The sequence below is a fragment of the Brevundimonas diminuta 3F5N genome (assembly GCF_900163625.1).
Classification (GTDB): Bacteria; Pseudomonadota; Alphaproteobacteria; order Caulobacterales; family Caulobacteraceae; genus Brevundimonas; species Brevundimonas diminuta_A.
In genome coordinates this window covers 54446-109996 of sequence record NZ_FUIE01000057.1, presented here as the reverse complement: position 1 = coordinate 109996, position 55551 = coordinate 54446, and the positions used below count along the sequence as shown (strand labels likewise).

The 55551-nt window shown below is 67.8% G+C and carries 59 protein-coding genes and 2 tRNA genes (2 of these 61 only partly in view); 40 read left to right on the top strand and 21 right to left on the bottom strand.

The genetic code is table 11. The features are described 5' to 3' along the window. The 7 genes from FM111_RS11335 to FM111_RS11305 all read left to right on the top strand — a co-directional run. Positions 1–1897, top strand: the 3' portion of a protein-coding gene (locus FM111_RS11335; RefSeq protein ID WP_087141039.1) for a DEAD/DEAH box helicase. It extends 179 nt beyond the left edge of the window; the window shows 1897 of its 2076 coding nt (coding positions 180–2076); the start codon falls outside the window, past its left edge; its stop codon occupies positions 1895–1897. Then, positions 1897–3102: a GIY-YIG nuclease family protein gene (locus FM111_RS11330; RefSeq protein ID WP_087141038.1), complete on the top strand. Its 1206-nt coding sequence runs from the start codon at positions 1897–1899 to the stop codon at positions 3100–3102. Before FM111_RS11335 ends, FM111_RS11330 begins: the two co-directional genes overlap by 1 nt. A gap of 110 nt (positions 3103–3212) precedes the next feature. Continuing rightward, entirely contained in the window at positions 3213–3512 is a 300-nt protein-coding gene (locus tag FM111_RS11325; RefSeq protein WP_087141037.1) for an addiction module antidote protein, read from the top strand. Between the two features lie 23 nt (positions 3513–3535). Further along, complete coding sequence (locus tag FM111_RS11320; protein WP_143276103.1) at positions 3536–3793, top strand: helix-turn-helix domain-containing transcriptional regulator; 258 nt, start codon at positions 3536–3538, stop codon at positions 3791–3793. Between the two features lie 469 nt (positions 3794–4262). Next, positions 4263–4556: a hypothetical protein gene (locus tag FM111_RS11315; protein WP_143276102.1), complete on the top strand. Its 294-nt coding sequence runs from the start codon at positions 4263–4265 to the stop codon at positions 4554–4556. 593 nt (positions 4557–5149) lie between these two features. Beyond that, positions 5150–5728, top strand: a complete 579-nt coding sequence (locus FM111_RS16225; protein WP_143276101.1) for a hypothetical protein — start codon at positions 5150–5152, stop codon at positions 5726–5728. A gap of 247 nt (positions 5729–5975) precedes the next feature. Next, positions 5976–6986: a tyrosine-type recombinase/integrase gene (locus FM111_RS11305; RefSeq protein WP_087141034.1), complete on the top strand. Its 1011-nt coding sequence runs from the start codon at positions 5976–5978 to the stop codon at positions 6984–6986. A gap of 94 nt (positions 6987–7080) precedes the next feature. Here the strand turns inward: FM111_RS11305 and FM111_RS11300 are convergent. Continuing rightward, positions 7081–7170, bottom strand: a tRNA-Ser gene (locus FM111_RS11300). 144 nt (positions 7171–7314) lie between these two features. On the opposite strand from FM111_RS11300, the gene msrA reads away from it, so the two are divergent. Continuing rightward, positions 7315–7965 (top strand): peptide-methionine (S)-S-oxide reductase MsrA, encoded by a 651-nt coding sequence (gene msrA / locus FM111_RS11295; RefSeq protein ID WP_087141033.1) that lies wholly within the window; start codon positions 7315–7317, stop codon positions 7963–7965. Between the two features lies 1 nt (position 7966). Further along, positions 7967–8308: an MmcQ/YjbR family DNA-binding protein gene (locus tag FM111_RS11290; protein ID WP_087141032.1), complete on the top strand. Its 342-nt coding sequence runs from the start codon at positions 7967–7969 to the stop codon at positions 8306–8308. Positions 8309–8327: 19 nt separating this feature from the next. Here FM111_RS11290 and FM111_RS11285 read toward each other — a convergent pair whose 3' ends face one another. The 9 genes from FM111_RS11285 to flgF all read right to left on the bottom strand — a co-directional run bounded on the left by FM111_RS11285 (position 8328) and on the right by flgF (position 15291). Further along, entirely contained in the window at positions 8328–8696 is a 369-nt protein-coding gene (locus FM111_RS11285; protein ID WP_087141031.1) for a hypothetical protein, read from the bottom strand. 17 nt (positions 8697–8713) lie between these two features. Then, positions 8714–10504: a DUF885 domain-containing protein gene (locus tag FM111_RS11280; RefSeq protein WP_087141030.1), complete on the bottom strand. Its 1791-nt coding sequence runs from the start codon at positions 10502–10504 to the stop codon at positions 8714–8716. Positions 10505–10567: 63 nt separating this feature from the next. After that, entirely contained in the window at positions 10568–11068 is a 501-nt protein-coding gene (locus FM111_RS11275) for a hypothetical protein (RefSeq protein WP_087141029.1), read from the bottom strand. An 8-nt stretch (positions 11069–11076) separates the two neighbouring features. Beyond that, complete coding sequence (locus FM111_RS11270) at positions 11077–11580, bottom strand: hypothetical protein (RefSeq protein ID WP_087141028.1); 504 nt, start codon at positions 11578–11580, stop codon at positions 11077–11079. A gap of 36 nt (positions 11581–11616) precedes the next feature. Continuing rightward, positions 11617–12093 (bottom strand): hypothetical protein, encoded by a 477-nt coding sequence (locus FM111_RS11265; RefSeq protein WP_087141027.1) that lies wholly within the window; start codon positions 12091–12093, stop codon positions 11617–11619. A 124-nt stretch (positions 12094–12217) separates the two neighbouring features. Next, on the bottom strand, positions 12218–12943 hold the full coding sequence (gene flgH, locus FM111_RS11260; protein ID WP_256968228.1) for a flagellar basal body L-ring protein FlgH: 726 nt from the start codon (positions 12941–12943) through the stop codon (positions 12218–12220). Between the two features lie 11 nt (positions 12944–12954). Next, complete coding sequence (flgA, locus tag FM111_RS11255; RefSeq protein ID WP_087141025.1) at positions 12955–13734, bottom strand: flagellar basal body P-ring formation chaperone FlgA; 780 nt, start codon at positions 13732–13734, stop codon at positions 12955–12957. Between the two features lie 16 nt (positions 13735–13750). Further along, positions 13751–14539, bottom strand: coding sequence for a flagellar basal-body rod protein FlgG (gene flgG, locus FM111_RS11250; protein WP_046651706.1), 789 nt, complete (start codon positions 14537–14539; stop codon positions 13751–13753). 14 nt (positions 14540–14553) lie between these two features. Continuing rightward, a complete protein-coding gene (flgF, locus tag FM111_RS11245) occupies positions 14554–15291 on the bottom strand; it encodes a flagellar basal-body rod protein FlgF (RefSeq protein ID WP_087141024.1) in 738 nt (245 codons plus the stop codon). A 179-nt stretch (positions 15292–15470) separates the two neighbouring features. Between flgF and FM111_RS11240 the strand changes: the two genes are divergently transcribed. The 13 genes from FM111_RS11240 (at position 15471) to FM111_RS11185 (ending at position 27935) form a co-directional block, all read left to right on the top strand. Beyond that, positions 15471–16130, top strand: a complete 660-nt coding sequence (locus FM111_RS11240) for a flagellar basal body-associated FliL family protein (protein ID WP_087141023.1) — start codon at positions 15471–15473, stop codon at positions 16128–16130. Between the two features lie 2 nt (positions 16131–16132). After that, a complete protein-coding gene (fliM, locus tag FM111_RS11235) occupies positions 16133–17215 on the top strand; it encodes a flagellar motor switch protein FliM (protein ID WP_087141022.1) in 1083 nt (360 codons plus the stop codon). Between the two features lies 1 nt (position 17216). After that, a complete protein-coding gene (locus FM111_RS11230) occupies positions 17217–17831 on the top strand; it encodes a DUF6468 domain-containing protein (RefSeq protein WP_087141021.1) in 615 nt (204 codons plus the stop codon). A 122-nt stretch (positions 17832–17953) separates the two neighbouring features. Then, a complete protein-coding gene (locus FM111_RS11225; protein ID WP_087141020.1) occupies positions 17954–18862 on the top strand; it encodes a MotE family protein in 909 nt (302 codons plus the stop codon). A gap of 66 nt (positions 18863–18928) precedes the next feature. Then, on the top strand, positions 18929–19168 hold the full coding sequence (locus FM111_RS11220; protein ID WP_087141019.1) for a DUF3297 family protein: 240 nt from the start codon (positions 18929–18931) through the stop codon (positions 19166–19168). A gap of 108 nt (positions 19169–19276) precedes the next feature. Continuing rightward, positions 19277–20683, top strand: a complete 1407-nt coding sequence (locus tag FM111_RS11215; protein WP_087141059.1) for a M20/M25/M40 family metallo-hydrolase — start codon at positions 19277–19279, stop codon at positions 20681–20683. A 10-nt stretch (positions 20684–20693) separates the two neighbouring features. Continuing rightward, positions 20694–20778 (top strand) — tRNA-Leu (locus FM111_RS11210). Between the two features lie 616 nt (positions 20779–21394). Beyond that, on the top strand, positions 21395–23089 hold the full coding sequence (locus FM111_RS11205) for a sodium:solute symporter family protein (protein WP_087141018.1): 1695 nt from the start codon (positions 21395–21397) through the stop codon (positions 23087–23089). Positions 23090–23101: 12 nt separating this feature from the next. Further along, complete coding sequence (locus tag FM111_RS16465) at positions 23102–23233, top strand: putative transporter small subunit (protein ID WP_218779206.1); 132 nt, start codon at positions 23102–23104, stop codon at positions 23231–23233. Positions 23234–23337: 104 nt separating this feature from the next. Continuing rightward, positions 23338–25026 carry an alkaline phosphatase family protein gene (locus FM111_RS11200; protein ID WP_087141017.1) on the top strand — a complete coding sequence of 563 codons (1689 nt, stop codon included), beginning with the start codon at positions 23338–23340 and terminating at the stop codon, positions 25024–25026. Positions 25027–25184: 158 nt separating this feature from the next. Continuing rightward, positions 25185–26651, top strand: coding sequence for a pyruvate kinase (gene pyk, locus FM111_RS11195; protein ID WP_087141016.1), 1467 nt, complete (start codon positions 25185–25187; stop codon positions 26649–26651). Between the two features lie 9 nt (positions 26652–26660). Further along, the gene (locus FM111_RS11190) at positions 26661–27701 is read left to right on the top strand and encodes a DNA adenine methylase (RefSeq protein WP_087141015.1); all 1041 of its coding nucleotides are present in this window, start codon (positions 26661–26663) and stop codon (positions 27699–27701) included. Between the two features lie 36 nt (positions 27702–27737). Further along, positions 27738–27935, top strand: coding sequence for a hypothetical protein (locus FM111_RS11185; protein ID WP_087141014.1), 198 nt, complete (start codon positions 27738–27740; stop codon positions 27933–27935). Between the two features lie 7 nt (positions 27936–27942). On the opposite strand, the gene FM111_RS11180 is transcribed toward FM111_RS11185, so the two are convergent. Further along, on the bottom strand, positions 27943–28593 hold the full coding sequence (locus FM111_RS11180) for a ribonuclease HII (protein WP_373407975.1): 651 nt from the start codon (positions 28591–28593) through the stop codon (positions 27943–27945). Between the two features lie 167 nt (positions 28594–28760). Here FM111_RS11180 and FM111_RS16220 point away from each other — a divergent pair, with 167 nt between their 5' ends. Then, positions 28761–29117, top strand: coding sequence for a hypothetical protein (locus FM111_RS16220; protein ID WP_143276100.1), 357 nt, complete (start codon positions 28761–28763; stop codon positions 29115–29117). Here the strand turns inward: FM111_RS16220 and FM111_RS11165 are convergent. From FM111_RS11165 to FM111_RS11140, 7 genes are all read right to left on the bottom strand, one after another. Beyond that, on the bottom strand, positions 29095–29724 hold the full coding sequence (locus tag FM111_RS11165; protein WP_087141010.1) for a DNA-3-methyladenine glycosylase I: 630 nt from the start codon (positions 29722–29724) through the stop codon (positions 29095–29097). The genes FM111_RS16220 and FM111_RS11165 overlap by 23 nt on opposite strands. A gap of 86 nt (positions 29725–29810) precedes the next feature. Then, entirely contained in the window at positions 29811–30785 is a 975-nt protein-coding gene (locus FM111_RS11160) for a TraB/GumN family protein (RefSeq protein ID WP_087141009.1), read from the bottom strand. Positions 30786–30897: 112 nt separating this feature from the next. Continuing rightward, positions 30898–31065 carry a hypothetical protein gene (locus FM111_RS16385; protein ID WP_179205083.1) on the bottom strand — a complete coding sequence of 56 codons (168 nt, stop codon included), beginning with the start codon at positions 31063–31065 and terminating at the stop codon, positions 30898–30900. A gap of 54 nt (positions 31066–31119) precedes the next feature. After that, complete coding sequence (locus FM111_RS11155; RefSeq protein WP_087141008.1) at positions 31120–31320, bottom strand: helix-turn-helix transcriptional regulator; 201 nt, start codon at positions 31318–31320, stop codon at positions 31120–31122. Further along, positions 31317–31781 (bottom strand): hypothetical protein, encoded by a 465-nt coding sequence (locus FM111_RS11150; RefSeq protein WP_087141007.1) that lies wholly within the window; start codon positions 31779–31781, stop codon positions 31317–31319. The genes FM111_RS11155 and FM111_RS11150 overlap by 4 nt, the downstream gene beginning before the upstream one ends. Before the next feature lie 110 nt (positions 31782–31891). Continuing rightward, the gene (ygfZ, locus tag FM111_RS11145; RefSeq protein WP_087141006.1) at positions 31892–32680 is read right to left on the bottom strand and encodes a CAF17-like 4Fe-4S cluster assembly/insertion protein YgfZ; all 789 of its coding nucleotides are present in this window, start codon (positions 32678–32680) and stop codon (positions 31892–31894) included. A 120-nt stretch (positions 32681–32800) separates the two neighbouring features. Next, positions 32801–33181: a hypothetical protein gene (locus FM111_RS11140; RefSeq protein WP_087141005.1), complete on the bottom strand. Its 381-nt coding sequence runs from the start codon at positions 33179–33181 to the stop codon at positions 32801–32803. Between the two features lie 248 nt (positions 33182–33429). Here FM111_RS11140 and FM111_RS11135 point away from each other — a divergent pair, with 248 nt between their 5' ends. The 4 genes from FM111_RS11135 (at position 33430) to FM111_RS11120 (ending at position 36445) form a co-directional block, all read left to right on the top strand. Next, positions 33430–33789 carry a hypothetical protein gene (locus tag FM111_RS11135; protein WP_087141004.1) on the top strand — a complete coding sequence of 120 codons (360 nt, stop codon included), beginning with the start codon at positions 33430–33432 and terminating at the stop codon, positions 33787–33789. After that, on the top strand, positions 33790–34470 hold the full coding sequence (locus tag FM111_RS11130; protein WP_087141003.1) for a response regulator transcription factor: 681 nt from the start codon (positions 33790–33792) through the stop codon (positions 34468–34470). It abuts the gene before it with no gap. A 7-nt stretch (positions 34471–34477) separates the two neighbouring features. Next, positions 34478–35920 carry a sensor histidine kinase gene (locus FM111_RS11125; protein ID WP_087141002.1) on the top strand — a complete coding sequence of 481 codons (1443 nt, stop codon included), beginning with the start codon at positions 34478–34480 and terminating at the stop codon, positions 35918–35920. A gap of 81 nt (positions 35921–36001) precedes the next feature. Then, complete coding sequence (locus FM111_RS11120) at positions 36002–36445, top strand: hypothetical protein (protein ID WP_087141001.1); 444 nt, start codon at positions 36002–36004, stop codon at positions 36443–36445. Between the two features lie 1132 nt (positions 36446–37577). Here FM111_RS11120 and FM111_RS11110 read toward each other — a convergent pair. Further along, positions 37578–38183 (bottom strand): HAD-IA family hydrolase, encoded by a 606-nt coding sequence (locus FM111_RS11110; protein WP_087140999.1) that lies wholly within the window; start codon positions 38181–38183, stop codon positions 37578–37580. Between the two features lie 224 nt (positions 38184–38407). Between FM111_RS11110 and FM111_RS11105 the strand changes: the two genes are divergently transcribed. The 13 genes from FM111_RS11105 (at position 38408) to FM111_RS11045 (ending at position 52822) form a co-directional block, all read left to right on the top strand. Then, positions 38408–39760 (top strand): hypothetical protein, encoded by a 1353-nt coding sequence (locus tag FM111_RS11105; protein ID WP_087140998.1) that lies wholly within the window; start codon positions 38408–38410, stop codon positions 39758–39760. A gap of 18 nt (positions 39761–39778) precedes the next feature. Then, entirely contained in the window at positions 39779–40597 is an 819-nt protein-coding gene (gene ccmI / locus FM111_RS11100; protein ID WP_087140997.1) for a c-type cytochrome biogenesis protein CcmI, read from the top strand. Positions 40598–40664: 67 nt separating this feature from the next. Next, positions 40665–41162, top strand: a complete 498-nt coding sequence (ccmE, locus tag FM111_RS11095; protein ID WP_087140996.1) for a cytochrome c maturation protein CcmE — start codon at positions 40665–40667, stop codon at positions 41160–41162. Between the two features lie 3 nt (positions 41163–41165). Continuing rightward, a complete protein-coding gene (locus tag FM111_RS11090) occupies positions 41166–43175 on the top strand; it encodes a heme lyase CcmF/NrfE family subunit (protein ID WP_087140995.1) in 2010 nt (669 codons plus the stop codon). After that, positions 43172–43651: a cytochrome c-type biogenesis protein gene (locus tag FM111_RS11085; protein ID WP_087140994.1), complete on the top strand. Its 480-nt coding sequence runs from the start codon at positions 43172–43174 to the stop codon at positions 43649–43651. The genes FM111_RS11090 and FM111_RS11085 overlap by 4 nt, the downstream gene beginning before the upstream one ends. Before the next feature lie 172 nt (positions 43652–43823). Next, a complete protein-coding gene (locus tag FM111_RS11080; RefSeq protein ID WP_179205082.1) occupies positions 43824–45377 on the top strand; it encodes a Do family serine endopeptidase in 1554 nt (517 codons plus the stop codon). Between the two features lie 65 nt (positions 45378–45442). Next, positions 45443–46114, top strand: coding sequence for a response regulator transcription factor (locus FM111_RS11075; protein ID WP_087140993.1), 672 nt, complete (start codon positions 45443–45445; stop codon positions 46112–46114). A 9-nt stretch (positions 46115–46123) separates the two neighbouring features. Beyond that, a complete protein-coding gene (locus FM111_RS11070) occupies positions 46124–47560 on the top strand; it encodes a sensor histidine kinase (protein ID WP_087140992.1) in 1437 nt (478 codons plus the stop codon). Next, a complete protein-coding gene (locus FM111_RS11065; RefSeq protein WP_087140991.1) occupies positions 47557–50442 on the top strand; it encodes a bifunctional [glutamine synthetase] adenylyltransferase/[glutamine synthetase]-adenylyl-L-tyrosine phosphorylase in 2886 nt (961 codons plus the stop codon). The genes FM111_RS11070 and FM111_RS11065 overlap by 4 nt, the downstream gene beginning before the upstream one ends. Positions 50443–50509: 67 nt before the next feature. After that, entirely contained in the window at positions 50510–51169 is a 660-nt protein-coding gene (locus FM111_RS11060) for an EF-hand domain-containing protein (protein ID WP_179205081.1), read from the top strand. 62 nt (positions 51170–51231) lie between these two features. After that, positions 51232–51864: an RNA polymerase sigma factor gene (locus FM111_RS11055; protein WP_087140989.1), complete on the top strand. Its 633-nt coding sequence runs from the start codon at positions 51232–51234 to the stop codon at positions 51862–51864. Positions 51865–51869: 5 nt separating this feature from the next. Next, positions 51870–52292 carry a hypothetical protein gene (locus FM111_RS11050; protein WP_256968220.1) on the top strand — a complete coding sequence of 141 codons (423 nt, stop codon included), beginning with the start codon at positions 51870–51872 and terminating at the stop codon, positions 52290–52292. Next, complete coding sequence (locus FM111_RS11045) at positions 52289–52822, top strand: periplasmic heavy metal sensor (protein WP_087140988.1); 534 nt, start codon at positions 52289–52291, stop codon at positions 52820–52822. The genes FM111_RS11050 and FM111_RS11045 overlap by 4 nt, the downstream gene beginning before the upstream one ends. 6 nt (positions 52823–52828) lie before the next feature. On the opposite strand, the gene FM111_RS11040 is transcribed toward FM111_RS11045, so the two are convergent. Continuing rightward, the gene (locus tag FM111_RS11040; protein WP_087140987.1) at positions 52829–55213 is read right to left on the bottom strand and encodes a cache domain-containing sensor histidine kinase; all 2385 of its coding nucleotides are present in this window, start codon (positions 55211–55213) and stop codon (positions 52829–52831) included. 76 nt (positions 55214–55289) lie between these two features. Continuing rightward, positions 55290–55551, bottom strand: partial view of a hypothetical protein gene (locus tag FM111_RS11035; RefSeq protein ID WP_087140986.1) — the 3' end only. It continues 314 nt past the right edge of the window; only the last 262 of its 576 coding nucleotides appear in the window; the start codon falls outside the window, past its right edge; the stop codon is at positions 55290–55292.

Here is a 55551-nt window from a genome sequence, read left to right as displayed (position 1 = left end):
GATGCGGCATCAGGGGTTGGGCAAGACCATCGTCTGCGTGCCCGAAACCTCGATCGGCGGGTCTTTCCGCTCGACCGACCTGTCGTCCTATGGCTTCGAGGCCGATTGGGTGGTCGAGGACAGCTGGAACCTGTGCCTGAGCGGGGTCGAGGAGGCTCCTCAGTCGCAGAAGGTGAAGGCCTTCAAGGACTTCATGAAGTCCGATGCGCGCGTGTTGGTCTGCACCCACGCCACCTTCCGGTTTGGCTTTGACGCCGTCGAGGCGGAGGAGGGGGCTGAAGCCTTCGACGACGTCTTCCTGGCCGTAGACGAATTCCACCACGTCTCTGCCGCCGACAACAATCGGCTGGGCGAGATTCTGCGGCGTATCCTGGCGCGCGAACGCACGCACGTCATGGCCATGACCGGGTCCTACTTCCGCGGGGACGCCGTGCCGGTGCTGCGGGCTGATGACGAGGATCGCTTCGTCACGGTCACCTATTCCTACTACGAGCAGTTGGACGGCTATGAGCACCTGAAGTCGCTCGGGGTGAACTACAACTTCTACAAGGGCCGTTACCCCAACGGCCTGCCAGAGGTGCTGGACACCCAGCTGAAGACCATCATCCACATTCCGCATCGTGGATCGTCTGAGGCCTATGCGCCCAAGCACGAGGAGGTGCACCGCATCTACGACCTGATCGGGACGGTGGAGGGGACGGACCCCGAAACCGGCTTCGACCTGCTGCGTACGCCGGACGGTCGCCTGTTGAAGGTCGCGGACCTGGTCGATGACGGCGCCGACCGAGACCGGGTCAAGGCGGCCCTCTCGCGCGAGATCAAGGGGCCGGACGGCAAGCGCGATGACGTCGCCGACCGCGCCAAGGTGGACATCATCATCGCCCTGGGCATGGCCAAGGAAGGCTTTGACTGGGTCTGGTGCGAGCACGCCCTGACCATCGGCTATCGCGCCTCTCTGGTTGAGATCGTCCAGATCATCGGGCGCGCCACCCGCGATGCGCCCGGCAAGACGCAGGCGCGCTTCACCAACCTTGTGGCCGAGCCGGGGGTTGAGACCGGCGTGGTCGCCGACGCCGTCAACGATATGCTGAAGGCCATCTCCGGCTCGCTCCTGATGGAACAGGTGCTGGCGCCCAACTTCAAATTCTATCGCCGCGAGGACGGCGACGTTCGCGAACCGATCAGCATCGACGACAACGGCACGGTGACGATCGGCATCAAGGGCCTGATGGAGCCGCCCACCGATCGCGCCCGCGACATCTGCGAGCGGGATATGCACGACCTGATGGCCGCCGCCTGTCAGGCCATGGACAAGCGCGCCCTGTCGCCCGAAACGGCGCCCGAGGTGGTCACTCAGATGGTGCTGACCGACATCATCGAGACGCGCTACGAAAACCTGACGGCCGAGGAGACGGAGTCCGTTCGTCAGGACCTGGCCGCCCGTATGAACATCCTGACGCTGGCCAAGCGGGAAGTCGAAACCGGCGTGTCTGAACCGTCTGCTGAGTGGGAAGGGCCGCCGCTTCTCGACGCGGAGGATGATCTGCCCGGCGCGCCCAACACCCTGCTGGCGCTGGTGCGGCGCTTCATCAATGTGCGCGAGTTGGACATCGACCTGATCGACAGCGTCAACACCTTCCGCGAGCAGTTCGAGATCACGTCCAAGTCGCTCGACTCCACGCTGCTGTCGAACATGCAGTCGGCCATGGTCGCCATGCGCACCAGCATGACCGAGGACGAGGCGCGCACCCTGTGGCCGCGCATCAAGCGCTTCCGCGCTCAGGAAGGGCGAGAACCGAACGTCCACTCGTCGGATGATCTGGAGAAGCGCATGGCCGAGGCGCTGGCCTGGATGCGGAACCGGAAGGCCCAGAAGTTGCGGGCCGAGGCGGTCTGATGCGGCCGACGCTGGATGAAATCTTCGCCGAAGAGGACGAGTTCGGCCTGCTGGACGTCAAGCCGGCGGCAACGACCGGCCGTCTGGCTGACCATGCGGATGAAGCCGTCCTGCGCGACGTAGAGGCCTTTCACGCCAAGCATGGGCGGCTGCCGGACCCCGACGCCGCCAGCCACGATGAGATGCGGCTGGGCGTGATCTTCCGAAAGCTGGCCAAGGCGCCGTCCGAAGCGCTGCGCGCGATGGACCGTCTTGGGCTGCTGAATCTAACTGATGCGCCGCCGCCTCAGCGGTCCTGGCGTGACGCTCCCTCCGAGGACGAGGTGCCCGACAGCCTGGACGACATCTTCGCGGATGATGACCTGGGCGTGACAGCTGGGCTTTTCGAACTGCGGCACGTCACGCCGGCGGCGGAGCGGCATCTGCCGGATCATCGCGCCGACTTCGTGCCTTGCGTCGATTTCGAGGTCTTCGAGCCGAAATTCCTGGAAATGCAGCAGGAGTTGGAAGCCGGCGACCGCATCGCGACGGCAATCGAAAAGCGGATGGTGATCGACCCGTACGAGGGGGATTTCTTCATCCGCAACGGCTTGCTGGCATTCGTCGCCGAGAAGTCGGAGATGACCGCTCGCGGAGGATCCCGGGACTATCGCCTGCGCATCATCTTCTCGAACGGAACCGAGAGCGACCCGCTGGCCTCGTCGTTCAGAAAGTCGCTGAACGATGACAAGACCGCCCGCGTCGTACAGCGGCGTGGCCTGGGCGCTCTCGACCCTGAATGGGAAAGCGACAAGCTGGCCCTGTCGGGCTCGATCTATGTGGCGCGTAGCCTGTCTACCGATCCGTCGATCGCTGCGGAGCGCAACATCCTGCACAAGATCGGGGTGACGTCCCAGGACGTGCGCAGGCGCGTCGCCGACGCGCGCAACGATCCCACCTTCCTGCTCGCACCGGTGGAGGTGGTCGCCACCTTCGCGCTGCAGAATTTGCCCCGGGCACGGGTGGAGGAGCTTCTGCACCGTTTCTTCGAGGCGGCGCGACCTGCCGAACTGTTCGTCACTGATCGCTTTGGAAAACGCGTCAACCCTCGCGAATGGTTCTACGTCCTGCCCGAACATGTCAGTCAAGCCGCCAATCTGCTCAAAGAGGGGCGGCTTCATCGATACAGATATGATCGGGATCAGCAGAAAATCTTGGAGAAATGAGGACGCAAAGACTGCTGTGGGCTTCCGCAGAAGCTTAGAAGGGCTGCGGCACGTCACTAGCTCCGGCTAGCGGAGTTGAGACCGCGTTTGATGGGGAATGGAGAGAGCGAATGGCGGATCTAGGCATCCAGGAGTTTGATCCTGCTGAATGCTTGACGAGTGCCGAGCGGATCGCGGCCTATATCCAGGCCGTAGCCGAGGAAACTGATGACAACGTCAGAGCGATCGTCAGGGCGTTCGCTGTCGTGGTGCGGGCGCGGGGGGGACCGTCAACCGTGGCCGCAGAAGCCGACATGTCCGTCGAAGACCTTTGTGCGGCGCTAGCCGATGACGGCGATCCATCCTTCGACACCATCCTGACGGTCGCCCGCGCCCTTGGCGTGACGGTGAGTTTTGAGGTGGCGCGATGAGCGCAGGGACTGGCGACACACCCTTGTCGAACAAGCTGAAGGTTCGTGAGTTCGACCTTGTAAATTATCTCGAAACGCCCGCCGACGTGGCGGCCTATCTTGCGGTCGTGGCTGACGAAGATGGAGACGATCCTGCCCAGTTGTCGGCGGCACTGAGCCAAGTCCTTCGGTCCAGAGGCGGGAATAAGCTCGAGCTGAACGCGTTCGTCGAGATGCTTCACGCGGTTGGTCTGCGAATAAGTATCGGACTGGTGCGAGCCGTCTTGCCCAGCAAAGGTTAGTCCGCCGGCCCGGGGCCGATCCTGACCAGTAGGCGGCGGCTAGTGACCAGAGGGGAAGGTCTGCGCCGCTAGCCGCGTCAGAGGCTCCGCGCGCATTCACCCCAGCCTAGAGGCCGGTGAGGGCCTTCCTGGACTGGCCGTGGCTTCCGCCATTTATAGACGATTTCCCCTTACAAGGGGACCGTGACGAAACCTCCCTTGGGAGGTGCACACATTACGCACAGCTGCGATCGCATAGTGATCTGATTTAAAAGGACAATCTCAGCGGCGAAGCGTGTGCCAAAGTGGGCCCACTTTCCTGACTTGCCTGATTGTTAAGTAACTTCAATACGTTGTAGGGTCCCAAAGAGGCTCCACCGATACACGGATTTGCGACTCAATGGCTACGAATTTGCCCCGCATCAGCGCCTACATTTCGAGGAGGTTGCACGCGCGTCTTCAGGTCAAGTTGGAGGACAGTGGTCTGACGATGACCGAGTACGTGCGAGGGTTGATCGAGGCCGATCTAGAGGGGCACCAGGATTACATGCTGCGCCTGATGGCCCATCGGATGACCTTGATGTCGATCCAGGTTGGCGCGATGGCCAAGGAAAAGTTCGACGATGACGAATACCATCGCTTGCGAAAGATGGCAGTAACTATGGGCCGCGCCGCGTTTGGTCCTCTCCCAGTTCGTCCCTACGATTTCGAAGAAATTCAGGAAGAAGAGGAACGGATTCTCGCCCTCCATGCAGTGCTCGATCCTCTAAACGATGTCTGGTAGCGACCTCGGTTCTGCAGCGTTACTGACGTGCGTCGTCGAGCAAGCGTCGATGGTGCCTCGCTGTCGCTCCTCGGGCAGAGCTCAACGATCACGCAAGGTGCCATAGCCCGGCCGTGTCGCCCGATAGCGCACGGTTGTGCGATCGACGCCCAGCACTCGGCGGGCCCGGCGCTCGCTTAAGTCGTAAGGCGACTGAAGATGTAATCGCCGCCGGATGTGCTGCCGGCAGCGCTACTTCCAAGACGATCCTTCCGCGCGACGTCTTCCGACATTAGCGCTGCCAGCGCTCAAGGGCTAGACTGGCGACATGGAACGGCGCAGGTTGGCGGCGATCCAACCAGGTCGAGGTCGCGGGCATTCGCGGTTGGTGCTCAGGAAGATCGTGAGGCGGTTGCGATTGGTGTCATGCGCCAATGGGCCTTGTGCAAGCGATTGGCGTAATATACCAATCGTGCATGGCTCGACTTTCTCATCTTACTTCCACTGTGGCTGCCGCCTCGGGTGTGCCGGATACGGCGGCGCGTGTGATCGCCCGCTCGCTTCGGGAGGCTGGCCTAGTTTCTAAGGGAGGGCGCGGACTTAGCGCGGCGCGTATGGGGGCCGCCGATGTAGCGAATCTATTGCTCGCTTTTGCATCGCCTGAAGACGTCACCAAATCCGGGCAGACGGTCAAGGTTATCGGAGATTTGAAACTAGAGCCTTGGGTTTCGCTCGGTAAGGGGAACCGCGATTTTTTGATTCTGGAAGATGAAGAAGATCGGACCGGCTTGTCCGAAAAGCAGACGCTTTGGAGCGTCCTTACGACGCTGGTCGAACGTTATTCTTCTGAGGGCCGCCTGCCGCTAGAGGCGGAGGTACAGACGGCCAAGCCGGCGGGACTGATTGTTGACAGCGGCCCTCGCGAAACTGACCCGACGCCATGTGCCATCACTCTGTCGGTGACAAAGGACGAGTTCGGTTGGAAGGCAGAGGTAATAGTCGCCGAAAGAGGCGGCGACGACCTAGTGCTTAGCTTCTCGCCCGACGGAGTATGGCCACCTCGAAGGCGTAGGGAGGATAATCCGGGGCGTAGTCATACTATAACTCTGCCGCCAGCCATCGCTCACGCGGCCATTCGCTGCATGAGAGATGAAACACCCACGGAATTCCAGCTGATACGGAAGGGTGAATGATGATGGGGCGGCGACATCAGGATCTCCCGCTGAGCTTGCCCCCACGCGGTCTGAGCCGCGAGGTTGCGAGCCGTTATATTGGTATTAGCGTCACCAAATTCGACCAACTGGTCCAAGAGGGGCGAATGCCGGCACCGAAGCGTATCGACGGACGCAAGCTGTGGGATCGAGATGCCTTGGACGAGGCATTTTGGGCCTTACCTGACGATGGCCCTGACCGCGCCGATAATCCGTGGGACGCCGCTGCGTGAAGAAGAAGCCTGCCCACGTTTCCTACTACCGTGATGTGCGGGGGAAGGTGCGTTGGCGCTTTCGCCGTGTTGGTTTCCCTGAATCCCAAACAACCGAAACGTTTGGCTCTGAGGGGTGGTGGGCTTGGTATGCGGCTGCGTCGAACGCCCAGCCGATCGTGATCGGCGCGAGCCGGGTCAAGCCAGGATCCATCCACGCGCTAGGCGTGGCCTACTATGGGTCGGGGGATTTTCTTGGGCTCAAGCCGAACACCCAGCGCACCTACAAAGGCATCTTTGATCGCTATCGGGACAAGTATGGCGACAACCCCGTAGCCATGCTCGAAGCGCGGCACATTCGCGGGCAAATGGACAAGATGGCTGCAACCCCGGCGGCGGCGAATAACATGCTGAAGGTGCTGAGAGCGGTGATGCGCTTCGCTGTGGACCGCGGATTTGCTCGTACAGATCCCACCGTGGGCGTGCGAATGCTTCGATACAAGAGCGAAGGCTTTCATGCGTGGACCGAGCATGAGATCGAAGCGTTCGAGGCTAAATGGCCAGTCGGAACGAATGAGCGGCTAGGGTTCGACCTCCTCCTCTACACCGCTCAACGATCGGGCGATGTTCGGCAGATGACCGTTCACCAAATCCGGGACGGTCGGGTCCTCGTTCGTCAGGAAAAGACCGGGCAACTTGTCGACATTCCGCAGCATCCAAACCTCCAGGCATCGTTAGCAGCCCGTAAGATCGAGCACCTAGCGCTGCTCACCACGCAGCAGGGCAAACCTTTCACAGAGAAGGGTTTTGGAAATTGGGTGAGCAAGGCGGCCGAGCGCGCAGGTCTGCCTCATTGCTCCGCTCATGGGCTGCGAAAGGCTGCGGCACGGAGATTGGCTGAGGCCGGCTGTACGGTCCACGAGATCATGTCGATCACGGGCCACCAAAGTTTGAAGGAGGTGGAGCGCTACACGCGCGAAGTCGCCCGGCGCGGGTTGGCCGACACAGCCATGAACCGCATCGCTTGATGCACGAAACCAGAACGCTTCTGTCTAACCTTCAGCCAGGGGTTAGACGTTTTCCAGGGTAAAATTATGATTTATTGCGACAAATTGCGGCGGGTGGCGGACAGAGAGGGATTCGAACCCTCGATAGAGTTGCCCCTATACACGCGTTCCAGGCGTGCGCCTTCAACCACTCGGCCACCTGTCCATTCCACCTGAGCCCGGATGCGTCCGGGGCGGAGCCGTCGGGAGCGGACCGACGGGAGGGGCTGATTAGAGCATGACGCCCCCATGGGCAAGCGCCCTTGAAGCCTCCATATAGGCGAAGAAGGTTTTTCCCGGAGTTCGCGCCATGTTGTTGAAGAAGAATGCTGAACTGCCCACGCTTGAGACGGCTCTGCCGGGGCGGGCCGAAGCGTTGCCGACCGATGAGATGCACTTCGTCCTGGGTCATGCGCTGAAGGGCCCGCATCCGGCCGGGATGCAGACGGCCGTGTTCGGCATGGGCTGTTTCTGGGGCGTGGAGCGGGTGTTCTGGCAGTTGCCGGGCGTGTGGGTCACGTCGGCGGGCTATGCGGGCGGGATCACGCCCAACCCGACCTATGAGGAGGTCTGTTCGGGCCGCACCGGCCACACGGAGGTGGTGCAGGTGGTGTTTGATCCGGCCCGGATTTCATATGGCGACCTGCTGAAGGCGTTCTGGGAGAACCATGACCCGACGCAGGGCATGCGTCAGGGCAACGACCAGGGCACGCAGTATCGCTCGGCCGTCTATACGTTGAACGAGGCGCAACAGGCGGAGGCGCTGGCCTCGCGCGACGCCTATCAGGCGGCGCTGAGCGCGGCGGGACGCGGGGCGATTACGACCGAGATCGAACCGGCCGGTCCCTATTACTTCGCTGAGGGCTATCACCAGGGTTATCTGGCCAAGAATCCGGCGGGCTATTGCGGCATCGGCGGGACGGGCGTGGTCTGCCCGATCGGCCTGGGCGTCGGGGCCTAGGATGGATCGCGCGGGCGTAGGCAAGGCTTGCCTGGCCTTGCCGGGGGCGACGATGGATCACCCGTTTGGACCGGGTCATGACGCCTATAAGGTCGGGGGCAAGATGTTCGCCATCGTCGGCGCCGAGGGCGGGCTGTCGTTCAAGGTCTCGGACATTGCCTATGAGGTGTTGACCGAGGAGGGGCGGGCGGCGCCCGCCCCCTATCTGGCGCGAGCCAAATGGGTGCATCTGGCCGATCCGGGCGACTGGCCGGACGATGAACTGGCGGATCACCTGAAGTCGGCCCACGCCCTGATCGCCGCCAAGCTGACGAAGAAGGCGCGGGCTGAACTGGGCCTCTAGACGGGGGCTTAGGTCAGCTTCAGGCGGCGGCGTTTCGCGACCGGAACCACAGGTAGAGAATCCCCACGGGCGCGATGAAGATCGAGAAGCCCCACAGGAAGAAGTTCACCAGCACCTTCAGGAACATCAGAATGATGGCGTTCATGAAGAAGACGGTCTCGCCCATCATCACCCGCTTGATCTCGTCCCAGACCAGTTTGGAGAAGGGGAACAGCAGGGCGCCGACGCCGAACACGGCCAGGGTCACGGCGCGGTCATGCATGGGCTTGGCGCTGTCCAGCGACAGCACCATCCAGATCATGAAGGCCATGAAGGCGGCGCTGAGCACATAGGCGCGGATCAGGTAGCTCGGCTGCACCGAGCCGAAGATGCGTTTGATGAAATTCATGTCGGAGGGACGCTTTCTTACTGGGAGGCGGTCTTCTGTTCGGCGATCCAGCGGTCCATGCGCGCATCCAGCAGGGCCAGAGGCAGGGCACCGTCGACCAGCAGGGCGTCGTGGAAGGTCCGCACGTCGAAGCGATCGCCCAGTTCGCGCTCGGCCTTCTGGCGGATCTCGCGCAGACGGATCTCGCCGATCTTATAGGCCGTGGCCTGGCCGGGATCGCCGATGTAGCGCTGCAGTTCGGTCTCGATGTTGTGCGCAGACAGGGCGGAGTTGTCGCGGAAGCAGGCGCGGGCCTGTTCCTCGCTCCAGCCCAGCCAGTGCAGGCCGGTGTCGGCCACCAGACGACAGGCGCGCCACATCTCATAGCTGAGGCGGCCGAACCGCTCATAGGGCGTGCGGTAGATGCCCATCTCTTCGCCCAGGAACTCGGAATAGAGACCCCAGCCTTCGCTGAAGGCGGTGACCGAAGCGTCGCGTCGGTAATAGGGCTGGTCGGCGGCTTCCTGCTGCAGGGCGACCTGCAGGTGGTGGCCCGGCACGGCTTCGTGCACCGTCAGGGCGGGCAGTTCATACAGGGGGCGCTGGTCCAGCTTGCCGGTATTGACGATGTAGCCCCCGGCCACGCCCGTCGCCATCGACCCGGCGTTGTAGCGGCCGGTGGTGTAGGTCTCTTCCATCTCGTGCGGCACCGGACGCACGCCGTAGGGCAGGCGCGGCAGGGTGGCGAACAGCGACGGCAGGCGGTCGTCGGAACGCTTGGCGATCTCCGACGCCTTCTCCAGCAGCTCCTCGCGCGTCTTGGCGTAGAATTGCGGGTCGGTGCGCAGGAAGGTCAGGAAGCCGGCGAAGTCGCCGGTCCAGCCGGCCGCGCGCATCTCCGTCTCCATGCGGGCGCGGATGCGGGCGACTTCCTGCTGGCCGATCTCATGCACCTGATCGGGCGTCAGGTCGGTGGTGGTGTGGCTGCGGACCAGGAAGGCGTACAGGTCGCGGCCGCCGGGGCGGTGGACCAGACCCGGCGCCTGTGGGGCCTTGGGCGCGTATTCGTTACGCAACAGGTCGCGCCAGGCGGTGCGGCGGGCGGTGATCGGTCCCTCGACCAGGGCACGGGCGCGGGCGCGGAACTGTTCCTGCTGGGCGGCGGGGATGGAGGCGGGCAGGGCGTTGAACGGGCGCAGCAGGACGTCGCCGGCTTCGCCCGGCGTCAGGTCGCGCTCGGCCTGGGCCAGGGCGCTGTCGACGACCGACCGGGCCTGGATCAGGCCGGTCTCCAGCCCGCGCCGGGTGTTGGCGATCCCGGCGTCGTAATAGGCGGGCGCGGCCTCCAGACGCTTCAGCCAGGCCTCGGCGTCGGCGACCGTGGCGATGCGCGCAGCGGGCGCCAGATAGGCCAGAAGCTGGCCGGGGCCGCCTTCGGAATCAAAGGCCAGACGCGACGGGTCCAGTTCGATCCGCTCCAACTCGCGGCCGATCAGATAGCCGACGAAGGCGTGGTTCAGGCGGTGGTCTTCGTCCAGCGAGGCCGGGTTGATGGCATTCAGCCGCGCCTTCAGGGCGTTCAGCGGGGCGCGGCGGGCCAGTTCGCCTGCGCGGCTGGCGTCGGGCAGGCGCGACAGGGCGGGGCGGTCGCCGTCCATGCCCGAGCCGATGGGGTCGTTCTGGCGCAGATAGGCTTCGTAATCGACCAGCAGGGCGTCCAGCGCGGCGGCGGACGACTGGCTTTGAACGGCGGCGGCCTGGGTCGGCAGGGCGGCGGCGCCCGCAAGGCCTGACAGGCCGATCCCGGCGGCGAGAAGAAGATGACGCATGAACTAAAGCCCTCCCAAGAACTGGCGGGGAGGGGAGCGGACCGCGTCGCTGCGGTCAAGCCTTCAGCGGCACAACTCCAGGAAACGCGCCGCGCGGCCTTCCGAACCAGGCTGGGCGGCCATCATCCAGCGCTGGTCGCCGTTGAGGATCGCCAGCCAGCCGAGGCGACGGAACCGCTGGATGACGGGATCGGCGGCGGGAGCCGTGGCGACCAGGTGGACGCCGTCGTGCATGTCGGCCGCTTCGGCGCGCGCGGCGTAGGTCTCGGTGTCGCCCCCGGATTCCAGGGTGATAGCGCGGCGCCCGTTGGCCTGGTCCGCAGCCAGGGACAGGCCGATCTTGCCCGAGCCGGGCGCGCACATGAGGCTGAGCGGCACGTCGTCGGACTGAGCCAGGCCGTAGGACAGGCGCGGCTCGTCCGGGTCTTCATTCAGGAACCAGTCGTAGCCCGCGACGGGCAGGGGCGCGCCGTTCGTGCTCAGCGGGGCGACGCTGGGGGCGCAGGCGCCGAGAGCGGTCATGGTGATGAAGGCGGCGGCGGTCAGCCAATGGGCGGGGCGCATCCTCGTCCTTATCCGGTGCACAGTTCGGCGAAGCGGCGCAGTTTGGACAGATTCGCCCGATCGATCTCGACGGTTTCGGCCTGGTCGCCCAGGGCGAGGGTCAGCCGCCCGGAGGCCAGGAAGGCGGCGAAGACGGGATGGTCGGCGCGCAGGGCCGCCTCCAGTCGTCCGCGTCGCGCGCGGGCCTCGACCTCGGTCGAGGCGGCGCCGGACCGGATGACGGCGAAGCCGTCGGCGCCGGGCGCGTCATGGAAGGCCAGACGGACGACGCTGGAGCCGGGCGCGCACTCCAGCGTGGTGCGAAGGCGTGGCGTGTCGGGGATCTCATTGGCCAGAACCAGAGGGCCGTCGCCGCTGTAGAGGGTCCAGGTCCAGCCCTCGGACGCGCGGGCTGATCGGGCCGGCGGCGCAGCCTGTGGCCGTTCGGCGGGCGGCTGAGCTCCGCTCTGAGGGGCCGTCTGCACGGCCAGGGCGAATAGCATGGCCTGGGTCAGGCCGAGCATTGAGGTCATGTTTCAGCCCCCGCTGAGGAAGACGGGGGACTGTGGTCAGGCATGTCCCGAAGCGCAATAGCTAAGAAACCCCTGGACCATTCGCCGCTCCGCACGCGTAGCGGTCAGCTGGCGCTCGCCGGCCTCGGTCTGGACGGTCATGCGGCCGCCCCGCGCCAGGCCGGTCAGGGCCGCATCGCCGAGCGGCAGGCGCGCCTCGAAGGCCTCGCCGTTCGACAGCGGGTCGATGGGCTGCGGCCCGCTGGACGCCAGGACCAGACCCGCGCTGCGCGGCTGGACGTCGCCATAGACCACGGCGGCGCCGTCGCCTGGCGCGCAGGTCAGCATCAGGGCCAACTGGTCCGAATTCGGCAGGCCATAGGCCAGTTTGGCCATGGGCCCCTCATGCAGCATATGCCAGCCGGCGACGGCTTCGGCGCCGCTGCGGGATGGGGACGGAGCATAGGTCGCCGCATGGGCCGCGACGGCGGCCAGGCCCACGGCGGCCAGGATGGGAAAGACGGTTTTACGCATGACAAGCTCACTCGCGTTCGACAGATCAAACGCGGGTCGCTTGTTAACGGTTCACGGCTCCGCTGGGCCGCGCGCGATTCAGTGATGCGCTGCGGCCGGAATCACACGTTTCGGTGAACGCGGGTCAGAAGGGGCTGAAGCGTTCGACCAGAGACTGGGCGGCGGGCGTCGCCTGCATCCGGCTGATGTCGCCGCGCCCGCCGTAGCTGATGCGCGCCTCGGCGATCTGGCTGTGGCGGATGGTGTTGGCGCTGGAGATGTCTTCGGGCCGGACGATGCCCGCCACGGTCAGCTCGCGCACCTCGCGGTTGGTGCGCACTTCTTGCCGACCCTGGATGACCAGGTTGCCGTTGGGCATGACGGCGGTGACGACGGCGGCCACCGTCAGGTTCACCCGCTCCGAGCGGTTGACGCTGCCCGAGCCGTTGGCGTTCACCGCCCCTTCCGTGCCGATCATGTTTGCGGCGTCGAAGCCGCCGGGGAAGGCGCGGCCCAGGCTGTTCTCAAGACCGAAGAAGTTGGTGACGCCGCCCGAGGCGCTGTTGGTGCGGTTGCGCTGGGTGGTGTTCTGGGTCTGGGCGCGGTCGTTGATGTCGATGGAGACGGTCAGGATGTCGCCGACGCGGCGCGCCCGCTGGTCGCCGAAGAAGCTGCGCGCGCCCGTGCGCCACAGGCTGTTGGCGCTGGCCGAGGTCGGCTCGGGCAGATAGGCCTGCTCCACCGGGACCAGGGCGGCGGGATAGCCGATGGGGGCCAGCTCCGGCCCCTTCACCGCCTCGATGGCGGTCGAGCAGGCGGCCAGGCTCAGGGCGGACAACGACAGGGCGGCGACGGTGATGGGGCGCATGATGGAACTCTCGCTCAACGGGCGGCGAACTGTTGCGGGTTGCGGCGGGCGATCTGGGCGGCGGGACCGGCGACGGCCCGGCCGGGGGCCACGGCCACGGCGTCGATGGTGCGGTTGGACTGGACGTTCAGGATCGGCACGGCCTCGCCCGCCGAGGCGTTGCGGGTCGCCTTGCCGGTGACGGTCAGCTCGACCCCGTCGCTGATATAGGCGACCTCGACCATGTCGTTGCGGGCGATGACCTGGGGCGAGGCCAGGTCGCGCGGGCCGACGGGCGATCCGGCGCGCAGGGCGCGCTTGGCCTGAAGGCCGATCACCGCCTCGGCGTCCTGGGGGCCGCCTGCGGGGGCCAGGTGCGACTGGACCGAGGCCCAGACCACGTCCTCGGGCTGGATCACGTCGCCGGCGGCCAGGCTGCGGGCGTAGGTTAGAACCTCGACGCTGGAGCCCGCTCGGGCGGGCGCGCCGACGCTGGCGGCTGCAGGTCGGGCGGAGGCTTCTGCAGGCAGGGCGCCGCCTTCGCGCACCACGATGCGGCGCAGGCCTGCGGGGTTGCTCCACTCCAGCCCGGCGCGGCGCGCGGCGATCTGGACCTGGGAGGCCTCCAGCACGGCGGTGGCTCCGGCGCGGCGGCCGACGACCACGCCCGATGCGGCGCCGGCGTCGTCGAACAACTCGCCCAGGGTGATGCGGCCGTCGTCGTCGACCGGATCGGGCAGCAGATTGACCGGCCCGGCCAGGGCTTGGGTGGCCAATGCGGCGATGGCGGCGGCGAGGATCAGGGCGCGCTTCATGGCTCAGACCTTCCCTTTAGCTCTTCACCTGGGCCGAGACGGACAGCATCTCATCGGCGGTGGTGATGACCTTGGAGTTCATCTCATAGGCGCGCTGGGCCACGATCAGGGCGGTGATCTCGCTGACCGCGTCGACGTTCGAGGCCTCGGTGTAATGCTGCAGCAGATTGCCGTAGCCGACGTCGCCGGGCGCTCCGACCGTGGCCGGGCCGGACGCCGCCGTCTCCAGCAGCAGGTTGTCGCCGATGGCTTCCAGGCCCGCTTCATTGAAGAAGGTGGCCAGTTCCAGCTGGCCCACGACCTGCGGCTCGGTCTGGCCGGCGGTGGTGACCTGAACCTGACCCGACTTGGAGATGGAGACGTCCAGGGCGTCCTGCGGAATGGCGATGGCCGGCTCGACCGCATAGCCGTCGTCCGTCACCAACTGGCCTTCGCCGTTGACGGTGAAGTTGCCCGCGCGGGTATAGGCCAGCTCGCCCGAGGGCAGGGTGATCTGGAAGTAGCCCTTGCCCTGAATGGCGATGTCGTAGGTGTTGCCGGTGCGGTTGGGGCTGCCCTGTTCGGTGATGCGATAGACGCTGCCCGCCTTGACGCCCGAGCCGATCTGAATGCCGGTGGGGACCACGGTGCCCTGCGACGAGGACTGGGCCCCCATGCGCTCGACGTTCTGGTACAGCAGGTCCTGGAACTCGGCCCGCTGACGCTTGAAGCCGACCGTGTTCATGTTGGCGATGTTGTTGGAGATGACCTCCACGTTCAGCTGCTGGGCGGCCATGCCGGTGGCGGCGGTGCGAAGCGCGCGCATGTCTCAGCTCTCCCTTACGAAACCCGGCCCAGCCGCTCGACGGAGCGGCGTGACAGGTCGTTGGCGTTTTCGATCATCTTGGTCACGCGCTCATAGGCGCGGCTGATCTCGATGAGGTTGGTGATTTCCACGAGGGTGTTGACGTTCGACCCTTCCAGCATCCCCTGGCGGACCTGGGCGTCGGTCGCGTCCATCGGCTGGGCGTTGGAGGCGTTGCGGTACAGGCCGTCGCCGGACTTCTGCAGCACCGACAGGGCGTCGAAGCGCACCACGGTCAGGCGGCCGACGGGCTGGCCCTCCTGGCTGATGGTGCCGTCGTGGCCGACGCTGGCGGGACCGCGCTGCGGATCCAGCACGATCTCGGCGCCGTCGGCCAGGACCGGCAGGCCCTGCTTGGTTGTCAGCCGCCCGTCCGGGTCGGTCACGAAGGCGCCGTCGCGGGTATAGGCGGGGCCGTTCGGCGTCTGCACGGTGAAGAAGGCGCCTTCGCCCTCGATGCCGAAGTCCAGCTCCCGGCCGGTCTGCTTCAGCGTGCCCTGGCCGAAGTCGCGGCCCACGCCCTTGTCCAGCACGAAGCTGGCCGAGGGGCGGATGGCGTCGTTGCGGGCGCGCTGGCCCACTTCGGTCCCGACCATCAGCTGTTCGACCTTGAAGCCGGTCGTGTCGGCGTTGGCGACATTGTTGGCCACGATGTCCAGCTCGCGGCGAAGCGTCATCTGGCGCGACAGTCCGATATAGGCGGCGTTTTCCACGAGGCGGCTCCTTTCGCCGTTTCCCGTCGCAACGACCGTGCCAACAGGGTTAACGCCCGTGGAATGGGGGTTTGAGCGGTTTTCGCTCCTGCGGCGCCCGGCAGGATTTGCCGATTGTAAACGCCTCGTTAACCAAAACAGGGCCACACCCGGCATGTGAGGATCGGGGCGGCTTACGCATGCTGAAACTGAAGCTGGGCAAGAAGAAGAGCGAAGCGCCGACCGGCGACGACGCGAACCTGCCCGCCGTGAGCGACGGCGCGCCCGGCGCTGAGGGCGAGGACGGCGAAGCCGCGCCCGCCAAGAAGAAGATTCCGCTGCTGTTCATCATCATTCCGGCGGCCCTGGTAGTGCTGGGCGGCGGCGGCGCGACGGCCTTCCTGCTGATGAAGCCCAAACCCGCCGAGGCGGCGGGCGACCACGCGGCTCCGGCCAAGGAAGAGAAGAAGGGCAAGAAGGAGGGCGGCGGCCACGGCGGCGGGGAAGGCGAGGCGGCGCCCGAGGGCGCGGGCAAGATCGCAGCCGGTCCCGACGGCGTGACCTTCTACACCCTGCCCGACATGATCGTGAACATTCAGTCGGCCGACGGACGCCCGACCTATCTGAAGCTGCGCCTGACGCTGGAGACGAAGGACGCCGCCGTCGCCTCGCACCTTCAGGCCGAGGCCCCGCGCATGCAGGACATGTTCCAGGGCTTCTTGCGCGAACTGCGGCCCGAGGATCTGGCCGGGTCGGCCGGGTCGTATCAGCTGCGCGCCGAGATCCTGCGCCGGGTCAATCTGATCGCTGCGCCGGGCAAGGTCGACGCCGTGCTGATCGAAGAAATGCTGGTCCAGTAGTCATGACCGACGCCCTGGCCCCCGAGACGGAACTGGACCCCTTCGGCGGCGACGCCGGGCTGAGCGACGATCTCGGCGCCGACCTGGGCGCGGGGCTGTCCGAACGGGTGCTGAACCAGGACGAGATCGACAGCCTGCTCGGCTTCGACATGGGCGGCGGGGACGACTCCGAACGCAGCGGCATCCGCGCCATCATCAACTCGGCCCTGGTGTCCTACGAGCGCCTGCCGATGCTTGAGATCGTCTTCGACCGCCTGGTGCGGTTGATGACGACGTCCTTGCGCAACTTCACCTCCGACAACGTCGAGGTCAGCCTCGACACCATCAGCTCCATCCGTTTCGGCGACTATCTGAACTCCATCCCGCTGCCGGCCATTCTGGCGGTGTTCCGGGCCGAGGAGCTGGACAACTACGGCCTGCTGACGGTCGATTCCAACCTGATCTATTCGATTGTCGACGTTCTGCTGGGCGGGCGTCGCGGCACGGCGGCCCTGCGGATCGAGGGGCGGCCCTACACCACCATCGAACGGGTGCTGGTGCAGCGCATGGTCGAGGTCATCCTGAACGATGCGCGTCAGGCGTTCGAACCGCTGACCCCCGTCCACTTCAACCTGGACCGGCTTGAGACCAATCCGCGCTTCGCCGCCATCGCGCGCCCGGCCAACGCCGCTATTCTGGTCAAGCTGCGCATCGACATGGAAGATCGCGGCGGCCGGGTCGAGCTGCTGCTGCCCTATTCGACGCTGGAGCCCATCCGCAAGATGCTGCTGCAGCAGTTCATGGGCGAGAAGTTCGGCCGCGACAACATCTGGGAAGGCCACCTGGCCACCGAACTCTGGACCACCGAGACCGAGGTGCGCTGCGTGCTGGACGAGCAGCAGATGCCCCTGTCCAAGGTGCTGGACCTGAAGGTCGGCGACACCCTGATGCTGAACGTCACGCCCGAGTCCGAAGTGTCGGTGCGGGCGGGCTCCATTCCGCTGACCACCGGCCGCATGGGTCGCAAGGGCCAGCACATCGCCGTCCGCGTCGAAGGCCCCATCAGCACCGACGCCGCCGCCCGCCTCGCCAGGGAGAACAGCTGACATGACCGGCATCATCCTCGACTCCATCCTCATGCTGCTGCTGGTCGCGGCCATCGGCTACGGCATCAAGCTGGAGCGCAAGCTCAAGACCCTGCGCGAGGGCCAACTGGCCTTCGCCGCCGCCGTGACCGAGCTGAACAGCGCCGCCGGACGCGCCGAACAGGCGCTGGCCACCCTGCGCGCCTCGGGCCAGGAGACGGACCTGCTGCATGACCGCATCATCAAGGCCCGCGCCGTGAAGCAGGAGCTGGAGGTGCTGATCGCCCGCGCGCCCGCCCGCTCGGCTGACAGCCGTATTGAAACGCGCGAGGACGAACGCCGCGCCGCCGCCAAGACGCTGGCCGGCATGGAGGCGATGATCGAGGCCGAGGCGGAACCTGTCCGCACCTCTTCGGTCGCGCCTCTGCTGGACGACGAGGCGCGCGCGCGCCGCATGGCCTCGCTGATGGAGCGCATCGAGGGCGCTCGCGCGGTCATGAAGGCGCCGTCGTCGAAGCCTGCGCCCGCGCCGGAGCGCGCCTCGCCGGTGATGCAGGCCCTGGCCGCTAACCATGCTGCGCAACAGAGCCTAAACCGCGCCCGCCGTAGTCTGGACGACGACCTTTTCGCTGCTTGATTCTAAGAGCCCCTATGCCTGACGCGCGGCGTCAGGCGACTTGAGGGGGGACGCATCTTTTTTGCCCTATGTCCGACGCGCGGCGCCGGACGACTTGAGGGCGCCTTTCCTGAGTTTGACCGATGAGCAAGCTGCCCCGCCTTCTGCCCCTGATCGCCGTCGCCATCGGCGGCGTCGTGGCCGTGCGCGCCGCGGGCGTGGCGCCGGAGCTGTTCCAGGGCGCGACCGCCTGGGCTCAGGAAGCCGTCGCCGGAGAAGGCGAGGGGGCCAGGCCCGCGCCTAAGCCCGCTCCCGCCGTCTGCGCCCTGTCGCCTGAGCAACTGGCCCAGCAGGCGGGGATTTCTCCGGCTGAGCTTCGGATCATCCAGTCCCTGTCCAAGCGCCGTGACCAGCTGGACGCGCGTGACGCGGACTTCGCCACCACCCTGCCGCTGATGGTCGCCGCCGAGCAGAAGCTGGACGCCAAACTGCAGGCGCTGGAGGCCCTCAAGGGCGAGATCAGCGCCCTGGTCGGCCAGGTCGACGAGAAGGAAAAGGCCGAGGCTGATCGTCTGGTCGCCGTCTATTCCGCCATGCGGCCCAAGGAGGCGGCGGCCGTCTTCGCCACCCTGGACGACAGCGTGCGTCTGCCGGTCGCCTCGGCCATGCGTCCGCGCACCCTGGCCGCCATCATGGCCCAGATGCAGCCCGCGGCCGCCCGCGAACTGACCGAAAAGCTGGCCAAACGCTTCCAGGCCCAGCAGTACGCCGCCCGCGCCGCCGCCGCTTCGGCGCCCGCCGAGGCCGCGCCCGCGCCGACGCCTGCCGCTCAACCGGCGGCCCAGCCCGCCGCCGCCCCTGCGCCCGCTCCGGCCCGCGCGGCTCAACCGACCGCGCCGCGTCGCACGCCGACGCCTGCCGCCAACCGCCCCGCCGCCCGCCCGGCGGCTCAACCTGCGGCCAAGGCGCCGACGCCCGCCGAGACCGGCCCGCGTCCCTATACGGCGGCCCCCGCCGACGCTCCGGCCGCCGCGCGCCAGTCGGTGCAATAGGCGACGGTTGTCGCACAGGCCTTGCGCGGCTATTCAGCCCGCTTCGATTTTTCGCGAGACCTTTCCATGTCCGACGCCCTGCCTGACCGCCTCTCGGTCGATCCCGACAGCCCCTTCCACAACGCCGAACTGCTGGCGCGCGGCGTGGGCATCCGCTTCAAGGGCGAGGAAAAGACCAACGTCGAGGAATACTGCGTCTCGGAAGGCTGGGTCCGCCTGGCCGTCGGCAACCGCGTCGACCGTCGCGGCAAGGCCCTGACCGTCAAGCTGCAAGGCCCGGTCGAGCCCTTCATCAAGGGCGAGTGATTCCCGCCTGGCGGCGAAGCTGAGACTTTCAGTCGCAGTCTTCGCCCGCTAGGGTCCGCGCCTGTCGTTTGAGTCTGGGAGGCGCTCTTGTCGTTCAATATCCGTCTGATGGCGGCCAGCGCATTGGCGCTCGGCCTTGTCGCTACGCCGGTTCTGGCGCAGGACGCCGGCGCCATTCGCGCCGCCGAACAGGTGCGCGACCAGGCGCTGAAGGGCAATATCGCCCTCGACTACGTCACCCAGATCACCACCCGCTTCGGCCCGCGCCCGGCGGGCTCGCGCGCCGAGCAGGACGCCTCCGCCTGGGCTGCCGACTATATGCGCGCCCATGGCTTCCAGAACGTTCGCATCGAGCAGTTCCCCCTGATCGGCTGGGAGCGGGGCGAGGAAAGCGCCGAGATCCTGGGCGCACGCCCGCAGAAATTGGTCGCCGCCGCGCTCGGCCATTCCATCGCCACGCCGGCTGAAGGCGTCGAGGCCGAGGTCGTCTTCTTCGACGGTCTGGACGCCCTGCTGGCCGCGCCGGCCGGTTCGCTGACCGGCAAGATCGCCGTGGTCGACGGCGGTCAGATGGTGCGGATGCAGGACGGCTCGGGCTACGGCCCCCTGTCGCGCATTCGCGGCGTCGGCCCGACCGAGGCGGCCAAGCGCGGCGCGGTCGCCTTCGTCATGCGCTCGGCCGGATCGGACGAACACCGGATGCCGCACACCGGCACCACCCGCTATGTCGAGGGCAAGGTGCCGCTGCCCGCCTTTGCGCTCAGCGCACCGGACGCCGATCAAATCGCGCGCCTAGTCGGCATGGGCGAGACAGTGCGCCTGCGCCTGAAATCCACCGCCCACACCTATGAGACCCACAGCCAGAACGTGATGGGCGACATCGTCGGCGCGTCGCGTCCGAACGAGATCATCGTTCTGGGCTCGCACATGGACAGCTGGGATCTGGGCACCGGCGCCATCGATGATGCGGCGGGCGGCGCCATCACCCTGGCCGCGGCCAAGCTGATCGCCGAGCAGGGCCGACCGGCGCGCACGATCCGTGTGGTGCTTTACGGCTCCGAAGAGGTGGCCCAGCCGACCGACCACGGCAACGGCGGCGGCGCCTATGTCCGCAACATCGGCGCGGACGTGGAGAAGCACGTCGTCGCCGGCGAGAGCGATTTCGGCGCCGATCGCGTCTACGCCCTGGGCCTGCCGCCCGGTTCGCAGAACACGGACTTCGCCAAGATCGCCGAGCGCGTTCTGCGGCCGCTGGGCGTCCTGCCGGGCGAGGCGGAGCTGTTCGGCGGGGTCGACATCGGCCCCTTGGCGCGGGCGGGCGTTCCGGTCTTCGGCCTGCGCCAGGACGGCACGCGCTATTTCGATCTGCACCACACGGCTGACGACACCCTGGACAAGATCGACCGGGCCCAGATGACCCAGAATGTCGCCGCCTGGGCGGCCCTGGTGCGCCTGATCGCCGATTCCGATGTGGACTTCCGGGCCGCCCGTGCGGCACAGGAGGCGAAGCGCTGAGGCGCGCGCCGCGAGCGTGGCGAAACTGGTAGACGCAGCAGACTTAAAATCTGCCGACCTTGGTCTTGCGGGTTCGACCCCCGCCGCTCGCACCATCTTCGGCCGGACCTGATCCGGCGCATGCCCTTGAGGGCCTTGGCCCAGTGAGGCCGTTTCCACGCCTGCGTTCCTGGACGCAGGCGTTTTTGCGTCTTCGGCCAAGTGCGGTCCGGAGCTCAGAACCTTTAACGCGCGCGCCCTTGTCGCCGTCGCATTCCTGCATTCCATAGTGTGTGATGTCGATGAATGCAGTTTTCACATGGGAGCGAATTCTTGATCGGTCGTGTGTATTTTTTGCGTATAAAGTATAGATATACATTAATATCGCTTTAGTTGATTTTTATCGCTCTTGAGAGTGTATGTTATAATTTATGGTCAAATCTCTTTCACCTGGCTGAAATTGACCTGAATTCTGTCAAGTCTTTCGCGCTGCACAAAAACTTTATCTCAGCTTCGCTGTTGATGTATTAGGCTGTCTCGTCGCGGCTTGAGGGGTTGAGCCGCGCTGGCGCGTTTGATGCGCCGTTCATTGCGCCTGGCTTTCATGTCGGGCGCGAAGGCAACCGTGACATCTCGTCTGTCTGCGCCGCTGTGCGCGGCGGCGTTCTTACGGCTGCGCGGATGGCGGGCCGGGGCTCGCCGGATGTTAGAGAGACAGGAGCGCAGGCGCGCGTGGACGACGTACAACTTCAACAACTGGGCGGGCCGCTGACGATCGGCCTGCTGGTGCTGTTCTTTGGCCTGACCATGCTGATCTCGCTGCGGATCAGCCGACGCAAGGAAAACGCCGACGCCTATATGACCGCCGGGAACGGCATCGGCCTGGGGGTCTCGGCCGCCTCGATGACGGCGACCTGGATCTGGGCGGCGTCGATGTACGCTTCGGCCACCTCGGGCTACGTCTACGGCATATCGGGGCCGATCCACTATGGGCTGTGGGGGGCGTTGATGATCCTGTTCATCTACCCCTATGGCCGCCGCATCCGCGCCGTGGCGCCGCGCGCCCACACCCTGGCCGAGGTCATGTACGCCCGGCACGGCCGGTCCAGCCAACTGATGCTGGCGGGCTCTAACGTCCTGGGCAGCGTCATCAGCCTGACTTCGAACTTCATCGCCGGGGGCGCCCTGATCGCCATGCTGACGCCGTTCAGCTTCAGCCAGGGTGTCGTCGTCATCGCCGGGGGCGTGCTGCTCTACACCCTGTGGTCGGGCTTCCGCGCCTCGGTGCTGACCGACTTCATCCAGGTGTGCGCCATGCTGGGCGCCGTGATCGTGGTCATCCCGGCCATCTTCTTCGCCATGGGCGGCCCGGCCGTCTTCGTTGAAGGCGCGTCCAACCTGACGCCGCAACAGACCAGCTTCTTCTCGTCCGACGCCTTCCTGAACCAGGGCGCGCCCTATATCGCCGCCGTCCTGGCCTACGCCATTGGCAACCAGACCATCGCCCAGCGTCTGTTCGCCGTGCGCGAGGACTTGATCAAGCCGACCTTCATCACCGCCACCGTCGGCTATGGCGCCACCATCATCGGCATCGGCATGCTGGGCGTTGTGGCGCTGTATGCCGGGATCAATCCGATGGAAGGCGACCTCAACAACCTGATCCCGCAACTGGCTGGAACCTATTTCGGGCCGGTGCTGCTCAGCGTCTTCTTCATCATGATCATCGGGTCTCTGGCCTCGACGGCGGACTCCGACCTGTCGGCCCTGTCGTCGATCATGATGGCCGACGTCTATGGCCGGGCGGGCAAGCGCAAGGCCGATCCGCGCCTGATGTTGACTGTGGGGCGAGCCACCATGGTCATCGCCACCGGGACCGCTCTCTATTTCGCCGGGGCGCGGATGAACATCCTGGACCTGCTGGTCCTGGTCGGCGCCATCTGGGGCGCGCTGGTCTTCCCCGTCATCGCCAGCTTCTATTGGGAGAAGGTCACCAACAGGGCCTTCACCGTCTCGGTGCTGGCGGCGCTGGCGATCTTCTTCCCGGTGCGGTTCGGCTGGATCCCGATGGACGGCGCGGTCGGCTATGTCTTCGACGCAGTCGCCGTGGTCGGGGTGGGCGTGGTCGCGGGCTTGATGGTGTTCGGCTTCTTCGGCGCTCGGCCCGCGCGGATCGTCGGCGTGGCGGCGGCCCTGCTTGTCGCGCCCTTCGCCATCGGCTTCCTGCATGACTACGCCGTGCTCAGCGGCTCGCTGATCGCCTATGCCGTCAGCACCGTGGTCTGCACCGCCATGTCCCTGTCCAACCGGACCGGCTTCGACTTCTCGCGCATCGCCCGCATGACCGGCGACTTCGACGAGGCCGACGCCGAGGCAGCCGCCGCGCCCGCCGTGGCCCGGACAGGCTCGCAACTTCCTCAGTCCCGCTAACCGGAGATCGCCATGACCCCCTTCTGGCTTACCGTCTATGTTCTGATGTGGCCCGTCATCGTCGCGGGCGTGCTGGCCTTCATCGCCCGCGCCTTCTTCCGGGAGTGGCTGGACGCGCATCGACGCGGCGAGCCGATGATCTGACGCCGAAGGGGGCTGCGGCCCCCTTTTCATAGCTGCGCTGTCTTGGCCCCGTCATGGCGGCGGCGTAGGGATTTGACGACTTTCTGCTTCGCTTGGTGTTCCCGATGATCCGCAGCCGCCTTCTCGCCTCCGCCCTGGGCCTGACCCTCGGGCTCGTCGCCATGAGCGGAGCCGCGCAGGCGGCGGAGACGACGGCGCCCGCACTGGCGCCGGCAGCCGAGCGGCCCACGCCCTCGCTGATCGTCACCGTGGTGGTCGACCAGCTCAGCGCCAATCTGTTCAACCAGTACCGCAGCCAGTTCACCGGCGGGCTGAAGACCTTGGCCGATCAGGGCATGGTCTCGATCAACGGCTATCAGACCCACGGCGTGACCGTGACCTGCGCCGGCCACTCGACCGTGCTGACCGGCGCCCATCCGGCGCGCAGCGGCATCCCGGCCAATGACTGGATCGACACGACGACCGGGCAGGAAACCTATTGCCTGGCCGCGCCGCAGAACACCCTGGCCCACGGCAAGAACACCGACAACGGCCCGGTCGGCCCGGGCCAGCTGAGCGCCTCGACCCTGGGCGACTGGCTGAAGGCCGTCAGCCCTGAAAGCCGCGTCTACGGCGTGTCGGGCAAGGATCGCGGCGCCATCAACCTGGCCGGGCACAAGGGCGACGGCGCCTTCTGGCTGACGGACAACTTCGGCTTCACCACCTATGTCGAGCCGGGTCAGTCGGCCGAAGCGCGCCTGGCGCCGGTGGCGGCCCTGAACGCGCGGATGATCGACCGCTTCACCCGCCAGGCGCCCAGCTGGACCTATTCCAACGCCGCCTGCCGTCGTTTGGAAGGGCAGTGGACCATCGCGGGCCAGACCTTCGATTCCAAGGTGCCGCCGGCCAACTTCCGTCTCGACAACTCGCCCATCCTGGACGAGCTGACCATCGAGGGCGCGATCGAACTGATGGACCGCCAGCAACTGGGTCGTCGCGGCGTCACGGACATGCTGGGCGTCAGCCTGTCGGCCACTGACCGCATCGGCCACAGCTACGGCACCCAGGGGCCTGAGATGTGCGAACAGATGCTGCGCCTCGATGCGGCCCTGGGCGCCTTCCTGGACAAGCTGTCGACCGTTCCGGGCGGCGCCATCGTGGTGCTGACGGCCGACCACGGCGGTTCGGACTTCCCCGAGCGGACGGCTGTCGAGGGTTATCCCAACGCGGGCCGGGTGGATCGCACCCTGCAGCCGCGCGTCAATGCGGCGCTGAAGGCCCGGTTCGGCCTGGACGCCGATCCCGTGGTGTCGTCGGCGGGCGGCTTCGTCATCGTCGACAAGGACCGCAAATCCCTGCCGGAGCCGCTGCGTTCGCAGGTGCTGGCCGCCGCTCTGGAACTGCTGAACGCCGAGCCGCAGGTGGCCCTGGCCGTCGCCCGCGATGAACTGCTGGCCGAGCCGGCGCCGAACTCGATCAATCCCGAGGATCTCAATGTGCGCGAGCGCCTGCGTCTGTCGGCGGTGGCGGGCCGTTCGCCCGACATCCTGCGCGCCTGGCAGCCAGGCCTGACCGGCCAGGGCCGCGTCGGCGGCGCCATCTCCAGCCACGGTTCGCCCTGGGATTACGACCGCCGCGTGCCCATCGTCTTCTGGTGGCCGGGCGCGGAGGGGCAGGAGCGCTTCCTGCCGATGCGGACCATCGACATCGCCCCGACCCTGGCCAATCTGATCGGCGTCACGCCGGACGCCCCGATCGACGGCCGTTGCATGGACCTGCCGCAGTTCGCCAAGGGCCGCTGCGAGACGAAATAAGACGGTCGGCCGCCATAACTTCGTGTTTCGCGGCCATAAACTCGTGTTTCCATGTCGGGAGGCGGCCTTACGCCTCCCGCATTTCATTGGCACAAGGGGCTGAGAAGCGCTTCTGAGGGGAGGCGCCGGCCGTCAGAGCCATCAGAGGAAACCCGTTCATGCAAAGAGCCCGCCGCGCGCGCATCGTCGCGACCCTTGGACCCGCCAGCCGCGCGCCGGGAACGGTCAAGGCGCTGGCCCAGGCCGGGGTGGACGTCTTTCGCTTGAACTTCAGCCACGGTTCGCACGACGATCACGCCGCCGCCTTCAAGGCGGTGCGCGGGGCCGAGATGGCGCTGAAGCGGCCGCTGGGCGTATTGGCCGACCTGCAGGGGCCCAAGCTGAGGCTGGGCCGCTTCGCCGACGTCGAGATCGAGGTGAAGCCGGGCCACCAGATGCGCTTCGATCTGAATCCGGCGCTGGGCGACGAAACGCGGGTGCAGATGCCGCATCCGGAAATCTTCAAGGCGCTGCGCCCTGGAATGCTGCTTCTGCTGGACGACGGCCGGGTGCGGCTGCGCGTGGGCGAGCGCACCGACGAGTGGTGCGACGTCACGGTCGAGAGCGGCTCCAAGCTGTCGGACCGCAAGGGGGTGGCGGTGCCCGAGGCGGTCATTCCCGTGTCGGCCCTGACGCCCAAGGACCGCGAGGATCTGGCCTTTGCGCTTCGCCTCGGCGTCGACTGGGTGGCCCTCAGCTTCGTCCAGAAGGCCGAGGACATGGCCGAGCTGAAGCAGATCGTCGACGGTCAGGCCGCCTGCCTGGCCAAGATCGAAAAGCCCCAGGCCCTGAACGACCTCGAGAGCATCCTCGACTACTGCGACGGCGTCATGGTCGCGCGCGGCGATCTGGGCGTCGAGATGGACCCCGAGGAAGTGCCGGTCGCCCAGAAGAAGATCCTGCGCGCCGCCCGCCAGCGGGGCGTTCCCGCCATCGTCGCCACCCAGATGCTGGAATCGATGACCAGCGCCCCCGCTCCGACGCGCGCCGAGGCCTCCGACGTGGCCAACGCCGTCTATGAGGGCGCCGACGCCTTGATGCTGTCAGCCGAGACGGCGGCGGGCGACTATCCGCTGGAAGCGGTCGCCATCATGAACCGCATCATGGAGCGGGTGGAGCGCGACCCCCTGTGGCCGGGTCTGATGGACGCCGAACATGCGGGCATGGACATCGACGACGTCGACGCCCTGGTCGCCGCGGCGCGCAAGGCGGCCGAGGCGTCCTCGACCGCCTGCATGGTGGTGTTCACCACCTTGGGCGGCACGGCGCGGCGGATGTCGCGCGAGCGGCCGTTGCAGCCGGTTCTGGCCCTGACGCCCAAGCCTGAGACGGCGCGTCGTCTGGCCCTGGTCTGGGGGCTGGAGCCGCGTCTGGGCGAACAGCCGACCTCGCTGGAAGGCCTGACCGATGATGCGGTCGAGGCGGCAATGCTCTATGGCCTGGCTGAGCCGGGGCAGCGCATCCTGATCCTGGCCGGAACGCCCTTCGGCGCGCCGGGCGCGGCGAATCTGTTGCGTCTGGCCCATGCTCCGGCCCATGCTGCCCCCCGGCACGAACACGGGGCGAAGCGCGCCCGCAAAACCTGACGGGGCGGAATGATCAAATACATCGGCTCAAAGCGCGCGCTTCTGGGCCAGGTGATCGGTGCGGTGCGGGCGGCTCAGCCGCAGGGCGGGACGGTCTGCGACCTGTTCTCCGGCACCGCGCGCGTGGGCCACGCGCTGAAGCGCGAGGGGTTCCGCGTCTGGTCCAATGATCACAACGCCTACGCCCATGCGCTCGCCACGGCCTATGTCCAGGCTGACCGCGAGGTCTGGGCCGACAAGGCCGAGGCGGTGCTGGCTGAACTGCGCGCCGTGGCGCCTGCGCCGGGCTGGTTCACCCGCACCTATTGTCAGGAGGCCCGCTTCTTCCACCCCGACAACGGCGCCCGCATCGACGCCATGCGCGAGCGGATCGAGGTCATGGAGCTGGAGCCGGAACTGAAGGCGGTCGTCCTGGTCGCCCTGATGGAGGCGGCTGACCGGGTGGATTCCACGGCGGGCCTGCAGATGGCCTTCATGAAGCAGTGGGCGCCGCGCGCGCTGAAGCCGCTGGAGCTGCGCCTGCCGGACCTGCTGCCCGGCGTGGCGGCGGGACCATGCGTGGCGACGCACGGCGACGCGGTCGAGATCGCGGCTGAGGTCGAAGCCGACCTCGTCTATCTGGACCCGCCCTATAACCAGCACTCCTACCTCGGCAACTACCACTGCTGGGAAAGCCTGGTGCTGTGGGACAAGCCGGAAACCTATGGCGTGGCGCGCAAGCGGGTGGATGTGAAGACGCGCAAGTCCGCCTTCAACAGCCGCCCTGGCATCGGCCCCGCCCTGCAGACCGTCATCGAGCGGTTGAAGGCGCCGAACCTGATCGTCAGCTTCAACGACGAGGGCTATCTGAGCCGCGACGAGCTGACGGCCATGCTGTCAGCGCGCGGCCACGTTCAGGTGGTCGAGATCCCGCGTCCCCGCTACGTCGGCGCCCGCATCGGCATCCACAATCTGAAGGGTCAGAAGGTGGGCTCCGTCGGGCGGCTGAGGAATGTGGAGTATCTGTTCGTGGTGACGCAGCAGCCGGTCGAACTGCCGGTCGCCGCCTGACGGGAACGAAAGCCGGGCGCGGGCCGTTTTGGCCGTATGCGTACGCTTTCCAGTCTTCCTCCCCCTACTTCCCGCTTTGACGCCCGTGGTTTCGACGCTCAGCCTGAAACCTCGCGTCCGGCCCGCCCGTCGCCTCGGCGCGGGCGGGGTCTGGACAGCTGGACCATCCTGCTGATCGGCGCGATCGCGGCGGGCCTGATGGGAATGCTGCTGGGCGGCGCCCTGTCCGTCTGATTTTCGCTTAGGCGGCGTCCAGCAGCGCCTTGATCGGCGCCCAGCTGCGCCGGTGCGCGGGGCAGGGGCCGAGCGTCTGCAACGCCTTCTGGTGGATGGGGGCGTTATAGCCCTTGTGGCTGGCGAAGCCGTAGCCCGGATAGGTCGCTTCCATCTCGATCATCAGCCGATCGCGCGCCGTCTTGGCCAGGATCGACGCCGCCGCAATGGACAAGGACAGGCTGTCGCCCTTGACCACGGGCGTCACGGGGCAGGGCAGCTTGAACCGATAATTGCCGTCCACCAGGGCGTGCACCGGCGGATGGGCCAGCGCCTCAATCGCCCGACGCATGGCCAGGCCCGTGGCGTGCAGGATATTCAGCTCGTCGATCTCCTCGACCGAGGCGAAGCCGACGCCCCAGGCCAGGGCGCGGCTCTTGATGAGCGGCTCCAGCGCCGCGCGGCGCTTCTCCGTCAGGGCCTTGGAGTCGTCGATGCCCGGCGGCAGATCGTCCGGGTTCAGGATCACCGCCGCCGCCGACACCGGCCCGGCCCACGGCCCGCGCCCCGCTTCGTCCACGCCGCAGACATGGCCGTTCCAGGTCGCGCGCGCCTCAAGCTCCAGCATCAGGGTGGGGAAGGGGCGGTCAGATTTGGCGGAGGCTTTGGACGCAGTCATCGCGCGTCAGTGCCATGAACGGGCGCGGGGCGGAAGGTGGTCGTCTGGTCGGTAGCGTACTGCGAGGTGGTCGTATTGGACGCTATGAAGCGCGCGCCACCGTCACCATTATTTTCTCTCTCGGAAGACATAGTGGCGGTCTCTCGAACGCTTGCTAGTGTCTGGTCATGACCACGAAACGTGATGATCGCTTTGCCGATCTGAATGAACGCATCAGTCGCTTGGAACAAAAGGCCGCTTCTGAGATCGTCGTTCAGCAACGGCCACCCAAGCCGCCAGCGGCTGAACTCAGTGAGGGTGAAAAACAAGTCAGGGTCTGGGTGCGTCGCGCCGTACTCGCGTGGGGCCTGCTGATCTGGGCGCTCATGGTCTTTCAAGGCTGGGGGCGTATCTCTACCATCATGATAATTATGGGCTTCTTCTTCGCGATCGCTATCAGTCTGGCCATCTATGCGATCAACCTCGCCTATTGGGATTTTGGAAAGCGAGCGGCGCGACGGCTTATGGGGCGGAATGAAGACTAACCGCTGTTTCTGAGTTGCCTGTCGCACCCACCTCCCCATGCCGGAAGCACGTCGTCTGGTGGTCGTTGACCATGCCGACCGCCTGCATGAAGGCGTAGGTGATGACGGGGCCGCAGAATTTGAAGCCGCGCGCCTTCAAGGCCTTGGCCATGGCGAGGCTTTCGGCGGTCTGGGTCGGGGCTTCGCGGAAATGGCTCCACTGGTTCACCAGCGGTTTGCCGCCGACGAAGGACCACAGCCATGCCGAGAAGTCTTCGCCCCTGTCCCTCATGTCCAGCCAGATGCGGGCGCCGTTGATGGCGGCGTCGATCTTGGCGCCTGAGCGGATGATGCGTGGGTCGGCCAGCAAGCGGGCGCGGTCCGCCTCGCCATAGCGGGCGACGATCTCGGGGTCGAAACCGTCGAAGGCCTCGCGCATCCCCTCACGTTTTCTCAGGATGGTTATCCAGGCCAACCCGGCCTGAAAGCCGTCCAGCACCAGCTTCTCCCACAGGGCGCGGGCGTCGTACTCGGGCACGCCCCATTCGGTGTCATGATAGGCGATGTAGAGCGGGTCCGTCGTCCCGCACCAGCCGCAGCGGCCTTCAGCCTTTTCGGATTCGGTCATGGTGCGATGTTGCTGGAATGTTCCGGTGAGGCAAGCGAAAAGGCCCGACGTTTCCGTCGGGCCTCGCGCAGGGTGGAAGCTGGATCTTACAACCGCTCGACCGTGAACCCGCGGGCGGTCAGCATGTCGATGACGCTGTCCTGATCGGCCAGGTGGGCGACGCCAACGGCGACGAAGGCCGAGCCGGAGCTCTTCATCATCGTCTCGATCTGGTCGGTCCAGTCGGCGTTGCGGACGACCAGGGCGGCGCGGTGGATGTCCTCGTGCACCTCGCGGGTGTCGATGCGGTTCAGGCGGCCGACTTCGGCGACATCGCCCTTGAGCCAGGCGGCGACGGTCTGGTCCAGCTTGGGGACGATCTGGCCGCCGTTGCGGACGTAGTTGTTCAGATAGGCGACCTGGGCCTCCTCGCTCATGCCGGCGATCAGGCGCAGCTGGCGGTCGGCGGTTTCAAAGCCGTGAATGGTTTTGCCCTCGGCGCGGGCGCGCTCCATCAGGGTCTTGTCGACCCCGGCCTCGGGGCGATAGCCGGCCTGCATCGGGGCGGTTCCGGCCACCATGAAGGCGGCCAGCCAGGGGCGATAGGCGTCCAGCGCCGCGCCGTTGGCGCCGATGCCCTGGGCGGCCTTGTCGAAGGCGGCGAAGTCTTCGGCGCTCAGGATCGACGACAGGGGACGATCGGGGGTGACGCCGTGCTGCTGGGCGACGGCGGCGACGAGGGAAGGGTCGTCCTGGTCCGCGACCTCGACCCAGAACTGGTCGGCGGCGGCGAAGGCGGCGTCCGCCTTGTCCGAGCCCCAGGCTGTGCCGGGACGCAGATAGTGGATCGTGCCGAACAGATAGACGGTGGAGTCCTCGTCCTTGATCACCCACAGCGGCGGTCCGGCGCCCTCGGCGCGGGGGATGGGGGCGCCGGCGGGGGCCGCTGGCGCAGCCTGTTCGGCATGGGCGACGCCGGGCGCGGCGGCCAGGACGGCGGAGGCGGCCAGCGCCGCCAGAAGGCCGGCGGCGAAGCGCGAGACATGGTTGGCCGATCGGCCCATGCGGTGAGCGAGGGTCATTGCAGTGTCCTTGGATTGTACGGGGGTTCAGGCGTCGCCGAGCTCAGGTGCGGGCGACGGAAAGCTCGTCAGCACAGGGGCTGGCGGCGGGTAGGCGAGACGTGGATAGGGATCAGCGCGCGGTGAGCTTAACGGCGACCTGGGCGACGGTCGCCGGGGTTTCGACGGAGCGGCCGAAGGTCGGCACGGCCTGGACGGCCAGGCTGATCAGCAGGGCGCCGCAGACGCCCATGGCGAAGCCCGAGAAACGGTCGGCGGCGGTCGAGAACAGGTTGAACATGATGACGGTCCTTTGGATTTCGATGTGTCGATTGAAAGAGAAGGGCAGGCGGGCTCAGGCGATGAAGATGGTTTCGATCGGCTGGCCGAAGAGGCGGGATATGCGGAAGGCCAGCGGCAGGGACGGGTCGTAGCGGCCCTTCTCCAGCGCCTGGACGGTCTGGCGCGAGACGCCGAGGCGTTCGGCCAGGTCGGCCTGGGTCCAGTCGCGCTCGGCGCGAAAGACCTTGAGGCGGTTGATGAAGGCGCTGGTCATCGGCGGGCGATCCACCAGCCGCACCAGGCGATCCCGTAGCCGACGGCCTGGGCGGCCAAGGCGGCGAAGACGCCCAGGGCGATCAGGGCCGCATCGGTGTGCGGCACGGCGGCGGGCAGCAGGTTCACGCCTGCGAAGGCGGCGATGACGACGGCCGCGCCGCCGGCGACGAAGCCCAGGTTGCCGCCCCACCACCAGGCCCATTTGTGGGCTTCCTTGGCGGCCTCATCCAGGCTGCGCCACCAGTAGAGGGTATGCAGGGCCAGGAAGACGGCCAGTCCGGCGGCCAGGACGACGACGCCGATCGATGGCGCGCGGCCCCAGGCTTCGGGCCAGAACGGCGTGGCGGCGGTGGCGCTGACCCCGACCACGGTCAGGGCGCACAGGGCGACGGTCAGGTCGTCCATCTTCTTCTTGTTGCGGGCGACGGCGGCGCCGGCGGTGGTGATCTCGGTGTTCATGACAAGCTCCCCTGTCGTGTTGACAAGTTAGCTTTACTAATGAGGCCGCATTTGCGTCAAGCGACTTTTACATCACGACAAGCAGATTTTCCGTTTGGTCGGATTCAGCCTTATAAATCAGGGATCCAGGCGGGCTTCTCGACCCGCACGGGGCGGCCCTCGACGGTCAGGTCGCCGTCCATGCGGTCCAGCCGCATCAGGGCGATGGCCCGCCCTTCCGCGCCGGTCATGACTTCGCCCGCCCGCAGTTCGCCGTTCAGCACCTCGGCGCCGCGTTCGGGGGCGGGGCCGTCGAAGGCGATGGCCATCATGCGGTTCTTGATCGTGCCGCGCCGCTTCATGCGCGAGGTCGTCTCCTGGCCGATGAAACAGCCCTTGTGGAAGTCGATGCCGTTCAACAGGTCGAAGTCCGCTTCGATCGGATAGGTCTTGTCCATCAGGGCGTCCTGGGTCGGATCGGGCACGCCTAGGCTCAGGCGGCGCGCCTGCCAGTCGGCCTCGGTCGCGTCGGCCGCGCTCTGATCGCCCCAGCGGCGGCCGCCCAGGTCAGGCAGGCGGGGGTCGCCGACGAAGCCGTCGGACATGCTCGCGCCCCAGGCGACGAAGACCGCGTCGGGAATGGACATGACCTCGACCCTGGAGCGCAGCTTGTACATCGACAGGCGCTGGACCAGCGCGTCGCGCCGCTCGGCCGCGACGTCCAGCACGACGCCGTCTTCCTCGCCCCAGATGAACAGGTCGAACAGCAGCCGTCCCGGCGGCGACAGCAGGGCGCCGAAACGAAGTTCGCCCGGTTGCAGGGTCTCCACATCCTGGGTCAGCAGATTGTGCAGGAAGGGGCGGGCGTCGGGGCCGCTGACGCGGATCAGGGCGCGACTATCAAGACGGGCGATGGACATAAGGCCAAGATAGGCAGGCGGGGCTTCGTCCTCCAGTCCGCTTGCCTCTCTAAGTGGAGCAGACGCGAAAAAGGCTGCGGGATGTCTCCCGCAGCCTCTCGAAGATCGGCGCCTGTCGGCTTACCAGCGGCGGCCGTTGTGGTCGCGGCGCTCATAGCGGACCTTGGCCGACAGGGCGTCATAGCGGCGGTCCAGCTCCATGCGTTCGCGGCGGCTCAGGCCGTCGTGTCGATAGGCGCGCTCCAGCCGCACCAGGCTGTTCAGCTCGTTCTTCAGGCGGCTGGCCTCGCGGACGCTGAGCTGGCGGGTGTGGACGCCCTGGTCGATGCGGCGGTCCAGATTGTATTTTCGCTGGTTGATCGACTGCCAGCCGTCGTGTCGGCTCTCATAGACCGGAGCGTGGCGATGGGACTGGGCGGCGGCGGGCAGGGCGGCGCCGAGGGCGACGGCGGCCGTCGTCGCGGCCAGGACGGGGATCATCAGGGTTTTGAACTTGGCCATGGTCGGGCTCCTTTGTCTGGACGCAACCGATCGGGTTGCGTTGACGCCAGATGACCCCCTTGCGCCTGAGCCGCGTCTGAACGGCGCGCTTCAGATAGGGTTCATCAGCGTGACATTGTGGTCATGCTGGGCTTTCCGCGTGTGAATCCGCGACGGAGATTTCATCCCTCGACGTTCCTCTTTGGACTGAACGCCGGTAGACTGCGTGTTCAGCCGCTGTTCAGAGGCCCTGGTTTAAACCGCGATCCATGATGCGTATTCGAGCCCTTCTTTTGGCCGGCCTGATCGCCCTCGTCCCGTTGACGGACGCGGCGGCTCAGTCGCGCGGCCGCGACCGGGATCGCGACGATGATCGCCGGGAGCAACCCCGCAACTACTCCGGACAGAACTATCCGGGGCAAGGCCTGCGCGACATGCCGCGCGGCGACAGCGGCCCGCGCGCCAATCCTGGCGATGTGGCGCGCCGCGTCCAGTCGGGCCGCCCGGGCCGAATGCTGGGCGTCCAGGAGCGCGGCGGCGACTATGTGGTGCGCTGGGAATATCCGGGCGGCCGCGTCTCGGACATCCAGGTTGACGGCCGGTCCGGCCGGGTTCGCGGGGACGACTGAATGCGGGTGCTGCTTGTCGAGGACGACGTCGATCTGTCGCGCCAGCTGAAGACCGCCCTGACCGACGCCGGATACGCCGTCGACCATGCGCCCGACGGCGAGGAAGCCTGGTTCCTGGGCGACACCGAACCCTATGACGTGGTGGTGCTGGACCTGGGGCTTCCCAAGATCGACGGCGTGTCGGTGCTGGAGCGCTGGCGCCGCGAGGGCAAGGCGACGCCGGTGCTGATCCTGACTGCGCGCGGCGCCTGGTCGGACAAGGTGGCGGGTTTCGACGCCGGGGCCGACGATTATCTGACCAAGCCCTTCCATACCGAGGAGCTGCTGGCCCGCCTGCGCGCCCTGCTGCGCCGTTCGGCCGGTCATGCGGCGGCGACGCTGAGCTGCGGCGGCCTGCGTCTGGACCCGCGCGCGGCGCGGGCCACGGTCAACGGCGAGCCGCTGCGTCTGACCAGCCTGGAATACCGCCTGCTGCACTATCTGATGATGCACCAGGGCCGTGTCATCAGCCGCACCGAGCTGGTCGAACACCTCTACGATCAGGATTTCGACCGCGACTCCAACACCATCGAGGTCTTCGTCGGCCGCCTGCGCAAGAAGATCGGCGCCGACCGCATCGAGACCGTGCGCGGCCTGGGCTATCGCCTGTCGCCGTTGGCCGGCGAGAGCGACGCGGCCTGAGCGCCGCATGACGGGCCAATCAATGGGCCAGGCTCAGACTGACCGGCGCCAGTGGGGTCGGTGGTTCGGGCGGCCCGGCCGTTCGCTGACGCGGCGGCTGATCTGGCTGGCGGCGGCGTGGATCCTGATCGCCCTGGCGGCGGCAGCTCTGGTGCTGACCGCCGTGTTCCAGGAATCGGCCCTGCGCCGCCTAGGCAACATCCTGGGCGACACCATCGACGAGGCGGTGGTGGCCGCCACCATCACGCCCGAAGGCGAAGTCTTCATCGGCGAGATTCAGGACGCCCGCACCCAGCGCCTGCTGTCCGGCAAATACTGGATGGTGGCCGAGCCGACGCCGACCGGCGGAATGCAGGTGCTGGCGCACTCGGCCTCTCTGGGCGAGGCGGAGCTGGAACACGGCCTCGACCTGACCAACCGGCTGCGTTCTTCTTTCGGCCAGACCATCAGCTACAACGCCGAGGACGGACCCAAGGGCGAGCCCCTGCGCATCGCCGCCAGCATGAAGCAGCTTCCCGGCCGCGATCGGCCGGTGATCTTCTTCGCCGGGATCGACCGTTCGGACGTCGACGCCGACACCCGCCAGTTCGCCACCGTCACCTGGATCGCCATGCTGCTGCTGGGGGCGGGGCTGGTGACGGCGGTCTTCATCCAGGTGCAGGTGGGCCTGCGCCCGCTCTATGACCTGGGCGACGAGATTTCCGACGTGCGCCAGGGCCGCTCGCATCGGGTCGAGGGCGTCTATCCCGTCGAGATCCAGCCCCTGGCCGAACAGGTCAACCGCCTGCTGGCCCACAACCAGGAGACGGTGGAGCGTCAGCGCACCCACGTCGGCAACCTGGCCCACGCCCTGAAGACCCCTCTGGCCGTGATGCTGGCCGAGGCGGGAGCGCGCGAGGGGCCATTGCCGGACCTGATCCGCCGTCAGACCAAGGTGATGCAGGACCAGGTCGACCACCACCTGCGCCGCGCCCGCGCCGCCGCCCGCGCCGCCCATGGCCTGGGCGAGCGCACCGCCGTGGCCGAGGTGCTGGACGAGATGGCCGTGATGCTGGAGCGGGTCTTCGAGGACAAGGGCGTCGAGATCGACTGGCGCGCGCCCGACGATCTGGCCTTCCTGGGCGAACGCCAGGACCTGCAGGAGATCTTCGGCAATCTGATCGAGAACGCCGCCAAATGGTGCAAGCGCCGGGTCCGCATCTCGGCCGGGCCGTCGACGCCGGGTCAGATGATCGCCGTGGTCGAGGACGACGGCCCCGGCCTGCCCGCCGACCAGCGCGACACGGCCCTGAAACGCGGCACGCGCATGGATGAGGACACGCCCGGCACCGGGCTGGGCCTGTCGATCGTCGACGAACTCACCCGCGCCTACGGCGGCCGCGTCACCCTGAGCGACAGCAGCATGGGCGGCCTGAAGGTAGTGCTGGAGCTGCCCGCAGCCGAGGGGTGAGGCGGGCCGCCGAAGCGGTCAGTCTGAAGAGCTGCTAGGGGTGGTTAGCAGACACCAACGGGTTGCGTGTAACGTCTCCGAATGGACAACTCTTCTCTCGGGCTGACGCGGCTAAGCATGAGCTTAATCCTCGCAGCGGTCTGTGCTTCTGTCGTCTCTGGCATCGGCTTGGCTCTGGTGGCACTTGGCATGGGCCAGTTGCTGTTGGGCTTCTGGAATGACGCTCTACTTTTATCGTTTCTCAGCCTCGTTCCGGCTGGCCTAATTGCTTTCGCGGCCACGTTTCCAGCCTACTTCCTCGTTCGGCTTGGTTATCAGCCCTCAGCCTTTGCTGTTGTCATGACAGGAGCTGCGATCGGTGCGTTGCCCTACGGCGTGATGATGCTCATCGGAGCTGCCACGGGAGCGTATGTCGCTTGGGCGAGCCTCGTCGCAGGTATGGGCGTACACATCATCGCCGGTGCTGTGGGCGCAGGTGCTTTCTTCTTCTGCGCGTATCGCGGGATCGCCCGAAATGTCGGCTAAGGGTGGGAAGCGGATGCTGGCTTAGACCTCGTCCCATGTGACGGGCCCCCAAGGCTGGCTGTCAGCCCAAGCTTTCGCCTTATTGATCGTTTCGAATCCCGGTGACGTTAGAACGTAATAGAAGACACCATCTGGCCCCGGCAACTTAGGCGGCGGCGGAGGGGGCATTTCGTAATTGTGCTGAAGTCGCACATGCTCCATCTCTTCGAGATAGTCAGCATGATCGCGGTCGAAGTTTCGCTTCATAACCCTGACAGGCGTACGCACAGTCCCATCGTAAAGCCAAAACCCACTTAGAACTGCTTCGCCGTCATAATCGTCAATTGCCATGACCTGACGCTATTCCTTCCTTTCTGCAGCGTACATCTGAAAGCGGAAACTGAATGGGTCCGCAACGGGTCGTGAACCGAAGTTCGCTTAAGGGTGGTTAGCGGACGCTAGGTGGGAACTTATCGGACCACGCCTTCATCCGCCTACGCATCCAGCCTGCGAGGATGATGAAGGCGGCGCAAGCCAAGGTCACGGCTGCACAGAATAGCGAAGCAAGCCTGTCACCATCGCGCAGGAAGGCGACGGCTAGAAAGGCCGCCCCCGCAAGTACCAAGGCTCCCAAAAGCTGAAAAATGCGGGTGGTGATCGAGTAGACGCTTAGCATGCCCTCAGCTAAGGCGATTTACCCAACGTCCGCAACGGGTCGTGAACCGAAGTTAGCATATAGAGTGGGAAGCGGACATCAGAATTAGCGGAATATGTCCCCATTGGCGCGTCCTGCGCGGCAGTAATACTGAACGAACGCGCCAGGCTGCTCTTGCATGAGGCCAGCGACAATTTCGCAGTTCTTCTTATTATGGGCTTGGCCATCAAGAGCGTCGAACGTCGCCACGTGGATATGATGGTTGCCGACAACTGGCGACCGATAAAGAGTGTAGACCGTAAGCTCATCAGGCTGGGCTCCGCAGGAGCCTAAGAGGGCCGCCGTTATCAGACATAGTTTTCTAATCATAGCTGTCCTCCGAGCGTGACCATGCCGTAGGCTGATAGAATGTCCAGACGGCCCGGGTGCTACGTCGGGGTAACGTCCGCGACGGGCCGTGAACCGAAGTCAGCAATGGGGCGTATGCAGACGTTGCGGCTAGTCGCTCAGTTCTGGAATGAGCGTGCTGAGTGTTGCGCCGGGCGTCCAGAGCGCCGCGCGCCAGCCGCGCGCACGTGCGGCTTCGACGTTCTTTTCGCTGTCGTCGATGAAGGCGATCGCTGAGGCGGGCAGGTTCACGCGTTGCTCTACCGCTGCATAGAAATCCTGTGACGGCTTCGAAACGCCAAGCTGCGCGGCATAGTGCATGTCATCAAACAGGTCGCGAAACCTGAGCCTATCCCACAGATAGGACGCGCGTTCGTGTTCCTGGACGGTCGCCAGATGCAGAGGCGTTCCCGACGCTCGAACCTCGGCGAGTTGCAGCAGCAGGGCCTCGTCCAGATGGGCGTCGCCTTCAAACCAATAGCGGATCAACTGACTGTAACTGACGTGTGGCGCGATTTCCGCGAGCGCGGGCTCCAGTCTATCCCGCAGGGGCGCGCGGCCGTGAACGACATCGTCCCAGCACGGCTTGAAGAAGCGGTCTTGCAGCGCCTCACGGGGAACGCCCAGGTCTTCTTCGATGCGAGCGGACCATCCAGCAGGATCGGGGTGACGCACCACGACGCCATCGACATCCACCATCAACACGGCTGGTTTCATCAGACCTGCAACCCATCGCACCCAGAGAAAGAGCTATTCTGCTGGTTTGAAATCCGGCTGCAAGGGACACGAAACGAGGTTCGTTTAACGGGCGGTGGAGACGTCACAGGCGAAGGGCGGGCGATCCTGTCCATGCTGTCGAACAGGCCTCAAATCCCCTGTTAACCCACGACGGCGCACCTTCGGCGTTTAGGCCGGGAATCAGTGCGGTCGGAGGAGTGGGGATGGCGGACCTGTCGGTCGCCCAGAGGGCCGCCTTGGCCCAGCTGATCGAACGGTGCCCGGATCGGGTCCTGTCGCAGCTTTCGGGGCTGGCGGGCTCGATGGCGGGCGACCGGGCGGCGGCGTTGCGCGACATGATCGAGGTCGAGGCGCTGGACCGGCGTCGCCGCAACATCGCCTTCGCGCCCCTGCTGCCCCTGTTCCAGCCGCGCGCCGACGGTCTGCCGGGGCTCTGTTTTCCAGCGGCGGTGTTGGGGCGGATGTGGCGCAGCGCCACCCGCAACGAGCCGGAGCTGCTGCCTCAGCTGGATCGCGACGATGACCTGTCGCGCATGATCGCCGACCGCCTGTGTCTCAGCGCCGCCTTCGCCCTGCGCGATCGGGCGGGCGAGATCTGGCCGGATGCGGCGTCGGAGACCGCGCAGGCGCATGAGCTGGCGGCGTGTCTCGACCTAGCGGCGACGGCGCGGCGGGCCTTGCCCCACCTGCCGAACTGGATCGGCCGCTCGGGGCCGGAGGCGGCCGCCGAGTTGAAGCTGGCCTTGCGCCAGGCCGCCGGGATCGCGCCCGACGGCGCCAGTCGCTTGCTGGAGATGATCTTCGCCCATCTGGAGGACGCGCGGCTGATCCTGCGCGTCGCCGCCTTGGCCGCGCCGGGCGGGCGTGAACTGAGCGCCGAGACGGCCTTGGGAGAAAGCGAGCTGGGCCTGTTCGTCGACCGCATCCTGCTGGCGCTGGCGCGGCGTGCGGCGGACGCGGCCGCCTTCGATCCTGCCGGAGGCGGGGCCGAGCTGGACGTCTTCAAGGCCGACCTGGATTGGTGCGCCGAGACGCTGGCCGAGATCGACATGGCCCTGCCGCTCAAGGCCGACAGCGCCTGGGGCAAGGCGGTGCGGCAGGCGCGCTTGAAGGTGGCGCTCAGCCTGTCCGAACGCTTCAGCGCGGCCGAGCGGGCGGTGGACGCCGTCCTGCCGGTCGAGCGGACCGCCCTGGTCGGGCGCATGACGCGCCCGGCGCCTCGGCTGGACGGGGCGGTCGAGGCCGCCGCCGCCGATCGCGCGCGGGCCCTGTCGGCGCTGGTGGGACTGGTGCGTGGCCCGGCGGCTGTGTTCGGCTGCGAGGCGGAACGCCGCCAGATGGCCGAGGCCCTGACCGGCCGTCTGGCCGCCTGGGCGGACGAAGCCATGGAACGGCTCAACGACGGCCAGGCCGCTGACGAGGCGACGGCGCGCAAGCGCATCATTCTGACCGCCGAGCTTCTGGGTCTGATCGGCGCGCGCGAGGCCGCGCGCACGGTGCGGCGGCGATTGATGGCGTCAGGTGCGGCGTCGCGCGCCTCGCCTCCGGCCGCCTGATCCGCTACAGCGGCGGCCATGACGATCTTCTGGATCATGACGGCTCTTGTGACCGCGCTGGCGGGGTTGGCGGTGCTGTCCGCCGCCCGGCGCGGGGCCGAGGCCGAAAGCGTGGCGGACCGCGACGCGGGCGCGCGCGAACTGGCCGAGCTGGACCGGCTGAAGGCGCGCGGCCTGCTGGACGAGGCGGGCTGGACCGCTGCGCGGGCCGAGGCGGGGCGCCGTCTGCTGGCCGCCCGCCGTGCAGACCGCCGTCCGGTCGCGGGCGCGCGCGATCGCTATTGGGTGCTGGGCGGGATCGCGGCGACGGCGGCGGCTTCGCTGGGCCTCTACGCCGTCTTCGGCGCGCCGGGCATGAAGGATCAGGCCTATGAGACGCGCGTGCGTGAATGGGCCTCTGCGCCCGAGGCGCTGGAGCCGGCGCAGGTCGCGGCCGTGCTGGGGCAGGTGGTCAAGGACCGGCCGGACGATCGCTTGGCGTTGACCATGCTGGGCGCCGCCCGGTTCGAGGCTGGCGACCCTATCGGCGCGGCCTCGGCCTTCCGCCGCGCCCTGGCCATCCAGCCGGACGACGCCCAGAGCTGGGCGCGGCTGGGCGAAAGCCTGGTGCGGGCCAATGACGGGGCGGTCGACGGCGACGCCGAGGCGGCCTTCCGCCAGGCGGTCAAGCTGGACCCCGATCAGTTGGGCGCGCGCTTCTATCTGGGCGAGGCCGCCCTGGCGCGCGGCGACCGGGCCGAGGCCGAGGCCATGTGGACGCCGCTGATCGCCGTGCTGGCGCCGTCGGATCCGCGCCGCGCCGACTTGCAGAAACGTCTGGCGGAGGCCGCCCGATGAGCCGTTGGCCCGCCCTTGCTCCCGCCTTATACGCGGCGGTGTTTTCCGCCATCCCCGGATCGTTGACATGAGCTGGTTGCCCAAATCGCCGAAGGCGCGCCGCCGACTGTGGGTCGTCATCGCTGCGGCGCCCGTGCTGGCGCTGGCCGTCGGCCTGTCGCTGTGGGCGATGAAGGACAATGTGACCTTCTTCTATTCCCCCTCGGAAGTGACGCCGCAGAAGGTTCCGGCCGGCCAGATGATCCGCCTGGGCGGTCTGGTCGAGGCGGGCAGCGTGCACAAGGCGGCCGACGGCTCGGTCGCCTTCGTCGTCACCGACAACGGGGCGACGGCGCAGGTGATCTATCACGGCGACCTGCCCGACCTTTTCCGCGAGGGGCAGGGCATCGTGGCGCAAGGGGCGTTCCGCCCCGATCGCACCTTTGAGGCCAGCCAGGTTCTGGCCAAGCACGACGAGACCTATATGCCGCGCGAAGTCGCCGACCGGCTGAAGGAAAAGGGCGAGTGGCGGCCCGAGGGCGGCGAGGCCGCGCCCGCCGCCGCAACCGTGCAGCAAGGGGCTTAAGCGTTGATCGTCGAACTGGGCGCCTTCGCCCTGATCCTGGCGCTGGTGCTGTCGGTGCTGAGCCTGGCGCTGACCACGGCGGGACGTCTGCGGCTCAGCCCGGTGCTGGCCGGGGCGGGGGGCGGCGCCATGCTGGCCTCGGCCGGGGCGATCCTTCTGGCCTTCGGGGCGCTGATCTACGCCTTCGTGGTGTCGGACTTCTCAGTGTCGAACGTGGCCATGAACAGCCACACCGACAAGCCGGTCTTCTACAAGGTCGCCGCCGCCTGGGGCAGCCATGAAGGCTCGCTGCTGCTGTGGTGTCTGGTGATGACGGTCTTCGGCGGGGCGCTGGCGCTGGCGCGCGGCTTGCCGTTCGGACTGAAGACCTCGGCCGTAGCCGTGCAGGCGGCCCTGTCGAGCCTGTTCCTGGCCTTCGCCGCCTTCACCTCCAACCCCTTCTTCCGACTGGACCCGGCGCCGGTGCAGGGCGCGTCGTTGAACCCCCTGTTGCAGGACCCGGCGCTGGCGGTGCACCCGCCGCTGCTCTACGGCGGCTATGTCGGGTTTTCGGTCTGCTTCTCGCTGGCGGTGGCCGCCCTGATCGAGAAGCGCGTTGATCCGGCCTGGGGCCGCTGGGTGCGGCCGTGGGCGCTGGCGTCCTGGGCCCTGCTGACCGTCGGCATCGCGCTCGGTTCCTTCTGGGCCTATTACGAACTGGGCTGGGGCGGCTGGTGGTTCTGGGACCCGGTCGAGAACGCCAGCTTCATGCCGTGGCTGGCGGGCGCGGCTCTGCTGCACTCGGCCATCGTCACCGAGCGGCGCGGGGCGCTGGCGGGCTGGACCGTCTTCCTGGCGATCCTGGCCTTCACCTTCTCCATGCTGGGGGCCTTCCTGGTGCGCTCGGGCGTGCTGACCAGCGTGCACGCCTTCGCCGTCGATCCCCAGCGGGGGATGATGCTGCTGGCCATCCTGGGGCTGGCGGCGGGCGCAGCCTTCATCCTGTTCGCCCTGCGCGCCCCGGCCATTCGGTCGGGCGCCGCCTTCGCCCCGGTCAGCCGAGAGGGCGCGTTGGTGCTGAACAACCTGTTCCTGACAGCGGCGGCGGCGACCGTGCTGCTGGGCACCCTCTACCCGCTCATTCTGGAGGGCGTGACGGGGGCGACCATCTCGGTCGGCCCGCCCTATTTCAACGCCGTCTTCAACCCGTTGATGATCGTCGCCTGCCTGATCCTGCCCGCCGGGCCGCTGCTGGCGTGGAAGCGGGGCGACCTGAAGGGGGCCTTGCAGCGCCTGTGGCTGGCGGCCGCTCTCGCCGTCGCCGCCGCCTTCGCCGCCTTCTTCCTGTTCGATCCGAAGAAGGCGCTGGCCGCTGCGGGCTTCGGTGTCGGCGCCTGGCTGATCGGCGGGGCGCTGGCGGAGCTGGGCGTGCGGACCAAGGCCTTCCGCGCGCCTTTGGCCGAGACCCTGCGCCGGGCCAAGGGCCTGCCGCTGGGCGCCTGGGGCATGGCGCTGGCCCACGCCGGTCTGGGCGTCTTCATTCTGGGCGCCGTGGTCGAGACCAGCTTCAAGGCCGAGACCGCCGCCGCCCTGCCGCTGGGCGGGGAAGTCGCCGCCGGGCCGTGGAAGGCGCGGCTGGACGCGGTCGAGGTCATCGAAGGGCCGAACTATCTGGCCGAGCAGGGCCGCCTGACCATCATGCCGGTCGACGGCCGCGCGCCCGAGCGCGTCATCACCGCCGAGCGCCGCTTCTTCCCGGCGGGCGGCCAGACGACGACCGAGGTCGGCCTCGACTTCCGCGGGCTGGACGACGTCTACGCGGTCATGGGCGACCGCGCGGCGACCGACGACGGCGAGCGCGCCTGGATCGTGCGCATCTATTACAACCCCTGGGCGCGGCTGATCTTCCTGGGGCCGGCGCTGATGGCGCTGGGCGGGCTGATCTCCCTGCTGGACCGGCGCCTGCGCGTCGGGGCGGGCTCGCGCGTGAAGAAGGCCGCCAAGCCGGGCGAGCCTGTGGAGGCGCAGGCGTGAGGCGCGCCGCCGCCCTGTTCGCAGCCGTCCTGCTGGCCGGCGCCGCCGCGCCTGCTGTGGCCGAGCCGCCGCCTGCGCCGGATCGTCCGCTGACTGACCCGGCCCAGGAAGCCCGCGCCCGCGCCCTGTTCGGCGATATCCGCTGCGTCGTCTGCCAGCATGAGTCGATCGCCGACAGCCCGGCGGGCATCGCCGCCGATCTGCGCGGCCTGGTGCGCGAACAGATCGCCGCCGGCAAGACGGACGACGAGATCAAGGCCGACCTGCTGCGTCGCTACGGCGACTATGTGCTGTTCCAGCCGCCGCTGCGGATCGGCACCTGGCTGTTGTGGTTCGGCCCGTTCGTTCTGGCGGCGGGGGCGGGCGTGGTGCTGGTCCTGCGGGCGCGCCGACGCAGTGCGGGCGAGGCTGCGCCCCTGACGCCGGAAGAAGAACGCGCCCTGGCCGCCCTAACGGCGGACGACGAAAAGTCCTAGCCTGTCCATTTGGAAAGCCTTTCGCCGCCTTCCTGACGCAGCTACGCCACACCGCGAACGTCGATCAGGAACAATCATCGCGAGGGCGTGCATTGGCTTGAGGCGTAACGCCCTATATTCATGGGCGAACGGAGCTTTTCCGTATCCGCCAGTAAAGACTGCAAGGACGACGATGCTGAAACGCAAGGAGTTCATTCTGGGGGCCGCTGTCGGCCTGACCTTCGCCGCCGCCGCGACGGCGGGCGGGGTCATCACCTGGCCGGGCGCCGAAGCCGCGCCCGCCGCCAAGGTCGGACAGCTGGTTCCCTCGGCCGGCGCCGGAGCATTGGCGTTCGCCCCGCCGCAGGGCGCGCCGCTCAGCTTCGCCGACATCTTCCAGCAGGTCGCCCCCGCCGTGGTGCAGATCGACGTGAAGACCCGCGTCCAGCGCCCGCGCGGCGTGTTCCAGATTCCGGGCTTCGGCGCCGTGCCCATCCCCGGCGCGCCGGGCGGTTCGGGCGAGGGTGAGGAAGACAACACCCAACTGGCCGCAGGCGCCGGTTCGGGCTTCTTCATCTCGGCTGACGGCTTCATCGTGACGAACAACCACGTCGTCGAAAACGCCGAAGAGATCACGGTTCGCCTGAACGACGAGCGCGAGCTGAAAGCGCGCCTGATCGGCCGCGACCCGCTGACGGATCTGGCGGTCATCAAAGTCGAAGGGTCGGCCTTCCCCTTCGTCTCCTTTGAGGACAAGGCCGAGCCGCGCGTCGGCGACTGGGTCATCGCCGTGGGCAACCCCTTCGGCCTGGGCGGTACGGCGACGGCGGGCATTGTCTCGGCCAAGTCGCGCGCCATCGGAGGAAATGAAAACCCCTACACCGACTTCATTCAGATCGACGCCGCCATCAACCGGGGCAACTCGGGCGGCCCGACCTTCGACATCTATGGTCGCGTCATCGGCGTGAATACGGCGATCTTCTCGCCGACGGGCGGTTCGGTCGGCATCGGCTTCGCCATTCCCGCCGGAATCGCCAAGGACACCACGGATCGCCTGATGCGCGGCGAGAAGATCGAGCGCGGCTATCTGGGCGTGACGATCGGCAATCTGACCAATGAGTATCGCGAGAGCCTGGGTCTGCCGGAAGGCACTAAGGGCGCCTACATCACCGAGGTGACGGCGGGCGCGCCGGGCGAGCAGGGCGGGCTGCAGGCGGGCGACGTCGTCGTCTCGCTGAACGGCCGTCCGATCATCGGCAGCAATGAACTGACCCGCGCGGTGGGCTCTGCGAAGCCCGGCGACGTGCTGCGGCTCGAGCTGCTGCGCGAGGGGCGCCGTCAGACCATCAATGTTCGCGCGGGCACCCGTCCCGCCAACCTCGGCGCCGCCGAGGCCGAAAGTGATGATGCGACGACGCCGGATACGCCTGAAGCCGTGGCGGGCGAGAAGATCGAAGGCATGACGGTCGCGCCGATCAGCGCCGCCCTGCGTAGCCGTTTCGAACTCCCTGCCGAGACGCGCGGGGTGGTCATCACGGCGATCGACGCCCAGTCGCGCGCTGGGCGTCTGGGCTTCCGCCCGGGCTTCGTCGTGGTTCAGGCCAACGGTCGTGCGGTTTCTTCGGTGAAGGAGTTCCGCGATGCCGTCGAGGCCGCGCGGTCAGCCAACCGACCTGGCGTCCTGCTGCTGGTGCGAACGTCGGCGGGGAACACGCCGGTCGTTCTGCCCTTCGCCAAGTCTGAATAAGGCGTAACTCACGAGATCGGCGGCGATGCGCTAACATCGCCGCCGAATCTTTTTTGGGAGGCTGCATGCGTATTCTGGTGGTTGAGGACGACGCTGAAGCCGCGACCGCCATGGTGCGCGGCCTGAGCGAGGCCGGGCATGAGGTCACCCACGCCGTGGACGGCGCCTTCGGCCTGCTGGAAACGCAGAAGGGCGGCTACGACGTCTATGTCGTGGACCGCATGATGCCGCGCCTGGATGGTGTGGGCATGGTCGAGATGGTGCGCAAGGGCGGCGATCAGACGCCGGTCCTGTTCCTGTCGGCCCTGGGCGAGGTCGAGGACCGCGTCACGGGCCTGAAGGCGGGCGCCGATGACTATCTGGTCAAGCCCTACGCCCTGGCTGAACTGGTCGCGCGGGTCGAGGCCCTGTCGCGCCGTCGTGAGACGGGCGGGGTGCAGACCGTGCTCAAGGTCGGCGAGCTGGAGATGAACCTGATCGCCCGCACCGTTCACCGCAACGGCCAGGAGATCGACCTGCAGCCGCGCGAGTTCCAACTGCTGGAATTTCTGATGCGCCACGCGGGCCAGTCGGTCACGCGCACCATGCTGCTGGAGAAGGTCTGGGAGTATCACTTCGACCCTCAGACCAACGTCATCGACGTGCACATCAGCCGCCTGCGCTCGAAGATCGACAAGGGCTTCGACAAGGCCATGCTGCAGACCGTGCGCGGCGCGGGGTACCGGCTGGAGGCGTAAGGCCCCGGCATGAAACTCCCCTCGCTCTTCCGCCGTACGCCCTTCCGGCTGACGCTGTTGTTTCTGGCGCTGTTCGTGGCGACGGCCAGTGCGGTGCTGGCCTATGTCTATTTCGCCTCGGCGTCCGAGGCGCGGGCGCGGGCGGAGGCCAGCGTCAAGGCCGAGGTCGAGGGGCTGACCGCCGTCTATCGCACGCGGGGCCGCGACGCCTTGAACCAGGTGCTGGTCGAACGCACGCTGAAGGGCGGCCCCTACCTCTATCTGCTGATGGCGCCGGATCGTTCTGTCATCACCGGCAATGTCTCGGAATCGCCGCTGGACCCGCCCAAGGCGGATGCGCCGCCATCGACGGCGCGCTGGGATGACTTTCGCCTGACCGACACGGACGAGGACGGGCGCGTGCGCCGTCGCGGCGCCATCGGCGTGGAAACCACTCTGTCTGGCGGCGAACACCTGTTCGTCGGCGAGGACATCGGCGACATCGAGGCCTATCTGGCGCGGCTGACCCAGGCCCTGTGGGGGGCGATGGTCATGGTGCTGGTGCTGGGCGTCGGCGGCGGGCTGTGGATCAGCCGAGGCGTCGAACGGGCCATGGCCGGCCTGAACCGCGTTGTGGCGGCGGTGCAGGAGGGCGATCTGAAGACGCGCGTGCCGATCCGCCATTCCGGCGACGAGCTGGACGAGCTGGCCGAGGGCCTGAACGGGATGCTGGACCGGCTGGAAGGCTCCATGGCCTCGATCCGCCACGCCGGGGACGCCATCGCCCACGACCTGCGCACGCCGCTGAACCGGATGAAGGCCAAGATGGAGGTCGCCCTGATCGACGCCGAGGCGGGGCGGACGTCGGGCGTGGACGCCCTGGGCGTGGCGCTGGACGAGGCGGACGCTTTGCTGAAGACCTTCAACACCGTGCTGGCCATCGCCCGGTTGCAGGCGGGCGGGGCGCCCGATCCCAAGGTGTTCGACGCCGCCGACCTGGCCTCTGACATGGCCGAGCTCTACGAACCGGCGGGCGAGGACAAGGGGCTGGAGTTCGCCGCCGAAATCCAGAAGGGGCTGATGATCGAGGGCAACCAGCCCTTCCTGGCCCAGGCGCTGGCCAATCTGATCGACAACGCCATCAAATATACGCCCGAGGGCGGGGCGGTGATGTTCCGCGCACGGCGGCGCTCTTCGGGCGATGTGGAGTTCTCGGTCACGGACAACGGACCCGGCGTGCCGGACGAGGATCGCGAGCGCGTGCTGCAACGCTTCGTGCGTCTGGACAACAGCCGCACCGAGCCGGGTTCGGGCCTGGGCCTGTCGCTGGTCACCGCGGTGGCCGAGGCGCATGGCGGCCGCATCCAGCTGGACGAAGGGCCGGGCGCCTATGACGGACGCGGACCGGGCTTGCGCGTGGCCCTGATCCTGCCCGCCGCCAGTCGGGCGCTTGAGGCCGAGGCGTGAGCGAAGCTCTGGCGACGCGGTTGCAGCCGTGCGGCCCCGTGCGTGACGCCGATGCGGCGGCTCGCCTGCACGAGCGGCTGGCCGAGACGGCGGACGCTGACGGCTGGCGCGCGACGCTGGACGCGGCATGGGCGGCGCTGGAGCCCGTCTTCGCCGCCTCGCCTTATCTGGCGGGCTTGGCGCGGCGCTGGCCGGATCGGCTGCGGCGGACGCTGGACAGCGATCCCGAGGCGCTGCTGGCGGAGATTCTGGCCGCCAGCGACGCCCTGACGGCCGCCCCGGACGAGGCCAAGGCGCCGCTGCGCTGGCTGAAGGCGGAACTGCATCTTTTGACCGCCCTGTGCGACCTGGGCGGCGTCTGGGATCTGGATCAGGTGACGGGCGCCCTGTCGCGGTTCGCCGATGCAGCGGCGCGGGCGGCGCTGAGGATCACGGCCGACGACTGGCGCAGACGCGGGCGGTTGATCGCGACGCCCGACGATCCGCGCGGGCCGGTTCCGGGCCTGTTCGTCCTGGCCATGGGCAAGGGCGGGGCGTTCGAGTTGAACTATTCCTCGGACATCGACCTGTCGCTGTTCTACGAGCCGGAGACGCTGGAAACCGCCCTGTCCGAGGGCGTCGAGATGCAGGGCTTCGTCAACCGCCTGGCGCAGGGGGTGACGGCCCTGTTGGCCGAGCGGACGGCGGACGGCTACGTCTTCCGCGTCGATCTGCGGCTGAGGCCCGACCCGTCCTCGACCCCGCCCGTGGTCGCGGCGCCGATGGCGCTGGCCTACTACGAATCTGTCGGCCAGAACTGGGAGCGGGCGGCCTTCATCAAGGCCCGCGTCTGCGCCGGGGATGCGGTCGAGGGCGCTGATTTCCTGAAGGCGCTGGTCCCCTACATCTGGCGTCGCAGCCTGGATTATCAGGCCGTGCTCGACATCCAGTCGATCAAGAAACAGATCCACGTCCACAAGACCGGCGAGGGCTTGGAGGCGGCGGGCGCCAATCTGAAGCTGGGCCGGGGCGGCATCCGTGAGATCGAGTTCTACGTCCAGACCCAGCAGCTGATCCTGGGCGGCCGCGACCGGTCCTTGCGCTCGCCGCGCACCCTGGAGGCGCTGGACGCCCTGACCGAGGCCGGCCACGTCGCACCCGAAGCGCGTGACGAACTGCGCGCCGCCTATGTCGAGCTGCGCGCGCTGGAGCATCGGGCGCAGATGCTGGCGGACGAGCAGACGCATATCCTGCCCGTCGATCCCGAACGGCGCGCCGATGTGGCGGCTCTGGCGGGGCAGGGCGATCTGGCCGCCTTCGATACGGAGATCGAGCGCCTGCTGATGCGGGTCAACGCCCGCTATGGCGAACTGTTCGAGGGCGGCGAAGACCTGTCCTCGCCCTACGGCAGTCTGGTGTTCACGGGGGTGGAGAACGACCCCGGCACGCTGGAGACGCTGGCGCGCATGGGCTTTTCCGAGCCCGCCACGGTGTCGGACACGATCCGCAGCTGGCACCACGGCCGCATCCAGGCCACGCGCACGGCGCGGGGACGTGAACTGTTCACGCGCCTGGCGCCGCAACTGCTGACGGCGGTGGCCAAGACGGGGGCGCCGGACGCGGCCTTCCGCCGGTTCGCCGTCTTCTTCTCGGGCCTTAGCGCCGGGGTGCAGGTGCAGGCGTTGTTCCTCAATCAGCCCAAGCTGTTCGACCTGGTGGTCGGGGTCATGGCCTTCGCGCCGCGACTGGCGCGGGCGCTGGGGCGTCAGCCGCAGGCGCTGGACGGGGTGCTGGACGCGCGCTTCATGACGGCCCTGGGCACCGACACCGGCCTGGCTGACCAGGTGGTGCGCGAGGCGCATGAAGCCGGCGATTTCGAAGGGGCCATGAACGCCGTGCGCCGCCTGCACCGCGAACAGACCTTCCGCATCGGCATGCATGTCGTCACCGGCCGGACCACGGCCGAGCAGGCCGGACTGACCTATACCTCCCTGGCCGACGCCTGCATGAAGGGGCTGGCCCCGGCGGCTCTGGCTGAGGCCGAGCGGATGGGCGGGGCCTTCGACGGCGCGGTCGCCGTGGTGGCCCTGGGCAAGGCCGGGTCGCGTGAGATGACGGCGGGATCGGACCTGGACCTGATGACCGTCTATGCGGCGCCGCCCGAGGCGGTCTCGGCCGGGCGCGGCTGGAGCGCCGAGACCTTCTACGGCCGTTTCACCCAGCGGTTCATCGCCGCCCTGTCCGCCCACACCGCCGAGGGCGGGTTGTATGAGGTCGATATGCGGCTGCGGCCGACCGGGTCCAAGGGGCCGGTGTCGGTGCGGCTGGAGGCGATGGACGCCTATTATGCGCAGGAGGCGGACACCTGGGAGTTCATGGCCCTGACGCGCGGACGAGTGGTCTGGGCCAGCGAGCAGGGCTTCGGCGCGCGCGTGGCGCAGGCGCTGGAGGCGGCCTTGCGGCGACCGCGCCCCGGCGTCGATATCGCCCAGGACGTGCGGGCCATGCGCGATCTGATGGACCGCGAGCGGCGGCCCAAGGGCTTCTGGGACCTGAAGCTGTCGGCGGGCGCCCAGGTCGACGCCGAGTTCACAGCCCAGTATCGCCAGCTGATGGCGGCTCAGACGGGAGCGCCGCTGACCGTCTCGACGCTGGAGGCGTTGGTCGGCGATCCGGTGCTGGCCGAAAGTTGGCGCACGCATCAGCAACTGGGCCAGTTGATGGCCTGCGCCTTCGAGAACGGCGGCGACCCGGATCAGGAGCCGTCCGGCTTCCAGATGCGGCTGGCCCGCGCGGCCGGGGCGCCCGATTTCGACACCTTGAAAGCACGCCTGATCGATCTGCGACTGCGGGCGCGGCGGGCTTTCGAAACGGCCCTGCCGTCATTGCGCGACGGAATCTGATCCGGGCGGCGTTCTATTTCCCGACGGGGATGCTTCACGGCCTTCGGGCCGGATGGAGAACATCGAGATGAAAACGACTTTCAGCGGCGCCGCCGCCCTTGCCTTGGCTTTCGCCGTCAGCGGCGGAGCCATGGCCCAGACCCAGACCCAGATTCAGGCCCCGGCTCGGACTCAGGCGCCGGATGCGCGTCCGCACCACGCGCAGATGGCCGAACCGGTCAGCAAGGCGGACTTCGTGCAGCGCCGCATCGAGCGCCTGCGCGCTGCGGACGCGAATGGCGATGGTCAGGTGACGGCCGAGGAAATGCGTGCCTACGCCCAGGCGCGCCGCGCCGAACGGCAGGCCGCGCGCTTCGATCGACTGGACGCGAACAAGGACGGCGTGCTCGACCGTGATGAGTTCAATACGCCTCGCGCGCGCGGCGAACGCGGTGAAGGCATGGCCGGACGTCATGCCGGCGGCCGCAATCATCGGGGCGGTCATGGAGGGGCGAACACGCGCCACATGGCTCGAGGCGGCGAAAGCCGCTTCCCTATCGTCATCGCCGATGTTGAACGCCGGGCGAATGAGGCTTTTGCTCGCATGGACGCCAACAGCGACGGCGTGCTGACGCAGGACGAGCGCCGCGCCGCCATGCGCGCCAATCGCGCGGACATGCGCCAGAGGCACGAACAACGCCGCGCGCGCACGCCGGCGGCGTCGCCTTCGGCGCCCGCTTCGGAGTAGGGTGATGTCGGGGAAGGCGGTCCGACCGCCCGACCTTTGTGGATTGAGCCAAAGAGGCTGGATTGGCGACAAGCGTCGACCCCGACGAGGATCTGGTGCGCCGCGTGGGCGAAGGCGACCCTGCGGCCATTCAGGCCATGGTCGCGCGCAAGCTGCCGCGCATGTTGTCGCTCGCCCAGCGAATGCTTGGCGACGCGGCGGAGGCTGAGGACGTGGCCCAGGAAGCGATGCTCAGAGCCTGGAGGCAGGCGCCGCGCTGGACCCCCGGCCAGGCGCGCTTCGACACCTGGCTGCACAGGGTGGGCTTGAACCTTTGCTATGATCGGCTGCGGCGTCGACGCGAGATCGCGACGGATGTGCTGCCCGACCGCATCGACGACGGCCCGGCGCCGGACCGGGGCCTGTTGGCCGCCGAGACGGGCGTTCAGGTCCAGGCGGCCTTGGCGCGTCTGCCGGAACGGCAGCGCGAGGCCATTGTCCTTTGTCACTATCAGGAGCTGGGCAATATCGAGGCCGCCGCCCTGATGGAGGTCAGCGTGGAAGCGCTGGAAAGCCTGTTGTCGCGGGGGCGTCGCGCCTTGCGGGCCGCTCTGGCGGACATCGCGCCGCATGCAAAGGCGCGGCAGGATGGGCGACACGGTGAGCGAGGGGGCGCCGCACAGCGCGCCGAACGGCTATGGCGGGGGACGAGATGACGACGATGACCCGAGAACGCTTTGAATATCTGGCCGACGCCTATGGCGGCGACCTGCGCCGCTGGCCCGAGACCGAGCGTGAGGCGGCGCGCGCCCTGGCGGCGACGGACCTTCAGGCGGCGACCCTGTTGCGTGAGGCGGACGGGCTGGACGCCTTGCTGGACGCCGCGCCGCGCGTGGTCGCGTCCCACGCCCTGCGCGAACAGGTGATCGCGGCGGCGGCCAGCGCGGGCCTGGGTCGTCGTCGACGCGAAGGGTTCGGCGTGATGGCCTGGCTGTCGGGCGCCGGTTGGGCGGCGGCGGCCTGCGCGGGCGCCGTCTTCGGCGTGGTCCTGACCGGGCAGATGACGGCGGATATCCGCGCCGACACCGTGCTGTACCAGGCCAGCCTGACCGGCGCGGACGACACGGAGGTTCTGGGCGGATGAGCGGAAGAGGCCTGAAGATCGCCCTGGCGGCGTCGGTGGCGTTGAACATCTTCGCCGTGGCGGGCGCGGGCGCGGCCTGGATGGCGGCCAAACGGGTCAAGGAGGTGACGGCCGAGGCGCGTCAGCCGGGCCGCAGCGAGCCCGTCTGGGCGGTGGTCGAAGCCCGACCGCCCGCCGTGCGTGACCAGATCAAGCGTGAGATGCGCGCCACGGCCCTTGAGGCCCGGCCCGACTTCGAGGAGGCCCGCGCGGCCCGACGCGAAGCCATCGCCCTGACCCGCTCGGATCAGTTCGACGCCGTGGCGGTCGCCGCCCTGCTGGAACGATCCCGCGCGTCGGAGATGCGCGGCCGGGCGCGGCTGGAATCGGGCGCGGTGGAGACCTTGAGCCGCCTCAGCCCGTCGGATCGCGCCGCCCTGGCGCCCATCCTGTCGCGCCATAAGTCCAGGTCGAAGGAACCGTCGAAAGGCGCGCCCACGACGGCGGATGCGGCGATCAAGTCGACGACGCCGCCTAAGCCGGCGGGTTAAGCGGCTCTAGGCCGCGCGGGCCTGAACGCGCTGCACCGGAGCGCCGACGGGGGCCATGGCGCCTTCGGGCGCGCGGGTCGGCAGGTCGAACCAGACGGTCGTGCCGCGTCCCGGTTCGCTTTCGATGGTCAGGGCGCCGCCGTGCAGTTCGATCAGCGACTTGGTCAGGGCCAGACCCAGGCCCGTTCCTTGCGTCGATTTGGAGTGCTGGCCCTCGACCTGTTCGAACGGCTGGGCCAGTCGCTCCAGGTCCTTGGCGGCGATGCCGATGCCGGTGTCGACGACCGAGACGCGCACGGTGTCTGCATCGCGCGGCGCGACCGTCACCGATACGGCGCCGCCCTCTGGCGTGAACTTCACCGCATTGGAGATCAGGTTCAGCAGCACCTGTTTCAGACCGCGCTGATCGGCCTCGATATGCAGGTCCTCGGGGCAGTCCAGCGTCAGGGCCAGCTGCGCCTCCTGCGCCTTGCCGCGCATGAGCCGCACGGCCTCGGCGCACAGGATGTCCAGCGCCATCGGCTCATAATGCAGGGTCAGCTTGCCCGCCTCGATCTTGGCCATGTCGAGGATGTCGTTGATGAGGCTGAGCAGATGCTGGCCCGAGCCGTGGATGTCGGCGGCGTAGCCCTTGTAGCGACGATCGCCCAGGGGGCCGAACATTTCGGCCGCCATGATCTCCGAGAAGCCGTTGATGGCGTTCAGGGGGGTGCGCAACTCATGGCTCATATTGGCCAGGAACTCGGACTTGGCCTGGTTGGCGGCTTCGGCGCGGGTCATGGCGACTTCATATTTGCGCGCCAGCAGGGCCAGGTTCGCCTGGCTGGCCTCCAGCTCGGCCACCATGGCGCGCAGTTCGTCGGCGGCGCGGCGGCGCTCGGCCTCCTGGCGGCGGATGACGGTGATGTCGGCGCAGATCACCACCGTGCCGCCGTCGCCGGTGAAGCGTTCGGCCATCTGCAGCCAGCGGCCGTCCTTCAGCTCGACCTCACGCACCCCGGCGCGGCCGCTGGCCGAGGGGTGCTCGGCCTTGATCGCCTCGGCGGCGATGCGGTTCAGCTCGTCCTTCTGCGCGCCGGGCCGCACCACGCCCTCGGGGAAGGCGAAGGCGTCCTGGAAGCCCTGGTTCCACAGGATCAGCCGTCCGCGTCGGTCGAACAGGACGAAGGCGTCGGACACGCTTTCGATGGCGTCGCGCAGGCGGCTCTCGGCGGCCTGGGCCTGGGCCTTGGTACGGCGCGCTTCTGTGACGTCCAGCGCCACGCCCATCAGGCTGTCATAGCCGCTGTCGCGACGCGACTGGCGCGACTGGCCGCGCGCGTCGATCCAGCGCACGCCGCCGTTGCTCAGCGGCACGGGGAAGGCGGCCTCGAACACCCCGTCGGCCATGGCGTTGTCCAGGGCCTCGATCATCAGCTGGCGATAGCGCGGGTGGACCCGTTCGATCATGGCCTGGGTGGTCAGGACGGTTCCGGTCTCTACCTCCAGCAAGGCGGCCATATAGTCGGACAGGGTTGCTTCGCCCTTGGCCAGATCCCATTCCCACACGCCGCAGCGTGCGGCCTCGACAGCCACCCGGAAGCGCCGTTCGGTGTCGGCCCAGCGTCGGCTGGCTCGCATCTGGCGCCAGTTCTGCACCGCGATCACCGCCAGCATCAGCACCACCAGCAGCAGAGGCGCGGCCAGCATCCAGGCGTCGTCCAGCCAGGCGGCGAAGGCGTCGGGTCGAGGCAGGCTCGCTACGACCGACAGGCCGGTGTCGCCGATCGGGGCCACGGCGGCGGTGCGGGGACGGCCGTCCGGCCCCTTGACCGCCTGATCCGGCGTGGCGGGCGCCTGACCTGACGGCAGGACGCTGAGGCTGGTCTGCGCGAGCGTCGGCTTCAAAATCGGCAGGGGCGTGCGGGCGATCAGGACGTGACTGCCCGGCGTCGTCCGGCGCGTGGTCAGGCCGTCTTCTCCGATCGACAGCCCCGCCGTCGCGTCGGCGCCCAGGCGGGCGCCGCGCGCCGCCAGGGCGCGGCCGTCGGCGTCGGCGATCAGCAGGGCGGCCTGGGGGTCTTCCAGTCGGGCGCTGTCCAGCGCCTGCACCGGCTGGGCGGGCGTCTGGGCCAGGATGCGGGCGGCGGCGTCCAGGGCGCGGTCGGTTCGAGCGGCGCGGGCCTCGACCTGGGCGGCGGCCAGGCGGGCTTCCAGCATCAGGGTTTCCAGCCGGGCGGCCTCGACTTCGCGGCTAGGACGGCTGTTCTCGCGCGCGAACAGCATGACATAGGCGGCCAGCGCCAGCGCCACGGCGAGCGCAAGGATGCGAACCCAGGGCGCGGAGCGCGCGGCCTGATGGTCCGTGGCCCGACGGCCAGAGCCGTAACTGCGGCGCTCAGTGCCCCGCAAGGGCGATTCTCCTGTGATGGTTCGACAGGGAATCTAGGCTGCGTCGCGGAATCCGTCGAGGGGGCGCGCCCCGGTCTTAGGCTTCTGTCCCGACAACGTCGCCCGAGGCCGTGCGCACGGGGGGCGGGGCGGGGATTTCGGTCATGCGGCGCAGGATGGACTGGGCTTTGCGCGCCAGACGCAGGGACTCCGGCGGGGCGTCGTCCGGGGCTTCGGCCACCGAGGCCATCAGTTCGCGCGCCAGGTCCATCAGATCCGGCCCCGCCGCGATCAGGCGCGCCTGGAACTCCACCCGTTGCGGGTCACGGTCGTATTCGGCGCCAGGCACACGCCAGCCG

Coding starts and splice junctions, on each gene's coding strand:
- FM111_RS11045 (WP_087140988.1), top strand. CDS start 52,289: ATGAGCGGAAGAGGCCTGAAGATCGCCCTGGCGGCGTCGGTGGCGTTG.
- FM111_RS11165 (WP_087141010.1), bottom strand. CDS start 29,724: ATGACCGAATCCGAAAAGGCTGAAGGCCGCTGCGGCTGGTGCGGGACG.
- FM111_RS11275 (WP_087141029.1), bottom strand. CDS start 11,068: ATGCGCCCCGCCCATTGGCTGACCGCCGCCGCCTTCATCACCATGACC.
- ccmI (WP_087140997.1), top strand. CDS start 39,779: ATGACGATCTTCTGGATCATGACGGCTCTTGTGACCGCGCTGGCGGGG.
- FM111_RS11125 (WP_087141002.1), top strand. CDS start 34,478: ATGACGGGCCAATCAATGGGCCAGGCTCAGACTGACCGGCGCCAGTGG.
- FM111_RS11225 (WP_087141020.1), top strand. CDS start 17,954: ATGAGCAAGCTGCCCCGCCTTCTGCCCCTGATCGCCGTCGCCATCGGC.
- FM111_RS11315 (WP_143276102.1), top strand. CDS start 4,263: ATGACCGAGTACGTGCGAGGGTTGATCGAGGCCGATCTAGAGGGGCAC.
- FM111_RS11265 (WP_087141027.1), bottom strand. CDS start 12,093: ATGCGTAAAACCGTCTTTCCCATCCTGGCCGCCGTGGGCCTGGCCGCC.
- FM111_RS11080 (WP_179205082.1), top strand. CDS start 43,824: ATGCTGAAACGCAAGGAGTTCATTCTGGGGGCCGCTGTCGGCCTGACC.
- flgA (WP_087141025.1), bottom strand. CDS start 13,734: ATGAAGCGCGCCCTGATCCTCGCCGCCGCCATCGCCGCATTGGCCACC.
- ygfZ (WP_087141006.1), bottom strand. CDS start 32,680: ATGTCCATCGCCCGTCTTGATAGTCGCGCCCTGATCCGCGTCAGCGGC.
- fliM (WP_087141022.1), top strand. CDS start 16,133: ATGACCGACGCCCTGGCCCCCGAGACGGAACTGGACCCCTTCGGCGGC.
- FM111_RS11215 (WP_087141059.1), top strand. CDS start 19,277: ATGGCGGCCAGCGCATTGGCGCTCGGCCTTGTCGCTACGCCGGTTCTG.
- FM111_RS11185 (WP_087141014.1), top strand. CDS start 27,738: ATGCGTACGCTTTCCAGTCTTCCTCCCCCTACTTCCCGCTTTGACGCC.
- FM111_RS11240 (WP_087141023.1), top strand. CDS start 15,471: ATGCTGAAACTGAAGCTGGGCAAGAAGAAGAGCGAAGCGCCGACCGGC.
- FM111_RS11220 (WP_087141019.1), top strand. CDS start 18,929: ATGTCCGACGCCCTGCCTGACCGCCTCTCGGTCGATCCCGACAGCCCC.
- pyk (WP_087141016.1), top strand. CDS start 25,185: ATGCAAAGAGCCCGCCGCGCGCGCATCGTCGCGACCCTTGGACCCGCC.
- FM111_RS16220 (WP_143276100.1), top strand. CDS start 28,761: ATGACCACGAAACGTGATGATCGCTTTGCCGATCTGAATGAACGCATC.
- FM111_RS11325 (WP_087141037.1), top strand. CDS start 3,213: ATGGCGGATCTAGGCATCCAGGAGTTTGATCCTGCTGAATGCTTGACG.
- FM111_RS11110 (WP_087140999.1), bottom strand. CDS start 38,183: ATGAAACCAGCCGTGTTGATGGTGGATGTCGATGGCGTCGTGGTGCGT.
- msrA (WP_087141033.1), top strand. CDS start 7,315: ATGTTGTTGAAGAAGAATGCTGAACTGCCCACGCTTGAGACGGCTCTG.
- FM111_RS16225 (WP_143276101.1), top strand. CDS start 5,150: ATGGGGGCCGCCGATGTAGCGAATCTATTGCTCGCTTTTGCATCGCCT.
- FM111_RS11130 (WP_087141003.1), top strand. CDS start 33,790: ATGCGGGTGCTGCTTGTCGAGGACGACGTCGATCTGTCGCGCCAGCTG.
- FM111_RS11155 (WP_087141008.1), bottom strand. CDS start 31,320: ATGACCAGCGCCTTCATCAACCGCCTCAAGGTCTTTCGCGCCGAGCGC.
- FM111_RS11060 (WP_179205081.1), top strand. CDS start 50,510: ATGAAAACGACTTTCAGCGGCGCCGCCGCCCTTGCCTTGGCTTTCGCC.
- FM111_RS11280 (WP_087141030.1), bottom strand. CDS start 10,504: ATGCGTCATCTTCTTCTCGCCGCCGGGATCGGCCTGTCAGGCCTTGCG.
- FM111_RS11180 (WP_373407975.1), bottom strand. CDS start 28,593: ATGACTGCGTCCAAAGCCTCCGCCAAATCTGACCGCCCCTTCCCCACC.
- FM111_RS11140 (WP_087141005.1), bottom strand. CDS start 33,181: ATGGCCAAGTTCAAAACCCTGATGATCCCCGTCCTGGCCGCGACGACG.
- FM111_RS11105 (WP_087140998.1), top strand. CDS start 38,408: ATGGCGGACCTGTCGGTCGCCCAGAGGGCCGCCTTGGCCCAGCTGATC.
- FM111_RS11075 (WP_087140993.1), top strand. CDS start 45,443: ATGCGTATTCTGGTGGTTGAGGACGACGCTGAAGCCGCGACCGCCATG.
- FM111_RS16465 (WP_218779206.1), top strand. CDS start 23,102: ATGACCCCCTTCTGGCTTACCGTCTATGTTCTGATGTGGCCCGTCATC.
- flgG (WP_046651706.1), bottom strand. CDS start 14,539: ATGCGCGCGCTTCGCACCGCCGCCACCGGCATGGCCGCCCAGCAGCTG.
- FM111_RS11290 (WP_087141032.1), top strand. CDS start 7,967: ATGGATCGCGCGGGCGTAGGCAAGGCTTGCCTGGCCTTGCCGGGGGCG.
- FM111_RS11230 (WP_087141021.1), top strand. CDS start 17,217: ATGACCGGCATCATCCTCGACTCCATCCTCATGCTGCTGCTGGTCGCG.
- FM111_RS11050 (WP_256968220.1), top strand. CDS start 51,870: ATGACCCGAGAACGCTTTGAATATCTGGCCGACGCCTATGGCGGCGAC.
- FM111_RS11190 (WP_087141015.1), top strand. CDS start 26,661: ATGATCAAATACATCGGCTCAAAGCGCGCGCTTCTGGGCCAGGTGATC.
- FM111_RS11285 (WP_087141031.1), bottom strand. CDS start 8,696: ATGAATTTCATCAAACGCATCTTCGGCTCGGTGCAGCCGAGCTACCTG.
- FM111_RS16385 (WP_179205083.1), bottom strand. CDS start 31,065: ATGTTCAACCTGTTCTCGACCGCCGCCGACCGTTTCTCGGGCTTCGCC.
- FM111_RS11070 (WP_087140992.1), top strand. CDS start 46,124: ATGAAACTCCCCTCGCTCTTCCGCCGTACGCCCTTCCGGCTGACGCTG.
- FM111_RS11150 (WP_087141007.1), bottom strand. CDS start 31,781: ATGAACACCGAGATCACCACCGCCGGCGCCGCCGTCGCCCGCAACAAG.
- FM111_RS11330 (WP_087141038.1), top strand. CDS start 1,897: ATGCGGCCGACGCTGGATGAAATCTTCGCCGAAGAGGACGAGTTCGGC.
- FM111_RS11160 (WP_087141009.1), bottom strand. CDS start 30,785: ATGACCCTCGCTCACCGCATGGGCCGATCGGCCAACCATGTCTCGCGC.
- FM111_RS11120 (WP_087141001.1), top strand. CDS start 36,002: ATGGACAACTCTTCTCTCGGGCTGACGCGGCTAAGCATGAGCTTAATC.
- FM111_RS11135 (WP_087141004.1), top strand. CDS start 33,430: ATGATGCGTATTCGAGCCCTTCTTTTGGCCGGCCTGATCGCCCTCGTC.
- FM111_RS11200 (WP_087141017.1), top strand. CDS start 23,338: ATGATCCGCAGCCGCCTTCTCGCCTCCGCCCTGGGCCTGACCCTCGGG.
- FM111_RS11270 (WP_087141028.1), bottom strand. CDS start 11,580: ATGACCTCAATGCTCGGCCTGACCCAGGCCATGCTATTCGCCCTGGCC.
- ccmE (WP_087140996.1), top strand. CDS start 40,665: ATGAGCTGGTTGCCCAAATCGCCGAAGGCGCGCCGCCGACTGTGGGTC.